The following is a 57,671-nucleotide window of genomic DNA, read 5'->3' as shown; positions in this document are numbered from 1 at the left end:
TGCCATGACTATGCCTGACATTGATTGGCACCCTGTTGATATGACAACGCCCGAGCCACCTGAAAGCTCTGAACCTGAGTCAACACAAACTGTTGAACAAAGCGATGAGCAAGCAGCTTCTGCTCCACCAGCCCAAACGCAACAAGCGCCGCATTTTGTTACGGGTGAGCCCAATATCAGTGAAGCCGTGCTTGATGATTACAAATTAAAGCTAATTGCCAGATTCAATGCCTTGTATAACAGTGCAATGGATGAAGGCGGCAATATTATTGTGGTGGCACAAGGTGCCAGTGCGGGGCTATTGATTGAGCATTATGCTAGCTTTCCAAATAACGAACTAAACGCTTTTATTAGCCTAGGTAGTTATTTACCTAACAGTGTTCGTAACCAGCATCTCAATGCGACGCTTTCAACTATCAGCCCCCCCTTACTGGATATTTTTTATAGTGAGGGTAACCCTGACACCCTGCAAAGTGTAAAAGACAGAAAACGCTGGGTAAGAAAACACGCTAAATATGACTACCGACAAAGAGAGTTATTTGGTGTGCCTTCAGAGCCTGAGCAGCACCAGCGGCTGCTTAAAGAGGTAGACGGCTTTTTACGCCGCCTTTTTTAAATACTCATAAGCCGCTTGAATATCTTGGCTTTTCTTTACCGCAACTTCCATCATATGTTTTGGTAAACCTTGCGATACCAGCTTATCGGGGTGATGCTGAGCCATGAGCTTTCGATAGGCTACTTTAATATCTCTCGCAGAAGCATCACTGTTTAAGCCTAATAGAGCCAACGCTTGGGCGCGATTCATACCATTATTCGGTGGCACACTGTGCCCTCTTTGTTCACTATGACTGCTGCGATTTTGCTGGCTTTGTTGACGTTGTTGTTCATAAAAACGCTGTTGTTGCTGACGAAATGCAAATTCGGCTTGGTAGCGTTTTAATAAAAATGCGAATTGAGTACGTGAAATACCTAACTGCTTGCTCACCTCTTGCAATAGCTGCTTTTCTTGCTCTGCAAGGTGGCCATCAGAAAAGGCCATTTGGATTTGTATTTCGAGAAACAGTTGCAATAAATCATGGCGTCGAGCAAAGCGCTCTTTAAAGTCATGAACCGTTTCTTTTAATGAAAAATCCGTTTCTTTACCACTACGAAAAGCATCTTGTGCTTCTCTGCGCTCATCACCCGATAAGCCCATTTCGTCCATAAACAAACTTGCAGCACGAATATGCGTTTCACTAACGCGACCATTCGATTTGGCGATATGCCCCATCACCGCAAAACAGCTAGAAAAGAAAAGTGCTTGGCGCTCGTTAATATCATCGCCTTTAAACAAACCAGAAAAACCACCTGCTTTATCAAAGTCTTGTTTTAAGCTGCGATCGAACATATGGCCTAGGTATAGGCCCAGTAAGGCTCCTATAAATTTGCCAAACATAAAGCCAAAACAAAAACCGAGTACTTTTCCCCACATAATTTGGCAAACCTCTGTTGTTATTACAAAGCGAAACGTTGATTGATTTCGTCGAGTCTGGCAGGTGTGCCAATGTCATCCCATTGCCCCAAATAAAGCTCAGTCGAAACTTGATGTTCACTGAGCTTTTCTCGCAAAATGGGCCCAAGTGGACGAATACCTGCGCTGAGACCTTTAAAGAAATCAGCATGATAGCGACTTATACCGGAAAAAGTATACTTTTGACTATCTGGGCTTAGGTGACTCAGTGCAAAATCACCATCAGGATTATGCGCAGGGTTTTCTACAAGGACAATATGCGCCTCCCCTGCTTGCAGATGAAGCTGCATCAACGAAGTCACATCATAATCAGTAAACACATCACCATTGATGACAATAAATTGCTCACCCAATAACGGCAATGCTTGAATGATGCCCCCGGCGGTTTCAAGCCCCCCAGCCTGCTCTTGGCTGTAAGTGATCGATACACCAAACTGCGAACCATTACCGAAATACTCTGTTATTTTGTCACCTTGCCAGGCAAGGTTAATGACAATATCGGTAACGCCTGCTCGGCGTAAGTTATTAATATGATGCTCTAATAATGGCTTGCCGTTAATCTTTAACATCGGCTTTGGCATCGTTTCTGTTAGCGGCATCATGCGTTTACCGCGCCCCGCCGCTAGGATCATTGCTTTCATTTGGACTCTTTAGTTAATCGCTGCTTAGTCTGTGGAATAATAGTCTGCTCTATCCACTGGCCAAGGGCTGTTAACTCTGGGTATTCTTTACTGACATTACTAATGTATGTAAGGGTTGGCAGCACATTATTCAAATAACCTGACTTACCGTCACGTAATTTTAAGCGGCAAAATATGCCCGCAGCTTTTAAATGACGCTGCACGCCGGTTAAGTCAAACCAACGTTTAAACATCGCAAACGAAGTGTCTTGCAATAGCTGCTGCTCGCTAAATTCGTCATAAGCGTAATGTAAAAGGTAGTCGAGCTCTTGTTCTGGTAGCTTGAAATAGCAATCTCTTAATAACGAAACAAGGTCATAACACACCGGCCCTTGTACCGCATCTTGATAATCGATAATAGCCCATTGCTGCCCTGTGCGCATAATATTGCGACTATGGAAGTCGCGGTGCACCGTAACAATTGGTTGTTCAAGGGCATTGTTAACTAATAACTCACAGGCTTGTTGCCACATTTTCTGCTCATCAGCAGAGAGTTGCTCACCAATAAAGTTATCGACTAACCAATCTCTAAAAATGCTTAGCTCAAACTGTAAAAACTCGCCATCAAATACTTTCATGTATTGGGCAGGCGGGATTTGCGCCCACTGTGCACTTAACTTTATTAGATGTTTGTAGTGTAAAGTGCGGTCTTCGTCGCCCAGTAAATCAGCCAAATGAGTATTGCCTAAATCACTCAGCAAGAAGAAGCCTTGTTTTTCATCAGCCTGAAGAATTTTTGGTAATTTAAAGCCATGCTGAGAAAACACTTTATTGAGTTCTATATAAGGCGTGTTATCTAATTCATCTGGATCTGAGTCCATGACAATATAGCTCTCATCACTTGTGTTTACGCGGAAATAACGGCGAAAACTCGCATCCCCAGTGATGGCGGCTAATTGATATTCATCCTCTTTAAAATGAGGATTTAAAAACTGCTGTAAACTTTTATAACGATTCATTTAGTAAGATATCTATTTTTCACTAAGTCAATTACTGTATTTGCCATTGTTTTCCTTTATTATGTCTAGCTTATATCCAACCAAAGAGCATTAAGGTCATTAAATGAGCAAAACCTGGGGCATAATGATGCTAAGCGTACTTAGCGCACCATCGTTCGCCGAAACTGAACTGACACACAATTTTTGTGGCACTTCAATGCAAACCAGAGCTTGGCAACCGCTCCCTGGCCTTGAACTTAATATGATCGATATCAAATCCGATGATATTGAACTATTGGGTACCCAAAGCGCAGAATTTACCGGTAATGTAGATATTAACACCCTAACGATGAATTTGTCCGCACAAAGTGCACTGATTGACAAACAACGTGGGTTACTTAATGCAACCGGCCCTATCGTTTATCGCGATAAAGTAAGCCAAATTAATAGTTCTGGGCTCAATGCGGATTTAAATAATTCTGAATTAAGCTTGCTTGGTGCTGATTATAAGCTCACCGACCAACTTGGTCATGGTGGCGCAGAAAAACTAACAGTCAACGAGTCTGGCCTAAACCTGATGAACGCAAGCTTTACTACCTGTCCGGGCGAAACACCGGTGTGGGCGATTGAAGCTGACGAAATTGACTTATCAAGTGAAGATGGCTGGGGCGAAACTCACAATACCGTATTACGGGTATTTGATACGCCGGTTCTGTATGTTCCTTATTTTACGTTTCCGTTAGATGACCGTCGTAAATCAGGTTTATTAACGCCTAACTTCTCTAGTTCAGGCCGCTACGGTATTGAAACTATCACTCCGTACTACTGGAATATTGCTCCAAATTACGACGCCACCATTACGCCTCGCTACATGTCTAAGCGCGGCTTGCAAATGATTGGTGAGTTTCGTTATTTAACTGAGCAAAACAACGGTCTCATTGCCGTTGAGTACCTAGATAAAGATGATGAAGAGCCAAATGTTGACTCGCGCTATCTATTCCATTGGCAACAACAAAGTTACTTTGGTGAAAACTGGCGCGGTAATATCGATATTACCAACGTTAGTGATGATAACTACTTAACCGATTTAAATTCTGGCTACGCGACTCGCACAGACACTCAGTTATACCGTACGGGCTCACTCACCCACTTAGGTGACACTTGGCGCACCAATATTAAGCTACAGAGTTTTGAAGTACTTGGTGATCACCGCGAGTCATATGCGGCGCTGCCGCAAATTAGCTTTTCGCAAACTGATGCGTATGATTTTTATGGCGTTGATTTAACCCTTGATGGTGAGCTTAGTTATTTCACTAATGATGACGCAATTATTGATGAAGCAAGCCGTGTTCACATAGAACCAAAAGCAAGCTTTGATTATCAAGAATACGCATGGTCATTTTTATCTGAGTTCAGCGTATTGCATACTGAATATAATCAGCATGGTGATTTAGCAGGGACCGACTACGACGAAAAAGTTACCCGTACCCTGCCAAAAGTGCGTTTATACAGCCAATTAAATTTTGAACGTGATACTGCGTTTTTCTTCAAAGATGGTATTCAAACTCTTGAACCACAAATTCAGTACTTGTATACGCCAAATAAAGACCAATCAAATATTGGCCTTTACGACACGGCAAAATTACAAGATGACTTTTTTGGTTTATTTAGAGACCGTCGTTTCTCAAGTATCGACCGTATTGCCACCGCGAACCAATTTACGTTAGGTGCGACTACTCGCTTATTTAGCAATGAAAACGAAGAAGTATTTAATTTCAGCGCAGGCCAAATCTTCTATTTAAGTAATGATGCAAAGCCTACATCACAAGGTATTAATGTTGATACTAATTACAATGCCTTGTTCGCAGCGCAAACCATGTTACATTGGCACCGTCGCTGGTATTTATCAGGTGGTATTCAATACGACACAGATGGTAAGGAAATTATTCAATCAAATATCACCTTAGATTATAAAGGTGACGATAAACAGCTCGTGCAATTGAACCATCGCTATGCAAATGATGTCTCAGGCAATACAATCGAGCAAGTTGGTCTATTTACTAGCATTCCGCTATCGCAAGATTGGCAGTTTGTTGGCAGCTATCACCGCGATTTAGAAAGCGGTCGTAGCATTGAGGTTTTCAGCGGTCTTCAGTATGAATCGTGCTGTTGGGCGTTTCAAATCACAGGCCGTCGTCAAATCGAAACAGATTTGAACCAGGCGATTGGTCAAGAGCAAGCAACCTTTGATACCAGTATTGGCTTCAATATCGTATTAAAAGGGCTTGGAAGTAAAAGCCGTTATGATGCACAAAAATTATTACAACAAGGTATTTTTGGCTATCGTAGACCGTATTTTCTTAATAACTAGTACCGCAGTACTATTAGCAAGAGTATTAGAAAAAGTATGAATTTAAAAAAATTATTTGCATCTGCATTATTAACAGTTGGCCTTTGCCAAAGCGTTTTCGCAAAACCTGTCGAAATCGACAAAGTCGTTGGTGTAGTTAACCAGGGTGTTATTTTACAAAGTGAAGTAGACACCATTATCAATCGCGTAAAAACTCAAGCGCAAGAGCAAGGTCAACAATTACCTTCTGATGACACACTTCGTATTCAAGCGATCGAGCGTTTGGTTAGTCAAGAATTAATGATGCAGCTGGCATCAAGAATGGGCCTAGAAATTTCAGACTCTCAATTAGACCAAACACTAGAAAATATGGCTCGTGAGCAAGGTGGTACAATCGCTGATTTACGCCGCACTATTGAAGCAGCTGGGGACAGTTACCCTGCCTACCGCGAAGAGATTCGTAAAGAAATTACCACGCAACAAGTCACTCGTATGAATGTCGATCGCCGTATATATATTAGTGAGCAAGAGATTGATAACCTTTTAAAAATTATGGAAACTCAAGGTAAGAATGCCGAAGAGTATGATATTGGTCACATCTTGATTGATATCCCAAGTGATGCGACAGCTGATGAAATCGCTAGTGCCAAAACGCGTGCAGATAAAGTTATCGAGTTTTTAAAAGAAGGTAAAGAGTTCAAGCGTATAGCTATTTCATCTTCTAGCGGTTCAAAAGCCCTTGAAGGTGGTCAGCTAGGTTGGATGAGCATCAACGAAATGCCATCACTATTTGCTGAAGCAGTTAAAGGCCATAAAAAAGATGATATCGTTGGCCCGCTTCGTTCAGGCGCTGGTTTTCATATTATCAAAGTTCAGGATATTCGTGGTCGCCAAGTTGTTGAAACAACAGAGGTTCGCTCACGTCACATCTTAATTAAGCCTTCTATCATCTTAAGCGAAGAAAAAGCGCGTGACATGCTAAAAGGTTTTGCTAAAGAGCTACGTGAAGGTAAAGCTGACTTTGGTGAACTTGCTAAAGAATTCTCTGAAGACCCGGGTTCTGCATTAAAAGGGGGTGAGTACGATTGGACTGATCCAAGCACCTATGTACCAGAATTCAAAAATACCCTGCTTTCTCTAGATAAAAATGAAATCAGTGAGCCATTCAGAACACAGTTTGGTTGGCACATTGTACAACTACTTGATAAGCGTGTAGCTGATAAAACAGAGCAAGCTAAGCGTAACCGCGCTCACCAACTACTGTTTAATCGTAAATTTAAAGAAGAAAGTTTCAACTGGCAGCAAGAAATGCGTGAACAAGCGCACGTTGATATTTTCCCAACAGAATAAAAATTATGACCATTAGAATTGCAATTACCCCAGGTGAGCCAGCCGGTATTGGCCCTGATTTACTTATCAAGTTAGCCCAGCACCAGTGGGATGCCCAACTGGTGGTGATTGCTGATGGCGGGCTGTTAAAACAGCGCGCTAAGTTGCTTGGTTTAGATATCAATTTAATTGACTTCGATGATAGCCAAGCACCAAACATTGCCCCTGCAGGCAGCGTTTACTTACACCAAGTAGATTTAGGCTCTGATGTTGAAGTGGGCGTACTTAATGACGCCAATGGTCAATATGTGCTGGATACACTGCGCATTGCCAGTGAAAAAAATATGGATGGTACCTTTGCCGCTGTTGTTACAGGCCCTGTGCATAAGGGGATTATCAACAAAGCAGGTATCTCATTCAGCGGTCACACTGAGTATTTTGCCCAGCAATCGAATACTGCCGATGTCGTGATGTTGTTAGCTACAGAAGGCTTACGCGTGGCGCTTGTTACAACGCATATACCGCTTGCTTATGTATCGCGCGCAATCACCGTTGAACGTTTAAGTAAAGTTGCCACTATTTTAAACCATGACTTACAAACTAAGTTTGGTATTGAAAATCCGCGTATCCTCGTATGTGGTCTAAACCCACATGCTGGCGAAGATGGTCATTTAGGCACTGAAGAAATTGATACCATAGCGCCAACCTTAGAGCTGTTAAATAATCAAGGCATGAACTTAATTGGACCATTGCCTGCTGATACCCTGTTCCAAGATAAATACCTCTCGCAAGCAGATGCCGTGCTTGCAATGTATCACGATCAGGGATTACCTGTGCTAAAATACAAAGGTTTCGGCAATTCGGTCAACATCACCCTTGGCCTGCCATTTATTCGCACCTCAGTAGATCACGGTACGGCTCTCGATTTAGCCGGCACAGGTACTGCTGATGTAGGTAGTTTTGAATTAGCGATCCGCGAAGCAATTAAGCTCGCCCATGAAAAAGCACAGAATCAATGACAGATAAAGTACATTTAGGACACCGCGCTCGTAAGCGTTTTGGTCAAAACTTTTTAAACGATGACATGATCATCGACAAAATCGTCACGGCTATCGATCCTAAACCTGAAGACAATTTAGTAGAAATCGGCCCGGGCCTTGGTGCAATCACTGAGCCAGTCGCTGATTTAAGTGGCCACCTAACGGTTGTTGAGCTAGATAAAGACTTAGCAGAACGTTTAACGAGCCACCCATTCTTAGGGCCAAAGTTAACAGTGCATCAAGGCGATGCAATGAAATTCGATTTTAGCTCTTTGATCAAGTCTGACGAAAAGTTAAAGATTTTTGGTAACTTACCATACAACGTTTCGACTCCGCTGCTATTCCATTTATTTGAGTTCGCAGATAACGTAGAGCACATGCACTTTATGCTGCAAAAAGAAGTGGTCAAACGTATGGTCGCAGGCCCGGGCAGTAAAGCATTTGGTCGCTTAAGTGTAATGACGCAATATTACTGTCACGCAATGCCAGTGATTGATGTGCCGCCAGAGTGCTTTAAACCAGCACCTAAAGTAGATTCAGCGGTTATTCGCTTGATCCCTAAAAAGCCCGAACAACGTTCAGCTAAAAGCACTAAGCTATTAAACACGGTATGTTTAGAAGCCTTTAATCAACGCCGTAAGACACTGCGTAATAGTTTATCTAACTTACTGACAGCTGAAGAACTAACAAGCATAGGCATTGATATCACTCTGCGTGCTGAAAGCCTATCTTTACAACAATTTATTGATATAGCTAATTGGATTTATGACAACAAGCAGTAATTTAGGTTCTCCAATTAAGGTGTCGGTTGAGACCTTCTATGTAGAAGGTCAATCAGAGCCTGAACAAGATAAATACGTTTTTGCTTACTCAATCACCATAAAAAACCACAGTTTATGCAGTGCTAAGCTATTGAGTCGTTACTGGTTAATTACCGATGCCAACGGCAAAGAAGTGGAAGTACAAGGTGAAGGGGTTGTGGGTGAGACACCGACCATTGCCCCAGGTGAAAGCTACAAATACACCAGTGGTGCAGTGCTTGATACCCCTGTTGGGACGATGCAAGGCCATTACACCATGCGTAACGAATTTGGTACTGAGTTCGAAGCGCCAATCGAGGTGTTTCGTTTAGCCCGCCCAAACATTTTGCACTAGGTAATAATGGCTGACTACGCAATTGGTGACTTACAAGGCTGTTACAGTGAATTTGATTCGTTACTAAAACGTATCAACTTCAACCCAAGCCAAAATCACCTTTACTTAGTTGGCGATATTGTTGCTCGAGGCCCTGATTCACTCGCTTGCCTCGAGCGCCTTCATACTATGCAAGGCAGTGTAACCATTACTCTTGGTAATCATGATTTACACCTAATTGCTTGTCATTATCTAAATAAGCCAGCAAATCCAAAAGATAAGCTTGCTGGTGTTTTTGACAGCCCAAAGCTCCCTGAATATATTCACTTTTTGCAACAACAGCCATTAGCGATTTGGCTTGAACGCTATGACATGCTGATAAGCCATGCCGGCTTAAACCCAAATTGGTCAATAAAAAAAGCATTAAAACGCGCTCGCTTTGCCGAAAGTTGCTACCAAGGTAATGATGCCCATCATTACTTTGCCAATATGTATGACCCCCACCCATTAAAATGGCAATCAGCATTACCTAACGAGGCTAAATTTCGTTATATCGTTAATTACTTCACGCGCATGCGCTTCGTTAATTTACTTGGTGAACTCGATTTCAGCAATAAAACCAGCATTAGTGAAGATAGCTCAATAATCCCTTGGTTTGAGCATCCGAGTATAAGTAAGCTCAAGCAACAGATAACATTTGGTCATTGGGCTGCTTTAGAAGGTAAAGTTAAAGCCGAAAATATTCATGCCCTCGACACTGGCTGTGTATGGGGAGGCGCGATGACCCTCATGGAACTCAGCCAAAAAGACTGTTTTGTCGAAAAATCCCACTCTTTTATCTAAATAAACTGAAAAATAGCTGAACATCTGTTAGATTTATAACAATTAAAGTTAATTTAATTTAAAGCTAATTAAATTTAAATACTTAACTAATTGGCAAGCTTGCCGATAAGTGTTGATTAGTACTATTTTCTGGAATTACATATGAACTTGACCGTTAGACAGCGTATTTGGGGTGGCTTTATTGTTATTACGTTACTCCTGCTATTTATTGGTGGTAACTCGTTGATCAGAATTACCAACATTGATCAATCGACACAGCGAGTTAATCAGCTGTCATTACCGGCCCTCGACAAAAGTTATGAGTTGCAGGTTGAATTCATCCTGATGAGTAAATCAGCGCAAGCGAGTTTTTACACCACATCACAAGATGAATTAGCAACTATTCGCAAGAACTTTACCGAGCAGAAAAAGCGTTACGATAGCTCTTATCAAGACCTACAACAAATAGTGAGTAACGACCCTAAATTAAAACAAAGCAGTCAAGAAGTTGAGCAAACTTATAAGCGCTTTGCCAAGTCTGTCGATAACCTTTTTAAAGATAAACAAACGCAACTTGAACTTAACAATACGCTGCGCACCCAGCTTGAAAATATCGAGATCAGCGCCGAAGATGCTAACTCTGTTGTGCTTGATATCATTGATATTGATGGCCTTGAAGAAAACAATTCACGTGCCTACCAAGCTGCTAACAACATGGAAAACAACTTCCAGTCGGTAGTGACTAACAGTACCGATATGCTAACAGTTAAAACTCTTAACACGTTAGATATCGTGAAAAACGAACAAGTTTATTACTTAGAAGAAGTTGAGCGCAGCCTAGGTCTTATTCGCCCTGCTATCATTGAAAGTAATGCTGATTTATATAATGACCTAAACAGTTATGTTGAAAACCTTGTAAATAACGTACGTGGCAACAACAGCCTATCAGCAAATAAAAAGCGTTTAATTGATGCAATTGCACAAACTCAAGCTGAGCTAGCCAATGCGGAAAAATCAACCACTGAAGCCCTAAAGCAACTTAAAGAGCTTGTTGACCAAGCAACAGTCCTTGCTTTTGACTTACAGCAAGATGTAAGTGGTAACGTATCTACGGCAACCATTTGGACTTGGATTGCCATGGTTATCGCCACTTTAATTGCTATTGCTGTTGCAGCAATTACTGTTAGCCGTATTACTAAACCACTTTCTGAAGTAAACCGTATTCTTGATATTGTTGCTAGCGGCGATATGACTCAACGCTTAGACGACTCAGCTAAAGACGAATTTGGTGAGCTATCACGTAGTTGTAATACGCTAATCGAAAGTTTACGTACACTTATTCAAGGCATTATCTCTCGCTCAACCCAGCTTGCTGCGGCCTCTGAAGAAACTTCAGCAATCACTGAAGAATCAAGCCAAGCTATTCGTAACCAACAAGCGCAAGTTGAACAAGCTGCTACAGCAACCACGGAAATGAGCAGTACATCACAAGCGGTAAGCAGCAGTGCTCAACAGGCACTTAGCGAAATCAAGAACGCTGATAAAGAAGCTGACCGCGTTAAAGGTATTTCTTCGCAAAACAAAGCGACTATTGAACAACTTGCCCGTGAAGTTGATGATGCTTCACAGGTTATCAATAAGTTACACAAAGATAGCGCATCAATTGGTGGCATCTTAGATGTTATTCGTGGCATTGCAGAGCAAACAAACCTACTTGCACTTAATGCAGCCATTGAAGCAGCACGTGCCGGTGAACAAGGCCGAGGCTTCGCCGTAGTTGCTGACGAAGTACGCTCTCTAGCGAGCAAGACTCAAGAATCGACCCAAGAGATCCAAGCTATGATTGAATCGCTTCAGGTTGGCGCTGAGGCTGCTGTATCGGCAATGTCGAAAGGTAAGCAACAAGCTGAGTCGTGTGTTGAGCAATCAGACCTTGCAAATACCGCCCTTGATTCAATCACTGCAGCAGTTGCGCAAGCTCATAACGTAAGTGAAGAGATCTCAACAGCTGCTCATGAGCAACAGCAAGTTTCACAAGAGATTAGCGAGCGCTTAGAGTCGATTGTAGCAATTGCTGAACAAACAGCTGAAGGCGCAAACCAAACCAATATTTCAAGTTCAGAAGTTGCTAAATTAGCGGAAGAACTACGTTTATCGGTGGATGCGTTTAAAGTTTAAGAAGCTGTAAACGAGCTACGAGCTAACAACATATAGAAGCCGTGTTTGTGAAAACAAACACGGTTTTTTTGTATCTATGCATATCAATTCGCTTAATTAAATGATCTTTTGAGGTGATTACTCTTAATATTTTCCTGCCTCCCGCACCCATGCAGGCGCATTATTTAATACAAAATAATAACGAATTATTGCGAGTAGGTATGAAATAAACGAAGCGTTTTTCAGGCATAAAAAAACCGCAACGAGTGCGGTTTCTTAAATTCTATTGGCGTTTCAATTAAAGGCCTGCGCGGTCTTTAATAACAGCGATTAGTGGAGAACCACCGTGGCCGTTTGATTCTGCCCATGCGATGTCTGCACCGTCTTCTAAAGAGCTTTTAGATAAGTTCTTAACGATGTACTCACCAGCATCCGCAGCGCCGCTTTCAATTGCATGACGAAGCATATTGTTGCCGTTACATTTTACAGCATCAAAGATGTTACGAATTTTCACACGTGAGCTTTTAAGCTTACTACGTAAACGGTTTTTATCATCAGCTGCGATATACTCACAGATAGAAACCGCTAATTGATCATCAGCTTTTGCTGGTGCTGTATACGCAACTGACGCTGAAACAACAGCCGCTGCAAGTAACATATTTGGTAACTTCATCATATTTTGCCCTTATGTAATACTTTCTTCTTACCAAGATTGTGTAATATTGTACCAACTAATTAATTTTACCGCAATAATGTTACGAGTTTTTGTACAGGGTTACAAAAGTATACGAGTAAGGGTTTTTGTTATCAGGCTGATGCTTTTCTTGCTCGGCAACTGTCCAATTAGCAACACTTTCGTAATCTGGGAACTGCGTATCACCGGCCACTTCGAGGTCGATGAATGTTAAGTATAGACGATCTGCTTGAGATAGAAATTGTTCGTATATATTTCCGCCACCTATAATCATTACTTCTTCAACATCAGCAACCAATTCCAGCGCAGCCTCTGGTGAAGTAACCACCTCAATACCTTCAGCTGTGTAATCAGCATTACGCGTGATAATAATATTTTGACGACCCGGTAAAGGCCGACCTATTGATTCAAATGTTTTACGGCCCATGATCACAGGCTTTGCCATGGTTACTTTTTTAAAGTGTTGCAGATCGGCGGGTAAATGCCATGGCATTTGGTTGTCTTGGCCAATTACTCGGTTATTTGCCATAGCAGCAATCATTGAAATTTTCACACTAAACCTTAATACTTTTTTCTTATTAATAAAAAAGGAGCGCATGGCTCCTTTTCAGTTTTAAATTTTATCGTTGGTAGATAACTTCTACATCGTAGTCATCATCATCCCAGTCGTCATCCCAATCATCATCATCTTGAGATGTTGCTTTCTGATGATAAGTATCCCACTTAAATTCAACTTCTTCTTTCTCTTCTTCAGCGAATTTCTCTTTCGGCATACTATCAAGTAGCGCCATAATATCATGACATAGTGCTTGGGTATTTTGCTTATTAGCAGCAGAGATACGGTAAACATTAACCTCTTCACCTAGCTCTTCGGCAATTTCATTACACAGTGCTTCAGCTTCATCTTCTGGTAATAGGTCAATTTTGTTAAATACTAACCAGCGCGGCTTTTCAGCAAGCTTAGGACTATATTGGTGTAGCTCATTAATAATCGCAAAGGCATTATCAACTGGATTTGTGCCATCAACAGGCATAACATCAATGATATGCAGTAATACACGACAACGCTCTAAGTGCTTTAAGAAGCGAATACCAAGGCCTGCGCCATCCGAAGCGCCTTCGATTAGACCAGGGATATCAGCAATTACAAATGACTTATTCGCATCTGGGCGTACTACACCAAGATTAGGAATAAGTGTCGTAAACGGGTAATCTGCCACTTTTGGTTTAGCTGCAGAAACACTGCGGATAAACGTTGATTTACCAGCATTTGGTAAACCAAGTAAGCCAACATCAGCAAGTAGCATTAGCTCTAGGCGTAAGCTACGAACTTCACCAGGTGTACCTAGTGTTTTTTGACGTGGCGCACGGTTTGTACTTGATTTAAAACGTGCATTCCCCAAGCCATGGAAACCACCTTTTGCAACAACAACCTTTTGACCATGCTTAGTCAGATCACCTAATGACTCTTCAGTATCAACATCAATGATACGTGTACCAACAGGCACCTTAAGCGTTAAATCAGCGCCTTTTTTACCAGTCATGTTACGGCTTTGACCATTTGTGCCGCGCTCTGCTTTATGAAAACGCTCAAATTGGTAATCGATTAACGTATTTAAGTTTTCATCGGCTTGTAGATAAACGCTGCCGCCATCGCCGCCGTCGCCGCCATCAGGACCGCCATCTGGTACATATTTTTCACGTCGGAAAGATACGACACCGCTGCCGCCATCACCCGCGTCACAACGAATTTCTACTTCATCTACAAACTTCATGATTACTCACTTTAAGATTGGCTTGTTAATAACTCTATTATATACCTAAGTGCCCTATTCAGCACCCAATGCCAAGGCGCTTAGGTATATATTTATATGCCTCAAAACAAAAAACCCCGCAAAGGCGGGGTTTTTCAAATATCGAGATGATTACTCAGCTACGATATTTACGTATTTACGGTTTAAAGGACCTTTCTGTTCGAATTGAACTTTACCATCTGCTTTTGCGAAGATAGTGTGGTCTTTACCGATACCTACGTTTGCGCCAGCGTGGAAACGAGTACCACGTTGACGAACAATGATGCTACCCGCTAGAACTGATTCGCCACCAAAACGCTTAACACCAAGGCGTTTGCTTTCTGAATCGCGACCGTTACGAGTACTACCAGCTGCTTTTTTATGTGCCATTTCTCAGTACCTCTAATTAAGCGCTAATGCCAGTGATTTTAACTTCAGTGAACCATTGACGATGGCCCATTTGCTTACGAGAATGCTTACGACGTCTAAATTTAACAATCTTAACTTTCTCACCGCGACCGTGTGAAACAACCTCAGCTGTTACTTTACCACCGTTTACGAACGGTACACCGATCTCGATTTTCTCACCATCAGCAACTAAAAGTACTGAATCAAATTCAACTGCTGCACCAGTTTCAACGTCTAATTTCTCAAGACGAATTGTTTGACCTTCAGTCACACGGTGCTGTTTACCACCACTTTGGAAAACCGCGTACATAATTAACTCCGTCTGTGCGCCCTCAAATCGACGCAACTAAAATATTCTTCAATAGGGCGCGAAGTTTACGCTAATGTGCAAAAACTAGCAAGCCTCTTTTTCGATAAAATGAATAAAAAATAGCTGCATTGAGAGCAATTCAATATTTTCCTCTATTCTATCCTAAAAACACCACATGCCAAGCGGTTTTTACGATCTCATGACAATTAAATTACGCTAATAATACGCACCTTGAAAATTCAAAAAGCTGATCACTTATTAATCAAGGCTATAAATTTATCTTGGCAAAATTGATCTCAAATAAAAAACTTTACAGTGTTTTTTTACTGAATCATCACAAAATATCGAGCAAGCGCTTTTTTTGTTGTACAATCAGCCCCGTATACCCATAAATATTGGCTCGGAGATCAATGGATATAAAAGCTATCCAGACGTTAATCGAAAATGAAATGGATGACGTCAATCAACTTATACATGCCCAAATGCGCTCAGATGTCGCATTGGTTAACCAACTCGGTTTATACATAGTAAACAGTGGCGGTAAACGCGTTCGTCCTATGTTGGCCATTTTAGCGGCAAAAGCACTTGGTTATGAGGGCAAAGACCATATTACGCTTGCCACTATCATCGAATTTATTCATACCGCAACTTTATTGCATGACGACGTTGTCGACGAGTCACATTTGCGCCGTGGTACGCCTACAGCCAACGCAGAGTTTGGTAATGCAGCGAGCGTTTTGGTGGGTGACTTTATCTATACACGTTCATTTCAGCTTATGGTTGGCCTAGGTAAAATGCCAATCATGCAAATTTTAGCTGATGCAACCAATGTCATCGCTGAAGGTGAAGTATTACAGCTAATGAATTGTAATGACCCTGACACGACAGAACAAAGCTATATGCAGGTTATTTACAGCAAAACGGCAAAATTGTTCGAAGCTGCAACCGGCCTTGCTGCAATTATTACCGAGCAAGACGAACAAACCCTTGAAGCATTAAACTTATACGGTATGCATCTTGGCACTGCATTCCAATTAGTGGATGATGTTCTTGATTACAACGCTGATGCCGAGCAACTTGGTAAAAACATTGGCGATGATTTAGCTGAAGGTAAACCTACCCTACCGCTTATCTACGCAATGCAAAAAGGCACACCAGAGCAAGTTAAGCTAGTACGCGAAGCAATTGAGCTTGGTAATGGTATGGACCACTTAGAGAGCATTCTAGCGGCATTAGCAGACACTAAGGCCCTTGAGTTTGCAATGCAAAAAGCTGAGCAAGAAGCTGACAAAGCAATTGCTTGTATCGCGTTCTTACCAGATACACCGTACAAACAAGCCTTAGAGAGTTTGGCCCGTATCGCCGTTGCCCGCGATCACTAAACGCTATTTATTCGAGCCATTAAAAAAGCCTGCATTTGCAGGCTTTTTTGTTTTCGGCGATTTAAAAAATCGCCTATCATCTGTCGGAATTAACCGTTGATGAAATCAACACCTTCTTGGATGTCTTTGTTAAGTGTAGCTAGCATGTCGTTTTTAGCTTGCTCTTCGAATGCACTTAACTCACCGTAAGAAAGGATTTCTTCAACGCCGTTTTTACCTAGACGAACTGGGTGTGCGAAGTATGCTGCGTCACCGTTTTCAACTGCAACGTATGCGTAATCAACTACTTCTTCACCTTGTAAGCCTTTAACTAAAGACATACAGAAGCGTGCTGCAGCAGCACCCATTGAAAGAGTCGCTGAACCGCCACCCGCTTTAGCGTTAACAACTTCAGTACCTGCGTTTTGGATACGTGGAGTTAATGCTGCAACTTCTTCGTCAGTGAAAGTAACACCTTCAACTTGAGATAGAAGAGGAAGAATTGTAGTACCTGAGTGACCGCCGATAACAGGAACTTTAACGTCAGTTGCGCTTAAACCTTTAAGTTCAGCAACAAATGCTTCTGAACGGATCACGTCAAGCGTTGTGATACCGAATACACGATTAGCATCGTAAGTACCCGCTTTTTTGAATACTTCAGCAACGATTGGCACAGTGCCGTTTACTGGGTTAGTGATGATACCTACTAACGCTTTAGGACAGTTTTTAACGATGCCTTCAGCTAATGTTTTGATGATACCTGCGTTTACGTTGAAAAGGTCCGCACGGTCCATGCCTGGCTTACGTGGCATACCCGCTGGGATAAGAACGATATCACAACCAGCTAATGCTGCGTCTAGGCTGTCAGCACCAAAGCCTTCAACTTTAACGTCTGTTGGGATGTGAGAAAGATCAACCGCTACACCAGGAACAACAGGGGCAACATCGTATAACGATAATTCAGAACCTGCAGGTAAACTTGTTTTTAATAATAAAGACAATGCTTGGCCGATACCGCCAGCTGCGCCTAAAACAGCAACTTTCATTGGAATTCTCCGTAATTTGAGGTAGGAAATATTTGTGGCCCTAAAGATAATGAAATTAGCGACTAAAAACAAATTTATCCTGCTTATTTCGCGTATAATTTCGACCATAGTTGTAAACTTGGCTGTAAAGACACAGCATTTTGGACGACTTTGTAAACTAATACTGCATAAATATGCAGAGTTGTGTAGAATTACCCTACATTTTATGAATAAAGAAACGGCAACATGCAACCACAAGACAAACAAGAAGCACTGATCAAAGCGTTTAAAGCGCTATTAAAAGAAGAAAACTTCGGCTCACAAGGTGAGATTGTCGAAGCATTAAAAGAGCAAGGCTTTGATAATATTAGTCAAAGTAAAGTCTCTCGCATGTTAAGCAAGTTCGGTGCAGTTCGTACTCGTAATGCAAAACAAGAAATGGTCTATTGTTTACCGGCTGAAATGGGTGTGCCAACAGCGAAAAGCCCACTGCGTCAGCTTGTTATTGATATTATGCATAACGAAATGATGATTATTATTCGCACCAGTCCAGGCGCAGCACAATTAATTGCTCGTTTACTTGATTCACTCGGTAAGGCAGATGGCGTACTAGGTACCATTGCAGGCGACGACACTATTTTTATCGCCCCTGCGAAGATTTCTGAAATCGATGTGACGCTCGATCGCGTGCGCACTTTATTTGATACCGTTTAAAGTTGCTTTAAGAAGTTTACTGACGGGGCGAAAAACGCAGATCCCATATCGGCTTGAGTAAAATCGAGCCAATGATCATAGCAATCGCCCTGCCCCAAACGACTCTTTAATACCTGCTCAAACGCATCCCCTTGCGCAGCACACGAAACCATTAAAATACCCTGCTTATGCACATCACCAAATGGCATGCTTTGGTTTAGCAATAGTGGCTGGCCATGCTCATCTTTTAATTCACTACGAACCGCATGACTGGTTTCTACAGCAGGCACAATCAAGGTGTTATCTAGACGCGTGCGCCCCATGATTTGCTCTTGCTCAGACAACGATAAATGCTGCCAGACACTCAAATCATGCACAAAGCGCTGAACATGAATATAACTGCCTTGGTCTTCAAAGTGACCCGGTTTATCGATAAGTGCTGTACTACGTTTTTGACGGCCATGAGGTGTATCGCCTGCATAAATGAAGCCGTTAAAATCACGTCCATCTAAAAACCGAAAATTACGGACCTGCTCCACCAGCTCAACATCCGGTGTTAATAATTTTAGAATTTGCAGAGCAAATAGATGATTTACATCTTCACGGTCTGAGCGAATTTGCACAAACAAGTCAAATGGCTGCGCACTAATCACATGCTCACTATGAGTCACATTCGGAAAGCTTTGCAATTGGCTAGGGATAAACTCGGGCAAAATATGCGGCCAATACTGAGCACCAAGGGCAACCACACACGATAGCATAGCTTCTGAGAACTGATCAGCAAACTCATCTTGAATGACGCTAACGCGTTTTAGTTTTTTACGTAATGACTCATCATGGCCATCGTAAACATTAAAAAACAGGTGCAAACCATGTAAGTTTGCTTCAGCACAAATCCCAGATTGCGCTTGCGCCATAGTGAATCCTTAGCTTCTCGTTATTTGCACAAAGCCAAGGATTCAAGATTGTTATTTATTACTAATCATGAAAAAAATTGACTGTGTGCGGCATTATTTTTATTTTTACAGGCTGCTCAACAGCTAACACGCGGTCTTGCTCTGCAGCAACTTCACACTCTTGCCCTGCAATATTGATACGATATACATAACGCGTACCGATAAAACGCCTGTGCAAGATAGTTAAACTGTTTGCGTCACTGTGCGCAGCTTCACACAACTGAATATGATGCGGCCTTATATACACTTGACCTTGCTGACAATTAGTATTGCTTGCCGTCAATGAGTGAACCACACCAAACGCCGTTTCGTATTCAGTTGGCGTTAATACTTTTGCCGTTAAGTATATGCCCGTACCAAGAAACTCTGCAACCACCTTTGAGTTAGGTTGACTAAATAACTGCTCCGGAGAGCCCTGTTGGGCGATTTTTCCGCCATGCATAACCGCAAGCGTGTCGGCAAATGCGAAAGCTTCTTCCTTCGAGTGGGTAACAAATACCGCAGAAACCTGCTGAGCTTTAATAATGCGACGTATATCGGCAATAAGCTCAAAACGCACTTGTGTATCAATATTCGAAAATGGCTCATCAAGTAATAATAAACTTGGTTTGTAAGCAAGTGCACGGGCTATTGCCACTCGTTGCTGCTGTCCACCAGAAAGCTGATGCGGATATCGCTTTGCACAACCATCGAGTTTAACAAGGCTAAGCATTTCATCGACACGCTCTCGCTTTTGCGCTTTACTCATGTTGCTTAGGCCAAACGCAATGTTGTCGCTTACCGTTAAATGAGGAAACAACGCATAGTCTTGGAACATCATGCCAATATTACGTTTTTCCGGTGCAACAAACAGCCCACTATCGTTGACCACTTTTGAATCAATACTCATATAGCCTTGCTCAGGCTGTAAAATTCCGGCAATTGCCTTTAAAGTGGTGGTTTTGCCGCATCCACTTGCGCCAAGCAAACAGACGATTTCATCTTGTTCTACATTGAGGTTTAGTTCACTCAACACCTGAGTCGCATTGTACTGATAAGCTAAGTCTTTAATTATCAAATGACTCATGAGTGATTTTGCTCCATCGAACGATTAACGAAATACAAAGGGATTAACCCAACTAACACGATAAACAAGGCTGAAATTGACGCAAGCTCCAATTGCTCATCACTAACATATTGAAAAACATGAGTTGCCAGGGTTTCAAAATTAAAAGGTCTGAGTAATAGAGCTGCTGGTAACTCTTTCATGCACTCAATAAACACTAACAAGCCAGCTGTTAGAATGCCGCGCTTTAACAGTGGTAAATGTACTCGCCACAAGGTTTGTAAGGACCCTTTGCCCATTGATTGGCTGGCCATATCTAGCGATGGGCTAATACGTAAAAAACTGCTTTCAAGCGCGCCATGCGCAATCGCATAAAAACGTACAACATAAGCAAAAATCATCGCAAATAAAGTGCCGCTCAAAAGTAATCCTGGTGATAAACCAAAAGGTTCAAGCCAATTATTTAATGCATCATCTAACTGAGTTAATGGTAGCAATACGGCAATGGCTAACACAGTACCAGGTAAGGCGTAGCCAGTACTTGCTAAACGCCCTGGGATCAAAGGGTAAGCTTGTTTCGCAATACGTTGATAAAACAATACCAATAAGCTCAATAGAATAGTTGCAATACTCACCACAACAGCCACTTTAAAGCTTTGCCAAGCGTAATTAAAGAATGCCCCATTCCATGCTTCATCTGCATAAACAATGGCGTATTTAACTAACACCCCAACCGGCAGGATAAAAGCCAGTATTAGCACAACGGTGCAAGCAAAGCTTGCAGCCCATGCAGCACTGCCTTTTAAGCGATATAAGGTTGCGCTGTTAACGCTTGACTGACGTTCATACACAGCTTGATTACGACGACTAAAGCGCTCAACCATGATGGTTAAAAACAAAATCAGTAACATAATGCCTGAAATTTTCGCCGCTGCCGTTAATGAGTAATAGCCAAGCCATGTATCGTAAACAGCGGTCGTTAGTGTGCTCACAGCAAAGTAATTAACGGTAGCAAAATCAGCCATAGCTTCCATACTGATCAATGTAACCCCTGCCACAATCGCCCCACGACCAAGAGGTAAACTAACGCGTAAAAAGCTTTGTAATGGTGATAGACCCATCAGTTGACTAGCTTGTACTAGTTTAAAAGACTGCTCTCTGAGTGCCGTTTTAAAAATAAGGAATAAGTAAGGATAGAGTACCAAGGCAATCATAATAATAGCCCCAGTTAATGTACGAATATCAAAAAACCAGTAATCGTCTGGTGATTGCCAACCAAACCAGTCTCGAAGGGCGATTTGTACTGGCCCTGCGTAATCAAGTAAGTCGGTATACACATAGGCGATTAGATAAGTTGGCATTGCTAATGGCAGCATTAATGCCCATTCAAATTGCTTACGCCCAGGAAACTCACAATATGCAGTTAACCAAGCTAACGGCAATGCTATTACACAGCTCAGCAGCCCTACCCCAGCAATGAGTATGAGAGTATTACGGGTATAATCCCACAGCACAGTATCGAAAAGGTGCTGAAATACATCTGAATCTCCTTGCAGAGATTCAAATAACAAAAAGCCTAATGGCGTAACAAGCAACAGGCCAATAAGCCAGGCTATAAGCTGCCAGCGCGACAGCGAAAACTTCACATGCATAAGTGGATTAATACCAGATAAAATAAAAGCTGTTAAAAAACAGCTTTTATAAAATTGTGTAACGAGGAATGTTCTCGTTATAAATCAAACTTTACTTCGTCAATCAGCTTCAGTGCCACAGGGCGATATTTGCTGATCTCATCAAGAGGAAGACTATCTTCTTTAAACTCCCCCCATGATGCAACCATCTCAGATAATGCAACCCCTTGCTTTACAGGGTATTCCATATTAACTGAAGCATACATATTTTGCGCCTTATTGTCGGTCATATACTCAACCAGTTTCAAGGCATTTTCAGGGTTTTTAGCATAACGGGTCATAACAACGCCCGATACATTGATATGAGAACCACGGTTTGTTTGGTTAGGGAAGTTAATATAAACCGCTTCAGCCCATGATTTTTGCTGCTCATCTTGCATCATTTTGCCAAAATAATAGCTGTTGCCTAACGCCAGATCGCATAAACCTTCTTTTACGGCTTTGACTTGCGCTCTGTCATTACCTTGCGGCTTTCGTGCTAAATTGGCTTTTACGCCCTCAAGCCATTGCTTAGTTTTTGCTTCGCCATGGTGAGCAACCATAGAAGCAACTAAACCTAAATTGTAAGGGTGTTTACCAGATCGAGTGCAGATTTTACCTTTGTATTTTGGGTCTGCTAAATCTTCGTAAGTTAACTCACCAAGTGCACCAACGCGCTCTTTTGCAGAGTAAACATTACGTACACGTTTAGTAAGTGCTATCCATTGACCGTCGGCATCGCGAAAAGTGCTTGGCACATTCGCATTAACCACATCACTATTAATAGATTGCGTTAAGCCTAAGTCCTCTAATTGAATCAGCGCACTAAAATTTGAGGTTAATACTAAATCAGCCTTACTGTGCTTACCTTCACGCTTTACACGCTCAATCAAACCTTTTTTGGCAAAAACCACATTGGTTTTAATACCTGTTTGCTTTGTGAAATCATCCAAAATAGGCTGGATTAAGAATGGTTGGCGAAACGAGTAAATGTTTACTACATCTGTAGCGAATGTAGGCGCGCTTAATAATGCGCTAAGTAATACTAAGGCTGTTTTCTTCATTTTATAGCACCTAAATAGTAACAATTATCAAAATATTTTACCTAGAGTTAGGGCAAAGTGCACCCGTTTAAACTTATATTTCAATCAACCTAACTGCCATTTAGGAATTTGCATGTAAGAGATATCTCACCCACATGGCAGTTATTGAGTAAAAACCACCAGCAAACACTGCACAAAACAAGGTAAACAATTGAAATATAACAACATAATTCAAATGACAATAAAATAACCAGCAGATTAAGTAAGATTTTGACCTACTCAGCTTTGCCCATTTCTCTATAATTACTTACATCAACTAAGCAAGAAGCTTAATGAGTAGATGGATAAGGAAGCATTACTCATAATACCGCGGAATAAGGTTCATTAGGAGAATAAGGAATCAAGGACAGGCTTAGGAAAAGTAACGCAATGGAGTGACAACCTACGGACAGCATCAGGATGATGTGGAATGGCATGACAACAGGACGTTGTTATACAGGAAGTTCAAAAAGTGGAATAAAGGACAGGCCGTTAGGGCATCGCAACGGATTTGCAAATAAAGGGATAGTGTCAGGATGGCACGTAAGGGAGTGGTAAAGTATTTATCAGCATGGATGTAAAGGACTAACAAGGAAACAAGGCGGGATTGCCTTATATTGCACAGAACCAATAAGTAAAGTGTAATCGCATGGATTGGCAAAGTTTAGGGAGTTGATTAGATTCAATTGCAGGATGCAAAAAATTAAGAAGATTCCGCAAGCGCGACTAGAGATAGTACGCGCTTTTCTTTTGCCTAAAATTTAGTAAAGAGTTATTGCTCTGGTCGCCCTTTATTTCGCTTACCTAGCAGATAGGCATCTCTAAACTTAATAAAATGTTGTTCAAGCTTTTGAGTTGCATCTACTTCACCCGCAAGGGCAAGTACCATAATAGCTACTTCAGCGGTGCCTAGCTGATGCTCATGCGGGGCAACACGCAGTCGATAATCAGATAGCTTTTCAGGCGTAATTGAAAGCACAGGAAAATTATCTAGATAAGGGCTTTTACGGATCATTTTCTTTGCTTCGCGCCAAGTACCATCTAAGAAGATAAACAACGGACGCTTACCTTCAACAGAAGTTACTTCGGTGATCACGCGCTCTTCATCATCAACATCGCTGGCAGGAAAAATAACCATAGGCTGATACTGTGGATCTGCCAACAAGCTTAATAAGGCGTCATCTGGATTTGTTCTATCCCACTTAAAGGCATGGTTATCTGGCACGATTTCAGCAATTAAACGGCCAGTATTTGACGGCTTAAAACTCTCATTATGGTACATAAGTAAACAGACCGCGGCATAACACTGAGCCTGCTCAACGCCTTCACAAATACAATAGTGCTCGGCTAATAAACAACGCTCACAACGCGTTAACTTTGCTCCTCGTGCTTTGAATTCACGACGAGACTCAGTCATTTGCTGAGCACGAAGCATTAACACTGAATTATTTGAGATAGTAGCCACTGTATTTACCAGATAATTAAACGGCGCGTATTGTAGCTAAAAATATGGGGAATAGATATTGATCTAAGTAGTTAGTGGTTAGTGGTTAGTGGTTAGTGGTTAGTGGTTAGTGGTTAGTGGTTAGTGGTTAGTGGTAAAACAAGTATAATTCATTTCATGTATAACAAGCTTTTGTTCAATTACAAAAAATAAAACAACTCTCTCGATCAACTAACGACTGACATCTGATATCTAACCTCTAAAAAACAAAAAACCCAGCCGGAGCTGGGTTTTTAAAACGATTAGTCAAAAGAACTTACTTCTTTTTAACTGCTTTTTTGTTTGGAAGGTCAGTGATTGAACCTTCGAAGATTTCAGCAGCTAGACCGATTGATTCGTTTAACGTTGGGTGAGCGTGAATAGTTAACGCTAGGTCTTCACCGTCTGCGCCCATTTCAACAGCTAAGCCGATTTCACCTAGCATTTCACCTGCGTTGATACCAACCATAGCACCACCGATAACACGACCTGAGTCTTTATCGAAGATTAGCTTAGTTTGACCTTCAGTACGTGCTGAAGCAATTGCACGACCAGAAGCAGCCCAAGGGAATACAGCAGTTTCGATGCTTAAACCTTGCTCTTTAGCTTCTTTCTCAGTTACACCAACCCATGCGATTTCTGGATCTGTGTATGCGATTGAAGGAATGCACTTAGGATCGAAGAAGTGTTTCTGACCAGAGATAACTTCTGCAGCAACGTGAGCTTCGTGAACCGCTTTGTGTGCAAGCATTGGTTGACCAACGATATCACCGATAGCGAAGATGTGATCAACGTTTGTTTTAAGCTGCTTATCAACATTGATGAAACCGCGCTCATCAACGTTAACACCTGCTTTATCAGCGTCTAGTAATTTACCGTTAGGTGTACGACCAACAGCAACAAGTACTTTGTCGTAACGTACTGCGTCAGCTGGTGCGTTTTTACCTTCGAATGAAACGTATAGACCGTCTTCTTTCGCTTCAACGCCAACAACTTTAGTAGAAAGCATTACGTTGAACTTGTTCTTAACGTATTTTTGGTAGATCTTGATAACGTCTTTATCAGCTGCTGGTACTAATTGATCAGCAAACTCAACTACGTCGATTTCAGAACCTAGTGCACGGTATACAGTACCCATTTCAAGACCGATGATACCACCACCTAAAACGAGTAGTTTCTCAGGAACGTCTTTAAGCTCTAGCGCACCTGTTGAGTCAATTACACGGTCATCTTCAGGGATGAAAGGCAAGTTAACAGGTTGAGAACCCGCTGCAATAATAGCATTGTCAAAAGTGATTGTTGTTGTACCGTCTTCACCTTCAACAGCAAGAGTGTTGCTGCCAGTGAATTTACCGTAGCCGCTAACTACTTTCACTTTACGCATTTTAGCCATGCCGTCTAGGCCGCCAGTAAGTTGACCGATTACAGACTCTTTCCAATCACGGATTTTGTCTAGGTCGATTTCAGGCTTGCCAAAAGTAACGCCGTGAGATGACATTTCAGCTGCGTCATCAATCACTTTAGCTACGTGTAAAAGTGCTTTTGAAGGAATACAACCCACATTTAGACATACACCGCCTAATGTGTTGCGAGATTCTACCAGTGTAACTTCTAAGCCCAAGTCAGCAGCACGGAAAGCCGCAGAATAACCACCAGGACCACCGCCTAGTACAACAACTTGAGTTTTTAATTCGTTGCTCATGCTATTACCTTAAATGTTTGAACGGGACACTGCCCCTAAGTTTAACTGCCATGTTTCTGCAAGGCAGAAAGGGAGAGCAGATATCTATACCAAGATTGTTCTATGGCAAAGATTGTATCATTGCCAATGGTAAAAATCCCAGCAAAAAACAACTTGCTGGGATTTGATTCTTATAAATTATGAGACGATTACATCACCAATTGACGAATATCGCTCATGTAGCTTGCTAGCGTCACAGTAAAGCGTGCTGCTAGTGCACCGTCAATAACCCTATGGTCGTATGACATTGATAATGGAACCATTAATTTAGGTTCAAACTCTTTGCCATTCCACTTAGGTTTCATTTCTGACTTAGATACACCCAAGATAGCAACTTCTGGTGCATTCACAATTGGTGTGAACGCTGTACCACCGATACCACCAAGGCTTGAGATTGTGAAACAACCGCCTTGCATATCAGATGACGTTAGCTTGCCTTCACGTGCTTTCTTAGAAATATCCATTAACTCACGAGAAAGTTCAATGATGCCTTTCTTATCAACATCTTTGAACACTGGAACAACTAGACCATTTGGCGTATCAACTGCAACACCAATGTTGATGTATTTCTTCAAGATTAAGCTTTCGCCGTCTTCAGACAGTGAAGAGTTAAACGTTGGGAATTCAGCCAATGCTTTCGCCGCTGCTTTCATCACAAATACAAGTGGTGTGATTTTAACACCCAGCTTTTTCTTCTCAGCAAGCGCATTTTGCTCTTTGCGGAATGCTTCAAGGCTTGTGATATCAGCTTCGTCAAACTGTGTAACATGCGGGATTTGCACCCAGTTACGATGTAAGTTAGCACCTGATAGCTTCTGGATACGAGAAAGTTTCTTCTCTTCAATTTCACCAAACTTAGCAAAATCAACCTTAGGCCAAGGGATAAGACCTAACTCACCGCCACCGGCATTACCTTTACCTGCAGATAGCTGACCTGACTCAACTTTCTTCACAAGGTCTTTCACGTAGTTTTGTACGTCTTCTTTCACAACACGATTCTTACGACCCGTGCCTTTTACGTTTGCTAGGTTAATACCAAACTCACGCGCTAAACGACGAACAACAGGCGATGCATGTGCATACGCTTTGTTATCTGCAAAACCTTCGTTGCTTGCAGGTGCTGATGCAGGCTTTTCAGCCGCAGGCGCTTTTGCTGCAGGTGCAGGCGCTGCTTCAGCTTTTGCAGGGGCTGGTGCAGCTGCAGCTGGTGCACTACCTGCTACTTCAAATACAAAGATAAGTGAGCCAGTTGATACTTTATCCCCAGCTGCTACTTTGATTTCTTTAACAGTACCAGCAAATGGTGCTGGTACTTCCATTGATGCTTTATCGCCTTCAACGTTTAAGATTGACTGATCTTCTTCAACCTTGTCGCCTACAGAAACCATCACTTCGGTTACTTCAACTTCGTCACCACCGATATCAGGCACGTTAACTTCTTTAGTGCTTGATGCCGCTGCTGCCGGCGCAGCTTCAGCTGGTGCTGATTCTGCAGCTGGCGCTTCTGAACCGCTTGAAGCTGTTTCAAAAACGAAGATTAGAGAGCCCGTTTTCACTTTATCGCCAGTCGCGATTTTGATCTCTTTAACCGTACCCGCAATTGGAGCAGGTACTTCCATTGATGCTTTATCGCCTTCAACGCTTAATAAAGATTGCTCTTCTTCAACCGTGTCACCTACCGCAACCATGATTTCAGTTACTTCAACTTCATCATCGCCGATATCTGGCACAGTTACTTCCTGTGTAGCAGAAGCTGCTGGAGCTGGCGCTTCTTTTTTATCCTCTGCAGGAGCCGCAGCTTGTTCTTCACCTTCGAAGATCATGATAAGTGAACCAGTAGTTACCGTATCACCTTCAGCTACTTTAATTTCTTTAACCGTACCTGCTTGTGCAGCAGGTACTTCCATTGATGCTTTGTCGCCTTCAACCGTTAATAACGATTGGTCAACCTCAACCTTATCACCAACGCTAACAAGGATTTCGGTTACTTCAACTTCATCGCCACCGATATCTGGTACATTAATTTCAATACTCATTGGAACCTCTTATGCGTATAGCGGGTTAACTTTGTTTGTGTCGATGTCGAATTTCTTGATTGCTTCAACAACTACTGACTTCTCAACTTCACCACGTTTAGCAAGCTCAGATAGTGTTGCAACCACAACATAACCAGCATTCACTTCGAAGTGACGACGTAAGTTTTCACGGCTATCAGAACGACCGTAACCATCAGTACCTAACACTTTGTAGTTACTGCTTGGTACGAATGAACGAACTTGTTCTGCGTAGTTCTTCATGTAGTCTGTTGCTGCAACAGTCACGGCATCTGTTAATGCGTTCGTGATGTAAGCAGTCTTTTGCTCTGCTTCAGGGTTAAGCATGTTGAAACGCTCAGCGTCTTGACCGTCACGAGTTAACTCGTTGAATGATGTTACAGAGAATACATCTGAACCAATACCATACTCTTCGCTCAGGATTTGTGCCGCTTTACGCACTTCAATCATAATAGTACCTGAACCTAGTAACTGTACTTTCGCTTTATCGCCAGCCACAGTTTCAAGCTTGTAGATACCTTTACGAATACCTTCTTCAGCGCCTTCTGGCATTGCTGGTTGATGGTAGTTTTCGTTCATTAGCGTTAGGTAATAGAACACGTTTTCTTGGTCTTCACCGTACATGCGACGGATACCGTCTTGCATGATTACCGCTACTTCGTATGCAAATGTCGGATCATAAGAAATACAGTTAGGAACCGTGTTAGCAAGAATGTGGCTGTGACCATCTTCGTGCTGTAAACCTTCACCGTTTAGTGTAGTACGACCTGCCGTAGCACCTAGTAAGAAACCACGTGCTTGTTGGTCACCAGCCATCCATGCCATATCACCTACACGTTGGAAACCAAACATTGAGTAGTAGATGTAGAATGGGATCATTGGTAAATCGTTAGTGCTGTATGATGTTGCAGCAGCAACCCATGATGACATTGCACCTAACTCGTTGATACCTTCTTGTAGTACCTGACCTGATGTTGCTTCTTTATAGTAAGAAACGATGTCACGGTCTTGTGGCGTGTAGTTTTGGCCATGCGGGTTATAAATACCGATTTGACGGAATAAACCTTCCATACCAAATGTACGCGCTTCATCAGCGATGATAGGCACGATGTTTTTACCAATGCCTTTGTCTTTTAGTAACACGTTAAGTGCACGTACAAAGCCCATTGTTGTAGAGATGTCACGTTTTTGCTCTTCAAGTAGTGGCTTGAACGCGTCAACTTCTGGCAATGTTAAGCTTTCAGAAAACTTAGGAATACGCTTAGGTGTGTAACCTTGTAGCGCTTCACGGCGAGCGTGAAGATACTTGTACTCTTCAGAGCCTTCTTCAAGAGTAAGATATGGCAAGTCTTTAATTTCTTCATCAGAAACTAAATCTTGTAGACCTAAACGTGAACGTAAGTGCTCAACATGGGTCATGTCCATTTTCTTAACTTGGTGCGCGATGTTTTTACCTTCAGCCGCTTCACCCATGCCGTAACCTTTTACAGTTTTAGCTAGGATCACAGTTGGACGGTCTTTAGTTTCTTCCGCTTTTTTGAATGCAGCGTAAAGTTTTGAAGGCTCATGACCACCACGCTTAAGTGCGAAGATTTCTTCATCAGTCATATCAGCAACAAGTGCTGCTGTTTCTGGGTAACGACCGAAGAAGTGCTCACGAACATATGCACCGTCTTTTGCTTTGTATGTTTGGTAATCACCGTCAATCGTTTCGTTCATTAACTGCAGTAATTTACCTGATGTATCTTTAGCAAGTAGGATATCCCAACCACTACCCCATACAACTTTAATCACGTTCCAGCCTGCACCTTTGAATAGGCCTTCAAGCTCTTGAATGATCTTACCGTTACCCATTACTGGGCCATCTAAACGCTGTAAGTTACAGTTGATTAGGTAACATAGGTTATCTAGCTTCTCACGTGCAGCGAATGAGATTGCACCACGTGATTCTGGCTCATCCATTTCACCATCGCCTAAGAAAGCGTATACACGTTGGTTTTTAGTGTCTTTTAAGCCACGACCGTCTAGGTATTTTAAGAAACGAGCTTGGTAGATTGATGCAATTGGACCAAGACCCATTGATACCGTAGGGAACTGCCAGAATTCAGGCATTAACTTAGGGTGTGGGTATGAAGGAAGACCTTTACCATCAACTTCTTGACGGAAGTTATCAAGCTGCTCAGCTGTTAAACGACCTTCAACAAATGCACGTGCATAGATACCTGGAGAAATGTGACCTTGGTAATAAACTAAATCACCGCCATCTACATCGTTTGGTGCTTTGAAGAAGTGGTTAAAACATACTTCATAGAATGCAGCTGAAGACTGGTAAGAAGCCATATGGCCGCCTAAGTCTAGATCTTTTTTCGACGCGCGTAATACGATCATGATCGCATTCCAACGAATGATTGAACGAATACGACGTTCAATGTTTACGTCACCTGGATAAGCAGGTTCTTGATCTACCGGAATGGTATTAACGTAGTTAGTGGTTGTGCCAGTAGGCATATCAACACCGTCTAAACGGGCTTGCTCTAACACTTGCTCAAGTAAGAATTGAGCACGTTCAACACCTTCTTCACGCACAACAGACTCAAGGGCTTGTAACCACTCTTGTGTTTCTAGCGCGTCTACGTCAATTTTATTGACTTCAGACATATGGAGGTTTCCTTATGTTTAAAATACTAATTATTTTAATAAATCTTAAATTAAGTAGTTAACTAAACTTAGCTAATCACTTGCTTAATGTTGTTTGGTGCGTCTTAAACTACGTTCAATCCGCGAATGCTCTTTGCCAGCCTCAAGTAAGGCTTCTTCGATAAAGGCTAAGTGAGCATTACTAGCAAGACGTGCTTGCTCTGGGTTTCCTTCAATAACCGCATCCATCAACAGTCGTCTATGTTCTGCGAGCTGTTGGCTGATCTGTGGTTTTTTTAACAGTACAGTTAAATTCTGTAATACATTTTGCTCTAGCAAGGCCTGCATACCACGAACTAAATGTAGCAGTACAACGTTATGGGACGCTTCTGCCACACTAAAATGGAATGCATTAATTGCTTTTGCCTTTTGCACAATGTCGTCATTTACGAGCGCAATGTTGTCAAAGCTTTGTTTTACTTTTTTGAAGTCATTCGTTGTGCCACGCATAGCTGCATAATATGCTGCGATTCCTTCAAGGGCATGACGAAATTCGAGTAAATCAAATTGTGACTCTGGATGCTTACTAATCAAATCAAAAAGCGGATCAGTGAGCCCCTCTTCAAGCTGATTTTTTACGAACGTTCCGCCACCTTGGCGACGCGTTACTAACCCCTTGGCTTCTAGCTTTTGAATCGCCTCACGCAATGAAGGTCGCGATACTTCAAATTGTTTCGCTAATTCACGTTCAGGAGGCAGCTTTTCGCCTGGCGCCAACGACCCCTCAAGAATCATATTCTCAAGTTGTTGTAAAATTACATCAGATAATTTTGCTGCTTTAATCTTTAAAGACATTTATTAACGTCCGCATTGTTATGCGCTAACCCCATAAATATCGGGTATTTAGCCTTGTGCTTTGACCAAAAAGGTAAATTGGTCATACCAAATTTGTCGCATACGTTATCAAAAACCCGTATTTCTGTCAATTTCACTACGCTCAGCGCCTAGTTACACCCTAACGTAATTCGTCTAAAGATTAAACAGTATGGATTAAAGTGGCTTTTTCTGAAGGAAAAAACAATAAAAAAGAAATGGTCAGACCAGATTGACAGGCTAAGCTATTAGGAGTCAGATTTAAGATGTTAGATGAATTGAGCAGCTTTGTAGCAGTGGGTTTACCCCGCATCGTTGAATTGAATGCTGAGAAATATTCGAAGTAGGATGCACTTCAGTGCTGAAAAATTAAAACTCAATCAAAGTGCATTAGTAGAGCGATTAATGAATAAAGTTATACAACAAGCCTTACTCTTGTAACTTGCTAACTTTACTCTTGTAACTTGCTAACTTTACTCTTGTAACTTGCTAACTTTACTCTTGTAACTTGCTAACTTTACTCTTTCAACTCGCAAACTTTACACACTAAGCCAACCCACCAAACAGAGTTAATGCTGCGATGATCACTAAAAAGAATAATACATTTCTTTTTACAAGCTTCATCATGCAAGTAGCTTCATAAGTACAGCCAAAATGTTGCTGCTCAATTTGCTCAGCGGCAAGTGCAGTTTGCGTAACTACTTTTCGGTTACTCACTGAAAAGTCGAGCACATACTTCAGCCAACAACTAGTGCCTTTATTAAAGTTGCCAATCACTAAATAACCAAAGCTCGCAACCCGAGCTGGTAACCAATCGAGCCAAAACAGTAAGCTATGGATCAGTTTAAAACGTTTTGCGTAAGCCACCTTATGATCGTCTCTGACTTTATCAGCAAAGGTTCGAACTAGCGCATATAGAACCGCGCCAGGCACACCTAACACCACAAACCAAAAAATAACTGCACAGTAAAAGCGAAAATTTAACCAAGCTAAAGTTTGGCCAAAAGTTTCACCTTGAGGATCATCTTCTGTCTTCTTTTGACCCATCTGTAATGCAAATAAGGTCGCCGCTTCTTGATCGTTGCGGGTTAACGCATTTAAGTAAGACTTATATAAAGCACGTTGCTTAGCACAGCCAAAACACACCAGCAGAACAGCAACATTCAAAGCTAGTTGCCAAATAATAAAATCAGAGAGTTGATAAACTAAACCTGTGGCAACGACAGGCAGCATTAACCAAATCAAAAAACCAACTGGCGAATTAAATAAGCCTTTTTCTGAGAGTTGTTTTTGCGAGTGCTTAAGATAGGTATTGGCATAAAAACCGATTTGCCAATAATCAGCGCGAGCCCCTAAACGCTCAATTACCAAAGCAATAATTATTGAAATTAAGATCATGCTTTTACCTATATCCTTTAACTAAAACACTAAATCAAAATAGTATTGCCAATCAAAACTCGCACCTGGGTCAGTTTTTCTGCCCGGAGCAATATCACAATGGCCAACAATGCGCGAACGGTTTATCTCAGGGTACTTTGCCATCAACGCCTTAGTCACTAAGTGTAATGCATTATACTGGGCTTGGGTATACGCTTGCGTATCTGTACCTTCAAGCTCAATGCCCACGCTAAAATCATTACAGCGCTCTCTGCCTTCAAACGTTGAGATACCAGCATGCCAAGCTCGTTTTTCAAAAGGCACGTACTGAATAATTTCACCGGTACGACGAATAAAGCAATGCGCAGACACTCTTAAACCTTTTAAATCTGCAAAGCTTTCGTGCGCTGCACAATCAATTGCCCCCATAAATAAATCATCAACATATGGCGTAGCGAACTGACCAGCAGGCAATGAAATATTATGAATAACAAGTAATGACACCTCGCCCTCAGGACGCTCATCGTAATGTGTACAAGGCCTTTGTAACACAGTGTTTAGTTGACCCAATTCATTTATATGCATATTAAAAACTAACGATGACAATAAAGTTAAATAGTGTAAAGGGTTAAAATCTCAGGGTCTAGTTGCTTTGATTCAATCACTTAAAGTAAGAGTAAGGATACTTTACTGTGGCCAATCTTTATCTTCTATTAAGGGGTTAAACATAGTAAAATTTCGCCAATTTATTAATAAACAATGAGCTTTCTACATGTCAGTCCCTCACACTTTAATTAGCCAACTGGTAAAACTCGCCCTTGATGAAGATTTAGATTACCAAAGCGCAAATGACGGTGATATTACCGCGCAACTAATTCCAGAAAACGAGCTAGCCAATGCTAAAGTAATTACTCGTGAAGACTGTGTATTTTGTGGTAAAGACATTATTTTAGAAGTATTTAAGCAAGTTGACCCTTCTGTTGAAGTTGACGTACTCGTAAATGACGGCGACAAAGTAGCCGCAAATAGCACACTTTTTACAGCATCTGGCTCAGCGCGTGCTATTTTAACTGCAGAGCGCACTGCCCTTAACTTTGTACAAACACTATCAGGTACAGCAACAACAACTGCTCATTATGTAAAAGAGCTTGAGGGCACGACTACGCAGCTACTCGACACGCGTAAAACAATTCCAGGTTTACGTGCGCTACAAAAATACGCTGTAAAATGTGGTGGTGGTGCGAATCATCGTATAGGCCTTTTTGATGCGTTCCTAATTAAAGAAAACCACATTGCTGCCTGCGGGGGTATTGATAAAGCCGTCGCTCAAGCTAAAGTAAACCACCCGACAAAGCCAGTCGAAGTAGAAGTAGAATCACTCGATGAGCTTGAACAAGCGATCACTGCGGGAGCTGACATCATCATGCTCGATAACTTTACTGTAGAGCAAATTCAACAAGCCGTTGTGCTTACAGATAAGCGCGCAAAGCTTGAAGTTTCTGGCAACATGACACTTGAAACTTTAAAAGCTTATTCACAGGCCGGTGTTGACTTTATTTCAAGTGGCGCACTTACAAAAAATTTACAATCAATCGATCTATCAATGCGATTTAACGCCTAACCCCCTCCCTTTACGTATTTAATGCTTTACCTAATTCGTTGACAAGAAAATAAAAAAAGCATTAAATACGTAAAAAGCCTGAATAGATAACAAAAAATCAATATCTTTTTAGCGCTTTTGACTATTTTGTATGCCTACACCCTAAACCTACTCAAGATTGCAATCAATTCAATAAGTTCCTGAGCAGGAGCAGTGTTTACAAGGTGTTTATAAATAGTACAACTATGTAGAACTAAGCTTATTTTACATCAAACAAAGGTAGGAAAGTTCTGAAAAATTACTTTATTAACAGGAAAATGGCTTCCAAAAACGCTTAATAATGCTAAAGTAATTTTATGAACTCTGAACATAGGATGTTCATGAAAAGCTTTGTTAATAATCAAGCTTTACTCAAACTGATTTTAAGTAAAACTGTAAGATTTTTCCTGTAAATTGAGCCTTGGTTTTACAACGCTGAAGTTACAGCTAAACTTACTAAATCATCATATCCTTTAGGAGAGGAACAAATGACACAACAAAAGCAACAGGGTTTCACCCTAATTGAATTAATGATTGTAGTTGCAATCATCGGTATTTTGGCTGCAGTAGCACTGCCTGCTTATCAAGACTACACAAAACGTGCACACGTCAGTGAAGGTATTACACTTGGTGCTTCAGCAAAAGCAGCTGTAACTGAATATTATGTTTCTCAAGCAGCTCTACCAACAACAAACTCAGCAGCTGGTCTACCTGCGGCTTCAAATATCACTGGTAATGCAGTCAATTCAGTAGCAGTTGGTGCGGCTGGTATTATTACTATTACTTATAATAATAAAGTAGCCTCTGGTACAACAATTATCCTAACCCCTACAGTAGACAACACTAAAGGGTCAATCACATGGACTTGTACTGCAGGTACTGTTGACGACAAATATAAACCAGCAAACTGTCGTTAATAACTTAATTTATACGGAAACATAAAGCCTCAGCAATTTACTGAGGCTTTAATTTAAATGAAAAATTATAAAAAAAATATACAAATTAGCTTTTCAATCGCTTTATTAACACTCACAAATCTAATTTTCAACTCAGTTTCTCTATCAGAACACAGTGTCAACACTGAAGTTACAAAAATAGTTTATGATGCTATAACTACACCTAAGTTTCTTTTTGAGCTTTTGACCGCTTTCTTTACATTATTATTAATACATATTTTGTTAGCTACATTCGCTACACTCATCATTACTAAATTTGCAAAAGTACCATTCATTACTCTATTAACTTGGTTAATTATATGCAGCTCAATATTAATAGGAAATAGCACATTATACCCCTTATCTTCATTTTCAATTGGAACAAACATCCCTGATTTATTATTCCCAATAACATTAGCTATTTTTCTAACTTTGTTGCTTTTATCAATTAGAAACTTAAGAAACACTTATAAAATCACTTTATTATCAATATTGATATTATTCTCTTTCTTTGAATTTGAAAACGAAAATAATAAAGTTCATAATGAACCTGCTGAACATCCTAATATAATAGTCATAGGAGTAGATTCTTTACGCCCTGACTTTATATCCCCTGCTTTAACACCTTTTATATGGTCTCAAATAAACAAGAATGGCAAAATTAACAATGTAACTACTCCTAATGCAAGAACATTTCCATCATGGTTTTCAATTCTATCAGGAAAGCTGCCGATCAACACTGGCGCACGTTTTAACCTTACAGAAGAGAAAACTCTGGTAAAGACTGGCATGCTTCAATGGGTATTAAAAAGTCGAGGATATACAACGATATACGCCCAAGATGAAAGAAGATTCAATAATATAGATCAGTCATATGGCTTTGAAACAATAATAGGTCCACCAGCAAATGCCGCTGAGTTTATTTTAGCAAACTTAGCAAATTTACCTCAGATGGCATTAGCTAGTAACGTTTCACTAATAAATGAAATATTCCCTTATATAAAAGCGAATAGAGCTGCCTATGTTACATATGAGCCAAGCGATTTCAATAATAAGATAAAAAAACAAATCAGTATAAGTTCTTCTCCAATATTTTTGGCGACTCATTTTACCTTACCTCACTACCCATTTAAAATTAGGGTTCCATTATTCTTGCCTAATGAACAGTTAAATCCTGATGATCCATATACTTATTTATATAAGTCAATGCTTAGAGAAGCAGATTTACAGGTTTCAAACTTAGTCAATGATCTTGATGAGGCAGGCTACTTAGATAATGCAATAGTGATCTTTTTATCTGACCATGGCGAAAGTTTCGAGCATCCATCTGATGGCCCTAAAAATGCAATACCTGAATCAAACTTCATTACTAACAGTCAAGGACATGGTACAAATGTTCTGTCGAATTCACAATTTGAAGTCCTTCTTTCAATTGCTACATTTGGCAAAGCGAAAGAATGTGATCAGATATTTACTGGTAATGATGATTACAACTATAGTTTAATTGATATAAAGCCTTCTCTGATGAAATGCTTACAACTTGATAATGAAAGTGATGGTATGTCTATTGATGAAGTACAATCTAATAGACCTGTATATAGCGAAAGCTCAATTAATCCAATTGTAACTTCTAATAAAATTATTGACGAACTACAAACTATTGCTAATGGTATTTATTTCTATAAAATTAACTCTGATGGTAAATTAATAGTGAAACCTGAAATCTATCCTAAAGCACTAGAAAGCAAACAAAGAAGCATCATTAAAGGTGACTACAAACTGGCTACCTTCCCAAGTATGATGGACGATTTAATAATTGTTGATTTGAAGAATAATAAATGGTTTCCTGCTTCTCATTTTGAAAATAAAGATATAATAAAATCTATGTTTTTAGCTTTGTGTCTACAATTTAAAAAGGATGCTATTAATGGTGTCTTTAAACAATGCGAGAACCCCCATGAGTTTCTCAAGCAAATTAATATTGATTAGACTTAAAGGTTGTCAATAAAATGAATAATCCTAAAAGTACAGCAACCCAAGACACCTTTGAATGGGTTGGTGTTAATGCTAGAGGTAAAAAGCTTGAAGGTGAACTTTCTGGGCAAAGTATTGCTTTAGTAAAAGCTCAATTGCGTAAGCAAGGAATAACACCGTCAAAGGTCAAACGAAAGGCTAAACCTTTATTCGGTATAAAGTCTGTTCAAAAAATTACACCAAAAGATATCGCCTTAATTACACGACAGATTGCAACCATGTTGATGGCAGGTGTTCCCCTCATTCAAACTATTGAGATGATAGGAAGTGGTACAAAAAATAAAAGTGTCGAAAAATTAATGGAAGGTATAGGCGATGAGGTAAAAGCGGGTGTGCCTCTTTCTCAAGCGCTTCGAAAACACCCACGCTATTTTGATGATTTATATTGCGATTTAGTGGCCTCAGGTGAGCAATCGGGCGCACTTGATAAAATATTTGACCGAGTAGCACTTTATAAAGAAAAAGCTGAAGCACTCAAATCAAAAATTAAAAAAGCCATGTTTTACCCGATTGCAGTTTTGGTTGTTGCGGTCATTGTAACTTCAATTTTGCTTATCTTCGTTGTGCCGCAATTCCAAGATATTTTTAATGGCTTTGGAGCTGAGCTTCCTGGGTTTACCTTAATGGTGATTGGTATTTCTGAGTTTATGCAGGAATATTGGTGGATAATTCTGATTGCTGTTATCGCAACTGGTTTTGCATATAAAGAAGCCCTCCTTAAGAGTAAAAAACTCAGAGATGCTAACGATAGAGCGATATTAAAACTGCCTGTTATTGGTATGATTTTGAATAAAGCAGCGGTTGCTCGCTATGCTCGCACTTTATCAACTACTTTTGCTGCTGGTGTCCCCTTAGTTGATGCGCTAGATTCTGCTGCGGGCGCTTCAGGTAATGCGGTTTACCGTTATGCAATTTTAGAAATAAAAGCCGAGGTCAGTTCTGGTAACTTAATGAACTGGGCAATGCGCAATACTAAAATTTTCCCTGATATGGTGGTACAAATGGTGGCCATAGGTGAAGAGTCAGGCTCACTTGATGGCATGCTTGCTAAGGTGGCCACTATATATGAACAAGAAGTTGATGATGCCGTTGATGGTTTATCAAGTTTACTTGAGCCTCTAATTATGGCTGTTTTAGGTGTGCTGGTCGGTGGTTTAATTGTTGCTATGTACTTACCTATATTCCAATTAGGTTCGGTGATTTAAACATAGCTTTAAGCAAGATTCTAAACACTATTCGATCGATTGCATTATAAAATAATAAAAAACGGTTCAACACAGCGAAATAAAATCGGCCTTAAAATGGCCAGAAGTTAGGTATTTTAATGGAAAACTTTTTTCTTGATATAACCACTGCGATGCAAAGTCAGCAGTGGTTTTATCTTTTGACCGTCGGCTTAGTAAGCCTGTGTATTGGTAGCTTTTTAAATGTGGTGATTTATCGCTTACCACTGATGATGAAAAGAGAATGGCAAACTGAGTGCCGTATTGTATTGGCCGATGAGCTCAATTCAAAACAGCAAACAGAACAAGCTCCCTTTAATTTAGTAAAGCCTAATTCGACCTGCCCTAAATGCCAAGCACCGATCAAAGCTTGGCAAAACATCCCCGTGCTAAGTTGGTTATTACTAAAAGGTCGCTGTGCTAATTGTCAAACATCAATTTCTGTGCGCTACCCTATTGTTGAAATGCTTACAGCGGTTTTCAGTTTAATTGTTGCTGCTGTGTTTGGCCCAACAACGCTTACTCTTTTATATATATTGATTACTTGGGTGTTAGTCGCTTTAACTTTTATCGATATAGATCACATGTTACTGCCTGACCAGCTCACCCTGCCATTAGTATGGCTGGCGCTGATTGCGGCCACTATGGATATTACCATTGCTCCGAGCGATGCCATCATTGGCGCCGCAGTTGGCTACCTGAGCTTATGGAGTGTCTATTGGTTATTCAAGCTTGCTACGGGTAAAGAAGGCATGGGTTATGGTGACTTTAAACTTTTAGCCGTGTTTGGTGCGCTACTAGGCTGGCAAGATATTTTAACCATAGTGCTGTTATCAAGTGTCGTCGGTGCCATCATCGGCATTGCGCAAATCATGATTCAAGGTAAAGATAAAACCACGCCAATCCCATTTGGGCCCTACCTTGCCATCGCAGGATGGGCAACCTTACTTTGGGGTGAGCAAATTAAAAGTTATTACTTTAACTATTTAGGTTACTAACTATGGCAAACTGGGTTTTAGGGCTAACCGGTGGTATTGGCTCTGGTAAAAGTGCAGTAAGCGCCATGTTTGAAGAGCTTGGTATTCAAGTGGTTGATGCCGATATAGTTGCCAGAGAAGTCGTCGAACCTGGCTCTGTTGGCCTTACAAAAATTACAGCACATTTTGGTGATGAAATACTCACGCGTAACGGCACGCTTGATCGCGCAAAACTAAGAGCAATTATCTTTGCCGATGAATCACAAAAGCAATGGCTTAATAACTTATTGCACCCGCTTATTCGAGAGTCAATGCTGAGCAAATTAAAGCAAGCCGGCAGCGAATATGTCATTTTAGTTGCTCCTTTACTTTTTGAAAATGGCCTAGAAAAATACTGCAATCATACCTTACTAATTGATGTTCCGGTTGATGTACAAATAACAAGGACTACAGCTCGAGATAATGTTTCTGTTGAATTAGCTAAACAAATCATTGCTTCACAAATGAGTAGAGCTGATAAACAACAAAAAGCTGCTGATATTTTAGATAATAACCGCCCGCTTGCTGAGGTAAAAACGGATGTGCAAAAACTGCATAAAAAGTATCTAACATACTCTAACTAGAGTATTGATTTTATTTATAGATTCTCATGAAATAGAACTCATAAAAACCAATACAAAAGTACCAACAAAAGTTCTAAGCAACTGAGTTTAAGCTGAATTTACTTTGCAATTTTTCCTAAATCAGTCAAGACTGATGTAATAGCCTTACTTTTTCTGTTAGATTGTGGCAAATAAAGGATCAAACTAGGTGTTCAATGAATATTAACTCACCGCTACTTCGAAAATTTATTACACTCGGTCGCATTGATGCAGAGACCGTAAAGTCAAAGCAGCGCGAATACAGCTCTACTGCTGAGCTTATATCTAAAACATGTGGAATGGCTGGACATGAGCTCGCAGAGCAATGTACAGATCTTTTTCGTGTGCCTTATTTTGATATTAGAGACTTTGATGTAGCGAACATTAGCGAAGAGCTTGTTAAAGACAAGTTGATACGTGAACACCATATTCTACCCCTAGTGAAAAAAGGCCGTAAACTCTATATTGCTGCCTCAGATCCTACCGACTACGGTGCCTTTGAAAACTTTGAATTTAGTACAGGCCTTTCATGTGAAGTGGTCGTTGTTGATTACGTTCAACTTGAAAACAAAATTGAGCAATTACTTGATGCTGCAGGAAGCTTGCATTTAAGTGAAAGCGAATTCAAAGAACTCGGAGATTTAGAGTCAGAAACTCCCCAAAATTTAGCACCAAAAGATGAAGATAAAGACGACGCTCCTATTATCGTTTACATCAATAAAATTTTGATGGACGCAATTAAAAAAGGGGCCTCGGATCTACACTTTGAGCCTTACGAACACCGCTACCGCGTGCGTTTTCGTATCGATGGTATTTTGCATGAAATGGCAAGTCCGCCAAATAGCTTAGCGAGCCGTTTATCTGCACGCATCAAGGTTATGTCACGACTAGACATAGCAGAAAAACGTAAACCTCAAGACGGCCGTATTAAGCTTAAAATTACTGAACGTAAAAGTATCGACTTCCGTGTCAGTACCTTGCCTACTCTCTGGGGCGAGAAAATCGTAATGCGTATTCTCGACTCATCAAGTGCTATGCTAGGTATCGATGTGCTTGGTTATGAGCCAGAACAGAAAAAACTCTACATGGACGCACTTGAGCAGCCACAAGGTATGATCTTAGTAACCGGTCCAACGGGCTCTGGTAAAACGGTATCACTTTATACTGGTTTGAATATTCTTAACCAGCCAGAACGTAATATCAGTACTGCCGAGGATCCAGTAGAGATCAACCTTGAAGGGATTAACCAAGTACAAATTAATCCAAAGGCAGACATGACCTTTGCCAATGCATTAAAGGCTTTCTTACGACAAGATCCCGATGTCGTAATGGTTGGTGAGATCCGTGACCTTGAAACCGCTGAAATAGCAATTAAAGCGGCGCAAACAGGTCACTTGGTATTATCAACGCTGCATACCAACTCTGCACCAGAAACTCTTACTCGTCTTTTAAATATGGGTGTTCCTGCTTATAACGTAGCAAGCTCTATCAGCCTTATTATTGCGCAGCGTCTTGCAAGACGACTTTGTCCTAAGTGTAAAACACCAGAAAAACTACCTGATGAAGAATTGATTCGCCAAGGTTTTGATAAAGACAAGCTCAATGAGGTTCAGTTATTCGCACCAAAAGGATGCGACAGCTGTACTGAAGGGTATAAAGGTCGAGTGGGTATTTACGAAGTAATGCAAATTACCCCTGAAATAGCACAAATTATTATGCGTGGTGGTAACTCACTCGAAATTGCTGAAGTATCTCTGCGCTCAGGCTTTAATGATCTGCGTTTATCTGGCCTGAAAAAAGCCGCTGATGGCGTTACCTCTTTAGCAGAAATAAACCGAGTAACGAGTTTCTAAACAAATTCGTTACTGGATTATCAGCTAACTGTTCAGTAAGATCTGACAAAAGTGCTTATTTGAGAGTTATTCAATGCCAACAGTTGTAAACTGCCCAACATGCAAAGCCAAAGTTGAATGGTCAGAGCAAAGCCCGCATCGTCCATTTTGCTCAAAACGCTGCCAGCTAATTGATTTAGGCGAGTGGTCGTTTGAGAACAATAAAATTTCTAGCCCAATTAGCAATGCTAATGATTTGAGCCAAGATATGATTGAAGATATCGAAGCAATGCTGGCTAAAAACGATGATTCATTCTTTAAAGAATAAAGCGTCAAATACAAAAAATGCGGCAATTGCCGCATTTTTTAATATAACCTATCACTTTTAACCTTCAGAACGCTCAGCTTTGCGTTCGCCTCGATGACCATGGTGGCCCTTTTTGTGACCTTTTTTACGCAGGTGTTTTTTAATCTCTTGATAGCTTTCGCGCTGTTCTGCATTTAAAACCTGCCAAATCGCATGGTCAGATTTCATTTTTAGCATTGCAAACTGCTGGCCTTTTTCTTGGCGCGCTTTAATCAGCTCTAATGCGGCATTTTCGTCAAATGCTTTTGTTGCTAATAACGCATCCATTTTCTCTTTGTGTGCTGCACGAGCGGCTTTCATTGCATCTTTATCGCCACGCAGTGCTGCAAATTGTGTTTTCTGCTCGGCAAAAATTGCTTTAAGTTGCGTTTGCTGCTCTTCGGTAAGTTGTAATTTATCAATACCACGCTCAGAAAGTAAAAAACGAGCCTGTGGGTTCATACCACGGTTAAAGTCTCCTTTCGCCATTGCTGAAGTAGCACCTACACTGGCTGCTGCTAAACCACAAACAAGTACGAATTTAGAAAGCTTATTTGAAATAGTCATAATCATTACCTTTTGTTGGGTTGTGCTCTGTTGTCGTTTCCGACTGATGGGTTAACTATAACTAATTCAATGCAAAGGAACGCAAGCCAGTGTAAAGGTTGTGTAAAGATTCACTTTTACACAATTTACTGAGTAAAATAACCTTAAAGAAATAAATAGCTAGGTGTCAGAATGAAACTATTAATGATCGACGACGATACAGGATTGTGCGAATTACTCAGCGAGTACTTGTCAGCACAAGGTTTTACAGTAGAGTGTGTTCATGATGGCGCTGAAGGCCTAAAGCAAGCTATTAAGCATAACTATGAGCTAATATTGCTTGATGTGATGCTACCCTCTATGGATGGCTTCGATGTGCTAAAGCAATTAAGACAACATAAGCTCACACCGGTGATCATGTTAACTGCGAAAGGCGAAGATTTTGATCGTATCTTTGGTTTAGAGCTAGGCGCAGATGATTATATTCCTAAGCCATTTAATCACAGAGAGCTACTAGCTCGCGTTAAAGCAATTACTCGTCGCATCGAACATATCAATAGCTTATCGAGCCAACAGACCAGCTCATTGAGTGTTAACAGCATCAATGTTAATTTCGCAACTCGAGAGGCTTCTGTTAATGATAATGTACTTAGCCTAACCGGCACTGAGTATGAGATCCTTGCCATGCTAGTGCAACATGCCGGTGAAGTGATCAGCAAAGAGCAAATAAGTGAACAAGTATTAGGTAGACGCCTTGCACCTTTTGACCGCTCAATCGATATGCATGTCAGCAACATCCGTAAAAAAATTGCAGAGCATGTTAGTAATGAACGGATCAAAACCATGCGTGGCAGTGGTTATGTATTAATACAAGGCGAATAATATGCAAACTCCAAGCTGGCTAAAGCATCCCCGCCATTATTTGTTTTTAAAAATATTTGCTTGGTTTTGGGTTACTGTCATAGCGACTATCACAATACTGGTGTTTTTAAGCCAGTTAACGAGCAATGTCGGCAATGACGACCTGCGTGGACCCATGCTGAAAAATCTTGAGTACACTGCTAAAAGTATTGAGCGTATTGTTGCTAAGCACGGTAAACCAACTCAAGAGGTTTTATCTCATCCGCGCTTATCAAAGCATAAATTACTGTACTTAAATGGTGAGGGTCATGGTGTTGAAATGCTTAGCGAACCTGTATCCAAAGACATTGATTTAAGCTTGCTGAACTTTACCAAATATATGCGTCCGCAAATTATTTTTACCGATGAATACCAAGCTTATGGGCCGGTAGCTTTGAATGTGCCTGAAGGTAAGTTTTATCTTTATGAAATCGATGAAAAACGCAAGAAACCGTTTTTTGTCAGCCTATGGCTAATGCCTGTTTGGCTTAAACTACTGATAGCTTTAGTTGCATCCTTGATGCTGAGTTTCTTCTTTAGCCGTAACTTAATTGCACCTATTAATAGTTTGAAAGAAACCGCAAAAAAGCTTGCTCATGGCGATTTAACTGCCCGTGCCGATGTATCTCCTACTCGTCAAGATGAGTTAGGTGTACTTGGTCGTGACTTTAATACCATGGCGGTGCAACTTGAGCAGCTTATTAGCGCTCAAAAACGACTGCTAGCAGATATTTCTCATGAACTACGCTCACCATTAACGCGTTTAAAAATGGCCACAGGCCTTGCACAAATGCAAGCAGATGATGCTCAACACGCTTATTTAGAGCGTATTGAAAAAGAGGCCAATCAGCTCGATAAAATGATTGCCGATGTACTTCAAGTTTCACGCTTAGAAGCCAAAAGCCAAACTTTGGCGTTGAGTACACAATCCTTACAAGTGATTGTTGATCATGTACTCAACGATGCTCAATTTGAGGCCAAGCAAAGTAATAAAGAGCTTATTGTTAATGGTACACTAACAGCCGATTTAAAATGCGATGAAACCTTAATAGCCAGCGCGCTTGAGAATGTACTTCGCAATGCCATTAAATACGCAGAACATTCAATCTCAATAGGTTTAGTTGAATCAGATGCTATCTACATCACTATTTGTGATGACGGTAAAGGGGTTGATGAAGCAAACCTAGCAAGGCTGTGTGAACCTTTCTTCCGTCAGGAGCATGCTCGTGATAGAAGCACAGGCGGCACGGGCTTAGGTCTTGCAATTGCAAAGAATGCTATCTCAGCACATGATGGTACACTAACACTTGAAAACCAAGAACATGGCGGACTGTGCGTAAACATCCGTCTACCTTTTAAGAGTGAGTAAATGTTTTATAGTAGCGAAGCAAGTCTTGTTAATAACCTACCTAATATTAATCAGTTTTTTTCTGAGCAATTACAGCAAGACTTTCTGAGCACCGCTCATGGCAAGCTTTATTATGGCTATGCAATCCCTCAACAAGCAAAAACGGCTATCGTTATCAGTACTGGCCGAATAGAGTCTTTAATTAAGTACAAAGAGTTGCTTTGGGAGCTATATCAAAATGGCTTTGCAGTTTTTAGTGTTGATCACCAGGGGCAAGGTCGCTCTTATCGTCATTTAAAAAACACTCATAAGGGTTATGTAAACCGCTTTACTGACTACGCAGATGACTTTGCTATATTTATAGAAAAAGTGGTGCATCAACACTGGCAAGGAAAGCAGGTTTTGCTTGGCCACTCTATGGGCAGTGCCATTGCCTATGATTACCTATCTCGCTATCAGCATCAATTTGCGGGTGCTTTTTTATCAGCGCCGATGTTTGATATCTATACCAAAGGCACGCCAAAGCCTGTAGCAAAACTGGCTGCTAAAATTGCATCCTTACTTGGTCTTGGCCGCAGTTACGCATTTGGCCAAAGCGATTATTTACCAGTCGACTTTGCAGCTAATGAACTAACCAGTAGTGAAATTCGATATAAACTGTTCAGAGAGCTTTATGCAGCAGAAGGTGATTTACAACTAGGAGGCGTAACTTATGGCTGGCTCAATGCATCGTTTGATTTTATTGCCTCATTAGTTGATAAAAAAGTCGATATTCCTTTGTTTATCGCAAGCGCAGAGCAAGATACTGTAGTCGATAACGCAGCGCAATTTGCACTCATCCATAGACAAAAGCAAGCACAACTAAAAAGCTATGCGGGTGCTCGTCACGAACTATTATGTGAACGCGACGAGATCAGACAAGCAGTGCTCAGCGATTTTTATCAATTTTGTGCAGAGCTTTGACGTGTTTTGTTAACCACAGAAAGTGGGTCTAGGTGCATCAAAATATCCATTTCACAATCAAAATGCGTTTGAATTAATGCTTCTACTTCATCAGCAACTTGATGCGCTCTTATCAATGATAATGAGTCTTCCAGCTCTAAATGCATCTGAATAAACTTAATTTTACCACCTTGGCGGGTACGAATATCATGGGCGCCAAATACATCTTGATGACTATTCACAATGGCCAATATTTGTTGTTTTTCTTCATCTGGGAGCTCTTTATCCATTAAGTGATCCGCACTTTCGCGAGCAATATCCCAGCTGTTATAAAGTAAATAAACAGCCACACCAATAGCAAACAATGGATCGGCATAAGCAACACCGTACTTCGCTAACACAATTGCCAGTAATACCGCCAAGTTTAAAATTAAATCGCCTTTATAATGAATCGAGTCTGCTTTAATGGCGATTGATTCGGTGTGGTTTATCACCTTAGTTTGCACAAATACCACCACGAGCGTACAACAAATAGCGAAAATACTGACCCAAATACCAAGATCAGAGTGCTTTAAGGTTACCGGATTAAATAAGCGCTCAATGCCATGAAACGCTAAAAAGCAACCAGAACCTGCTATAAAAGCAGCTTGTGCAAGCCCGGCTAATGCTTCGGCTTTTCCGTGACCAAAGCGATGGTCGTCATCAGCAGGGCGTAGTGCATAACCTAGCACTAAAAAACTCATCAGTGAGGCGGTGATATCCATTAACGAATCGGTCAATGAACCCAACATTGACGCCGAGCCAGATGCAAGCCATGCCCAGCTTTTTGCCGCGATCATCAGACTCACCATAACAATGGTGACTATACTGGCTGTTTTAACCCAAAACTCATAACTACGATGCTGCACAACAACTTACCTTTAGTGAGTAACTGTGTTGAGTATATCATCTTTTAATTCTAGTTCGTGTATACTCAGCAGCAGATCAAATCCTTATAAATGAGATTCACATGCTTGATATTGTGTTGTACCAACCAGAAATTCCACCAAACACGGGTAATATCATTCGCTTATGCGCAAACACAGGTTATGCGTTACACCTAATTGAACCCCTTGGCTTTGAGTGGGATGATAAACGCGTAAAACGTGCAGGTCTTGATTATCATGAGTTTAGCCATGTACAGCGCCATGCCTCGTTTGAAGCATATCTAGAAAAATGCCAACCGAAAAAAGTGTATGCTTGCACCACTAAGGGCAGCCAATTTCATCATCAAGCACAATACCAACCCGGTGATTGTTTAGTGTTTGGCCCTGAAACACGTGGCTTACCTGATGCTCTAATTCAATCGTTGCCGAAAGAGCAACGTGTACGTATTCCAATGCAAAAAGACAGCCGTAGTATGAACTTATCTAACTCAGTTGCTGTATTTGTTTATGAATCTTGGCGTCAGCTGGGGTTTGTGAACGGTCAATAACTCATTGAAAAAGCGCTTGTAATAAATATTTACTAATTGTTTAGCACGACCATTTTTTATGGACTAACCTAAATAGGTGAGTTTGTTCCTAAAGATGGATGTTAATGCGCTTTTTCGCCCGAGTATGCAGTGTCATTTTGCTGATGCAGTACTTTTCTAGTGCTGCTTATGCTGCTGTGTCTAATCCCTCTAACTTGCAAGCCCCCAATACGACTCCCCTATTACTACTGATCCTTTTAGCGATTGTCATCCTCATTGTTGCGGTTATCTATTATCAAAGAAACCAAAAGATGACGCTAATGGATGCCCTACTTTCCCAGTCTAAAGATGGTATTTGGGTCACCGATGAACAGTTTCGGATCATAGAAATTAATAACGCGTTTAGTGAAATATCGGGCTATAAAAAAACCGATATAATTGGTAAAAAATTCAAAGCATTAACGCAAGCCGGTCGTGATACACAACTCGAAGAAATCATTCAACAAGAGCTAAGTAGTGACGGTTATTGGTCTGGCGAAATTTGGAATTTACGCAAAGATGGTCAACCTTATGCCATTGATTTATCAATTACAAAAGTGATCACATCACGCTTTGCAAAAAACTCTGTACGGTACGTTGGCATGTTTTCTGATGTGACAGCTCGTAAGAATAACGAGCGAACTATGCTCAAGCTCACTACCAAAGACAGTGTCACGGGTTTATCAAACCGCGCCATTTTTATAGAGTCCCTTGAAAAAGCAATCAATGCTTGTAACGACACTTATCCTAGTCTGCTAATCATCTTTATTGATATAGATAACTTCAAAAAAATTAACGATTCGCTCGGTCACACAATTGGCGATGTACTGCTAAAAGAAGTGGCGTGTCGTTTAACTGACTCACTAAATTCAGGCTTTACCATTGCAAGACTCGGTGCAGATGAATTTGCGGTACTCGTGCCGCCCTATCTTTATTCAGGTCAAACCGTATTTTTTGCTAAAAAAACCGCAGACATCGTGCTTCAGCAGTTTAAAACCCCATTTATGTTAGATGGTTTTGAGACTTCACTATCTGCCTGCTGTGGTCTTGCTATCTATCCAGACAACGCCTACAACTGTGAATACTTAATGCGCAGTGCAAATAGCGCTTTGAATCATGCAAAAAAAATGGGCCGTAATACGTATCAATTTTTTGATAAAGACCGTCATACACTCGACCCAACCGAGTTAACCAAGGAAAGCGCTTTATTCAAAGCGATCACTAACAATGAGTTTGAGCTTTATTTTCAGCCTAAGTTTGATGCCCAGCATAACCAGTTATACGGCTTTGAAGCATTAGTTCGCTGGCCTCAAGAAGATGGCAGTGTGATTAACCCCGATGAGTTCATTCCGCTTGCCGAACAAAATGGTGCCATTATTCCGCTCACCCAATTACTGATGGAGCAGCTGCTTAATCAACTGGCCCAGTGGCGAAAACAAAACATTTCGTTTGGTAATGTCGCTATTAATATTTCAGCCTTACACTTTCAGCAAAGCAGCCTTATTGAAACCCTCATCGACAACTTAGCAAAATTTGACGTACCAGCACATTGCTTAGAACTCGAGATCACAGAAAGCGCCATGATGGATAACCCTGAATTTGCAGAGCAGCAAATGAAACGTATTAAATCGATTGGTGTGCATATCGCGCTGGATGACTTTGGCACGGGTCATTCATCACTCAGTTACTTAAAGCGTTTTCCAATCGATACGCTCAAAATCGACAAGTCATTCGTAAAAGACATCGATAAAAACGACCAAGATCGTAATATCACCGCCACCATAGTGCGGCTAGCTAAGTATTTGGATATTAATGTGGTTGCTGAAGGAGTAGAAACTGAAGAGCAAGCTTACATGCTGCATATTATGGGCTGTCATTTTCAACAAGGTTATTATTACTGCAAGCCATTAAAAGCCAACCAAGTCAGCGAATTTATTAATGACACGCTAGAAAAACAGCAATCTAGCTAACGATTACAAATGTACTTCAAATAAAAAACGCGATAAATAAATCGCGTTTTTTATTTAAAAGTGCACAATCTAAATTATTCAGATTTTTGCTCACGGCCAAGGAGTGCCATCGCAGCTTCTTTTACATCTTTATTCTCATAAAGCACTTGGTAAATTTGCTCCGTTATTGGCATTTCAATACCTGTGCGTTCAGCAAGTAAATACACTTCTTTGGTATTTCTGTAGCCTTCAACAACCTGACCAATAGATTCAATCGCGGCTTCCACGCCTTCACCTTTGCCAAGTGCAAGGCCAAAACGACGGTTTCGAGATTGGTTATCTGTACAGGTTAAGATCAAGTCACCAAGGCCGGCCATACCCATAAAGGTATCTGAACGAGCACCTAATGCACACCCTAAGCGGCACAACTCAGCTAAACCGCGAGTGATTAAGGCTGTACGTGCGTTGGCACCAAAGCCGAAACCATCAGACATACCTGCGCCAATCGCAATGACATTTTTAACTGCGCCACCAAGTTGTATTCCAATGAAGTCATCATTGTTATACACCCTAAATGAGCGGCCACAGTGTAAGAGATCAGCCAGCTGCTTTGCAAAATCTTGAGAAGTCGACGATACCGAAATAGCGGTTGGCAAGCCCATAGCCATTTCTTTAGCAAATGTAGGCCCTGAAAGCACAGCCAGAGGAACATCATCTCCTAACTCTTGTACCGCTACCTCTTGTAATAAACGCCCTGTATTTGGCTCTAAACCTTTAGTCGCCCATGCAACTTCAGCACCTTCTAACAACCAAGGTTTGATTTTTTGCAGCGTGCCAGCAAAAGCATGACTCGGTACAACAACCAAAATGATCTTGCTTGCTTTAACTGCCGTTTCTAAATCTGCTTCTAGTTGGAGGGTTTCAGGAAAGCTAACATCCGGAACATAACGTTGATTCTTTCGCTCAGCTGCAAGCGTAGCAACGTCATCGCTATTGCGGCCCCACAAGGTCACTGGGTGGCCATTTCTGGCAAAGCAAATAGCAAGGGCGGTGCCATAAGACCCCGCCCCTAATACTGTAACAGCTGATTGTGCTGTACTCATAGCTTATGCGTCTGCAGTTGCCTGTTGATCTTGAGCTGCACGTTGTTGCATGTATTGAGCAAATAGTGCGTCAAAGTTAACTGGCGCTAAGTTTAATTGTGGGAAAGTACCACGGTTAACTAGGTTTGATACTGCTTCACGTGCGTAAGGGAAAAGTACGTTCGGGCAGAAAGCACCTAACATATGTGCAAGTTGAACTTCTTCAACTTCACCAATTGTGAAAATACCCGCTTGTTGGATTTCACATAGGAATGCAGTTTCTTCACCGATTGAAGCCGTTACTGTTAAAGCAAGAACAACTTCAAACACACCTTCTTCTAATTTGTTAGAACGAGTATCTAAGTCAAGCTTAACTTCAGGAGTCCACTCTTTTTGGAAAATAGCAGGTGAGTTAGGCGTCTCAAATGAAACATCTTTAGTATAGATGCGTTGGATTGAGAATTGAGCGCCGGCTTGTTGTTCTGCTGCTGCGTTTTGATTTTCTTCGTTCATTATAATTCCTAACTTGTATTCGTTTTTATATTTAAAAATTTATTAAGCGTTAAGCTTTGCGTCTAAAAGGCCTTGCGCTTCAATTGCCATCATGTCGTCACAACCGCCGATATGTTCATCATTAATGAAAATTTGCGGAACTGTGTAACCACCATTTGCTTTGTCGATCATTTCATCACGACGCTCAGGGTGAACACCAATATCGATATTCGTGTAGTCTACACCTTTACTGTCTAATAACGCCAAAGCACGTTGGCAGAATGGACAGTATGCTTTTGTGTAAAGAACAACATTACTCATAATAATTCCTCTATCGGGCAATGAGCCTTATTAACGACCGGTCGTTGTTGGTAAGCTAGCTGATTGCCAAGCGCCCATACCGCCCGCTAATACATAAACACGCTCAAAACCTGCTTTATGCATTGCAGTTGCGATACCTGAGGCAGTCATGCCCGTGGTACATACTAGTATAATGGGTTTAGTCTTAAACTTTTCAAGGCTTGAAAAATCAGATTGCTTTGCTTTTTCCGGATTTAAGTGAGTTGCGCCTGCAATACGGCCAGAGTTAAACTCTTTTTGTGCACGTATATCAATCACTTGACCATCATCACGGTTAATTAGCAAGGTAAGTTGCTGTGGGTTGATTTGACGGATAGCCGAAAATTTACTTTTAAACCAACTGCTGATCAGCATAGCGACTAATGCTAACCAGATAATGCTCAAAACCGGATGATTCGAGATAAATTCAATATATTGATCCATGCGTTTTCCACTAAGAAATTTAGGTACCACAGCGCATAGCCATGGGTTAATTAAAATTTGCCACGCAAGTATACGTGCTTGAATTGAAAATGCTAGGGCGTGAAATATTTTAATATGACATATTGATAGCTGATCAAAACCATAAAACACGGTATGCTAGTGATATATAAGTGCCAATCTTCAGGAGCTATAATGACAGAGCATAAAAAACCATTGGTATTAATGATCTTAGACGGTTGGGGATACCGTGAAGACACAGAAAGTAACGCCATACTTGCTGCTAATACCCCAGTACTCGACAACCTTTGGGCAACCCGCCCACATACATTAATTTCAGGTTCGGGACTTGATGTTGGTTTACCTGCAGGACAAATGGGTAACTCTGAAGTAGGCCATGTAAATTTAGGTGCTGGCCGTATCGTTTACCAAGATTTTACTCGCATCACTAAAGCCATTGATGATGGTGAGTTCGATAGCAACCCTGCGCTTGTTGATAATATCGACAAAGCTGTAAATGCAGGCAAAGCCGTGCATATTATGGGTCTTTTAAGTCCAGGTGGTGTTCATAGTCACGAAGACCACATTGTGGCAACGATTGAACTTGCAGCTAAGCGCGGTGCAAAAGAAGTTTACTTCCACGGTTTCTTAGACGGCCGTGACACACCGCCACGTAGTGCAAAAGCATCAATTGAGCGCATCGAAGCCCTATTTGCAGAACTTGGCTGTGGCCGTTTAGCAACGCTTGTTGGTCGTTACTATGCAATGGACCGTGATAACCGTTGGAATCGTGTCGAGCTTGCTTATGATGTTATGGTGAGTGGCATTGCAGAATACAGCTACACTGACGGTGTAACCGCACTAGAAGCTGCTTATGCACGTGACGAGAACGACGAGTTCGTAGCTGCAACAACTGTTGTGCCAGAAGGCCAAGCAGCTGCTGAGATCAATGACGGCGACACTGTTATCTTTGCTAACTTTAGAGCAGACCGAGCACGTGAAATGACTCGTGCCTTTGTTGATGCTGACTTCAGTGGTTTTGATAAGAAAAAATCACCACAGTTAAGCGCATTTGTAATGATGACTGAGTATGCAGCAGACATCAAAGCGCCGATTGCATTTGCCCCAGAGCCTTTAACAAATGTATTAGGCGAATGGTTAGAGAAGCAAGGTAAAACACAGCTACGTATTTCTGAAACAGAAAAATACGCACACGTGACCTTTTTCTTTAGTGGTGGTCGTGAAGATGAATTTGTTGGTGAGACTCGCGAACTAATTCCATCACCACAAGTAGCAACATACGATCTGCAACCAGAAATGAACTCTGAAATGCTGACCGATAAACTTGTTGAAGCAATCGCTAGCGGTAAATACGATGCCATCATCTGTAACTACCCTAACGGAGACATGGTAGGTCACTCAGGCGTATTCGAAGCAGCAGTGAAAGCATGTGAAGCTGTTGATCATTGTATTGGTCGCGTAGTTGCAGCACTTGAAGAACATGGTGGTGAAGCGCTTATTACAGCCGATCATGGTAATGCTGAACAAATGGCTAACCCAGCAACGGGCCAAGCACATACCGCACACACCAGTGAGCCAGTGCCATTTATCTATGTTGGCCGTGATGCAACACCACATGATGGTAAAACATTGAGTGACGTGGCTCCAACTATGCTTCACCTACTCGGCTTAGAGCAGCCAAGTGAAATGACTGGTAAACCAATCATGACGCTGAAATAAGCTATGAGTAAATGTATTAACCACTTCTTTAAAACTGGTTTAATACTGACTTCATTAGTAGCAACTTCGGTTGTTGCTAATGAAGATCAAACCAAAAAAGACTTATCAGACATTCAATCAGCTTTACAAAAAACAGAGGCTGAGCTTAAAGGTCAACGCAAGTCCATTGCCCAAATGCGCAAAGATCTGCGCGCCCATGAACTCGACATAGCTCAAAATGCCAAAGCATTAAACCTTGCCGCCCAATCAGTTAAAGAAAATGAGCAACAACAACGAGAACAACAAGCTAAAGCCGAGCAACTTAAAGCCCAGCAAGCACAGCGCCAAACCTTATTAGCTGCACAACTAAAAAGCGCCTACATGGCGGGTAGCCATGACTACTCAAAAATGTTGCTTAACCAACAAGACACAGCCAAAATTGAGCGCACGCTAAGTTATTATAATTATTTAAATAAAGCGCGTATTGAGCAAATTGAAGAGCTCAAAGCACTACAGCAAGAAATTGCAGACAACCAGGCTGAGCTTGAAAAAACCAAACAACGTCTAGTTGCCTTATATGATGAGCAAAAAAGACGCCAGCAAGCTCTAGTCAATGCACAACAAGAGCGTAAAACTAACCTAAATAAACTCCAGTCAGCGTTAAAAGAAACTAAAAGCTCTATTGATTACTTAAAAGAAAATGAGCAAACCCTAATCACCGCCATTGAAGAGCTTGAACAAGAGCGAAGTGAAAAGGTTGAATTACTCGGCTTACAAAGTAGTAAGGGCAAACTCGACTGGCCAACTAAAGGGGCATTACGCCACCGCTTTGGGCAACGCAAGCACGGCAACATAGATTGGAAAGGCGTACTTATCAGCGCTAAAGAAGGCAGTAATGTTAAAAGCGTACAGAACGGCCAAGTTGTTTACGCAGACTGGCTAAATGGCTTTGGCTGGGTTATCGCAATTGATCATGGCGATGGCTTTATGAGCTTATATGGTCACGCTCAAACTCTACTTCGCGATGTTGGCGACCTTGTTAGAGAAGGCGAAACAATTGCATTAGTCGGTCAAAGCGGCGGACAACCGGATCCTGGTCTATACTTTGAAATACGCCACAAAGGACGCGCAGTAAATCCTGTAAAATGGTGCAGACGCATTTAATTGATTAAATAGCTGCACTCTATGAGGAGCAGCTGATGCTAAACACAACTTACTCTTACAAAGCTCATTTTTCCCCAGCTAAGTTTTTTACTCAGCTGTCTTTTTTATTACTTGTCAGCTTGCTATGCCTGATACTGCAATCGTTTCAGGCTGTTGCAAAACCCTCGTTACAGTCACTACAGCATCAGCAACTAAACGAAATCCTATTTAATATCCATACATATTATGTTGATGATCTGAAACTACAAAACTCATTTGTAACCCAGCCTGATAACTTACAAGTCGAAGCGTTATTCGAACGCCTTGATCCATACTCAAAATACCTCGACGAAACTGAGCTCGATGCTATCTTCAGTAGCACTAATGGTAGATACACAGGACTCGGTATAGAAGTAAAAGTTGAAGATGGTCGGGTTTATATTGTTAACACTATTAATAACTCACCTGCGGCGCTTGCGGGTCTTCAGGTAAATGATGAAGTTATAGCGATTAATCAACAACCTATTTTAGACAAAAGCATCGAAGAAGTGGCTAAATTAATTCGCCAAAGCGGTCAAAGTGCTGTCGATGTTGCTGTTAAAAGAGAGAAAGATACTGAGCTAAATTTCTCGATTAAGCGCCAACAAATCAACTTACAAAGCGTTCATGGCCATTTAGCAGATACAGGCGTTGCGCTTATCAGTATCAACTCATTCAATAACCACACATTACACGATGTTGCTCGGGAGCTTGCAAAAATGCAGGTCACCAATAGCTTCCCTCTTTCAGGTTTAATTATTGATTTACGCGATAACCCAGGCGGTACATTACAAGGGGCCATTGAAGTTGCAGATCTGTTCTTAGATAACGGCACCATAGTGTCAACCAAAGGCCGCTTTAATGAAGCTAATCAGAAGTATAAAGCCCATAAAGGCGACATACTCAGTGGCGCTCCCATTGCTGTACTGATTAACGAAAACTCTGCCTCTGCCGCTGAAATACTCGCAGCAGCATTAAGAGATAATCAACGAGCGGTGCTAATTGGCGAAACTTCTTTTGGTAAGGGCTCAGTGCAATCCTTGATACCTTTAGGTAACGGTAATACCGCATTAAAACTGACTACAGCACGTTATTACACACCAGCGGGTCAATCTATCGATGGAAAGGGGATCACCCCAGATGTGAGTATTAATCAAACAATGCTTTCAGAAATTGACCAAGGCGTTATAATAAAAAACATCCAAGAATTGGCGCTTTTTAGCTCACTTCTAGATGGACAAGACAAAAAGCAACTTACAGCAAAGCAGCTCTTTATTATGCAGTAAGTAAATGCTCACAACGGATATAATAATTACAAAAAGTGAATTTAAAAACAGGCTTATTACTCGCCGTATGTTGCCTACCGCTATTCTGCCAAGCAAAGCAAATAGCCATAGTAATTGATGATATAGGCAATCATCAGCGAGATCTTGAAATATTAAACTTACCAGGGCAAGTGACCTTCTCAATCTTGCCCCATACACCCTATTCACAAATATTTGCTGAACGCGCCAGTAGAACTCATAAAGAATTACTTTTACATGTACCAATGCAAGCGCTTGATAAAAGTAAAGCACTTGGCCCGGGTGCACTCACCGATACTATGAGTAAGTCAGAGTTACAAACAACACTTGGCCATGCGTTAGCCTCTTTACCACAAGTAAAAGGGGTCAATAACCACATGGGCTCTGAGTTAACACAGCTTACCGAGCCGATGAAATGGACGATGGAAATATTAAAGAAACGAGGTTTGTACTTCTTAGATAGCCGAACAACGAGTCAAAGCGAAGCACAAAATGTTGCTAACCTCTATGGTGTTGCAAACGTATCCCGTCATGTATTTCTTGATAACAATGTCACCCAAAGTCAGCTACAACACCAACTTGAAGAACTAAAAAGCAAAGCTGAACACTTCAACTACGCAATCGCCATTGCCCACCCCTACCCAGAAACCGTTGCTTTTCTACAACAAGCCCTCCCTGAACTGCAACAACAAGGCTTCGAACTTGTTCCCCTGTCACAACTAGTCGAAACAAAATACATTCAGCTTGCCAAAGCAGAGCAAAGACCAGGGGAATGAGTGTTATAAAAGTAAGTTAGCGAGGGGAAAGTTGAAAGAGTAAAGTTTTGAGGTCTGGCGTAGGTTGGCTAGAGCACAGCGAAACCCAACACAGAGCTATCAGCTTTCAGCCGTCAGCGATCAGCCGCGCGGTGTGGGTGTTTGTTGCTGCGTATCCCTCTGCCGGAGGCTCTAGGTTCTAGGTAAAGTGTACTTGTAGGAGATGTATGGACTCCTCCCCCAAATAGGGTGAGTACGGTATAAAGAGATTGGACAATTACTTTTACCAATAAGGAATCCATACATGTCAAAATTTAACCTAATTAGTATCGACTTGGCAAAAAATGTTTTTCAAGTCGGTAAGTTTCTTCATCAAAAACTACAAAGTAAT

General features: G+C 41.2%; 53 protein-coding genes (1 of these 53 running past the window's edge). 27 read left to right on the top strand and 26 right to left on the bottom strand.

The genetic code is table 11. The features are described 5' to 3' along the window. On the top strand, positions 1 to 616 hold the 3' portion of the coding sequence (locus NFU46_RS16705) for a DUF3530 family protein (RefSeq protein ID WP_251603435.1). Its footprint begins 317 nt before the window's first position; only the last 616 of its 933 coding nucleotides appear in the window; its start codon lies off the left edge, out of view; its stop codon occupies positions 614 to 616. On the opposite strand, the gene djlA is transcribed toward NFU46_RS16705, so the two are convergent. The 3 genes from djlA to NFU46_RS16690 are packed head-to-tail and all read right to left on the bottom strand — an operon-like array spanning position 599 to position 3,149. Further along, a complete protein-coding gene (djlA, locus tag NFU46_RS16700; protein ID WP_251603432.1) occupies positions 599 to 1,471 on the bottom strand; it encodes a co-chaperone DjlA in 873 nt (290 codons plus the stop codon). The genes NFU46_RS16705 and djlA overlap by 18 nt on opposite strands. Before the next feature lie 23 nt (positions 1,472 to 1,494). Then, entirely contained in the window at positions 1,495 to 2,151 is a 657-nt protein-coding gene (gene murU / locus NFU46_RS16695) for an N-acetylmuramate alpha-1-phosphate uridylyltransferase MurU (RefSeq protein ID WP_251603429.1), read from the bottom strand. Then, the gene (locus NFU46_RS16690) at positions 2,148 to 3,149 is read right to left on the bottom strand and encodes an aminoglycoside phosphotransferase family protein (RefSeq protein WP_251603426.1); all 1,002 of its coding nucleotides are present in this window, start codon (positions 3,147 to 3,149) and stop codon (positions 2,148 to 2,150) included. The genes murU and NFU46_RS16690 overlap by 4 nt, the downstream gene beginning before the upstream one ends. A gap of 103 nt (positions 3,150 to 3,252) precedes the next feature. Between NFU46_RS16690 and lptD the strand changes: the two genes are divergently transcribed. The 7 genes from lptD to NFU46_RS16655 all read left to right on the top strand — a co-directional run bounded on the left by lptD (position 3,253) and on the right by NFU46_RS16655 (position 11,981). After that, positions 3,253 to 5,499 (top strand): LPS assembly protein LptD, encoded by a 2,247-nt coding sequence (lptD, locus tag NFU46_RS16685; protein ID WP_251603422.1) that lies wholly within the window; start codon positions 3,253 to 3,255, stop codon positions 5,497 to 5,499. Between the two features lie 36 nt (positions 5,500 to 5,535). Next, positions 5,536 to 6,828, top strand: coding sequence for a peptidylprolyl isomerase SurA (gene surA / locus NFU46_RS16680; protein WP_251603419.1), 1,293 nt, complete (start codon positions 5,536 to 5,538; stop codon positions 6,826 to 6,828). Between the two features lie 5 nt (positions 6,829 to 6,833). Further along, the gene (gene pdxA / locus NFU46_RS16675; RefSeq protein ID WP_251603416.1) at positions 6,834 to 7,826 is read left to right on the top strand and encodes a 4-hydroxythreonine-4-phosphate dehydrogenase PdxA; all 993 of its coding nucleotides are present in this window, start codon (positions 6,834 to 6,836) and stop codon (positions 7,824 to 7,826) included. Further along, complete coding sequence (rsmA, locus tag NFU46_RS16670) at positions 7,823 to 8,629, top strand: 16S rRNA (adenine(1518)-N(6)/adenine(1519)-N(6))-dimethyltransferase RsmA (protein ID WP_054550997.1); 807 nt, start codon at positions 7,823 to 7,825, stop codon at positions 8,627 to 8,629. Before pdxA ends, rsmA begins: the two co-directional genes overlap by 4 nt. Next, positions 8,613 to 9,002: a Co2+/Mg2+ efflux protein ApaG gene (gene apaG, locus NFU46_RS16665; protein WP_054550996.1), complete on the top strand. Its 390-nt coding sequence runs from the start codon at positions 8,613 to 8,615 to the stop codon at positions 9,000 to 9,002. Before rsmA ends, apaG begins: the two co-directional genes overlap by 17 nt. A gap of 6 nt (positions 9,003 to 9,008) precedes the next feature. Next, the gene (locus NFU46_RS16660; RefSeq protein ID WP_251603413.1) at positions 9,009 to 9,824 is read left to right on the top strand and encodes a symmetrical bis(5'-nucleosyl)-tetraphosphatase; all 816 of its coding nucleotides are present in this window, start codon (positions 9,009 to 9,011) and stop codon (positions 9,822 to 9,824) included. Between the two features lie 141 nt (positions 9,825 to 9,965). Further along, entirely contained in the window at positions 9,966 to 11,981 is a 2,016-nt protein-coding gene (locus tag NFU46_RS16655; RefSeq protein ID WP_175082553.1) for a methyl-accepting chemotaxis protein, read from the top strand. 277 nt (positions 11,982 to 12,258) lie between these two features. On the opposite strand, the gene NFU46_RS16650 is transcribed toward NFU46_RS16655, so the two are convergent. The 5 genes from NFU46_RS16650 to rplU all read right to left on the bottom strand — a co-directional run bounded on the left by NFU46_RS16650 (position 12,259) and on the right by rplU (position 15,165). Further along, complete coding sequence (locus NFU46_RS16650) at positions 12,259 to 12,636, bottom strand: DUF3718 domain-containing protein (RefSeq protein ID WP_062566166.1); 378 nt, start codon at positions 12,634 to 12,636, stop codon at positions 12,259 to 12,261. A gap of 79 nt (positions 12,637 to 12,715) precedes the next feature. Next, a complete protein-coding gene (gene folA, locus NFU46_RS16645; RefSeq protein ID WP_082401652.1) occupies positions 12,716 to 13,195 on the bottom strand; it encodes a type 3 dihydrofolate reductase in 480 nt (159 codons plus the stop codon). A 79-nt stretch (positions 13,196 to 13,274) separates the two neighbouring features. Beyond that, on the bottom strand, positions 13,275 to 14,429 hold the full coding sequence (gene cgtA / locus NFU46_RS16640) for an Obg family GTPase CgtA (RefSeq protein WP_054551016.1): 1,155 nt from the start codon (positions 14,427 to 14,429) through the stop codon (positions 13,275 to 13,277). A 150-nt stretch (positions 14,430 to 14,579) separates the two neighbouring features. After that, positions 14,580 to 14,837, bottom strand: coding sequence for a 50S ribosomal protein L27 (rpmA, locus tag NFU46_RS16635; RefSeq protein WP_054551015.1), 258 nt, complete (start codon positions 14,835 to 14,837; stop codon positions 14,580 to 14,582). Between the two features lie 16 nt (positions 14,838 to 14,853). Then, entirely contained in the window at positions 14,854 to 15,165 is a 312-nt protein-coding gene (rplU, locus tag NFU46_RS16630; RefSeq protein WP_036965957.1) for a 50S ribosomal protein L21, read from the bottom strand. A 410-nt stretch (positions 15,166 to 15,575) separates the two neighbouring features. Between rplU and ispB the strand changes: the two genes are divergently transcribed. Further along, positions 15,576 to 16,547 carry an octaprenyl diphosphate synthase gene (ispB, locus tag NFU46_RS16625; protein ID WP_054562777.1) on the top strand — a complete coding sequence of 324 codons (972 nt, stop codon included), beginning with the start codon at positions 15,576 to 15,578 and terminating at the stop codon, positions 16,545 to 16,547. An 89-nt stretch (positions 16,548 to 16,636) separates the two neighbouring features. Here the strand turns inward: ispB and mdh are convergent, their stop codons facing one another. Beyond that, positions 16,637 to 17,572, bottom strand: coding sequence for a malate dehydrogenase (mdh, locus tag NFU46_RS16620; protein WP_054562778.1), 936 nt, complete (start codon positions 17,570 to 17,572; stop codon positions 16,637 to 16,639). A gap of 225 nt (positions 17,573 to 17,797) precedes the next feature. On the opposite strand from mdh, the gene argR reads away from it, so the two are divergent. Then, positions 17,798 to 18,265: a transcriptional regulator ArgR gene (gene argR / locus NFU46_RS16615; protein ID WP_054551012.1), complete on the top strand. Its 468-nt coding sequence runs from the start codon at positions 17,798 to 17,800 to the stop codon at positions 18,263 to 18,265. Here argR and NFU46_RS16610 read toward each other — a convergent pair. From NFU46_RS16610 to ampD, 11 genes are all read right to left on the bottom strand, one after another. After that, on the bottom strand, positions 18,262 to 19,161 hold the full coding sequence (locus NFU46_RS16610; RefSeq protein ID WP_054562779.1) for a Dyp-type peroxidase: 900 nt from the start codon (positions 19,159 to 19,161) through the stop codon (positions 18,262 to 18,264). The two genes, argR and NFU46_RS16610, sit on opposite strands and share 4 nt — an antisense overlap. A gap of 61 nt (positions 19,162 to 19,222) precedes the next feature. Continuing rightward, on the bottom strand, positions 19,223 to 20,266 hold the full coding sequence (locus NFU46_RS16605; protein WP_175082552.1) for an ABC transporter ATP-binding protein: 1,044 nt from the start codon (positions 20,264 to 20,266) through the stop codon (positions 19,223 to 19,225). Continuing rightward, positions 20,263 to 21,897, bottom strand: a complete 1,635-nt coding sequence (locus tag NFU46_RS16600; protein ID WP_251603409.1) for an iron ABC transporter permease — start codon at positions 21,895 to 21,897, stop codon at positions 20,263 to 20,265. The genes NFU46_RS16605 and NFU46_RS16600 overlap by 4 nt, the downstream gene beginning before the upstream one ends. A gap of 77 nt (positions 21,898 to 21,974) precedes the next feature. Then, the gene (locus NFU46_RS16595) at positions 21,975 to 22,979 is read right to left on the bottom strand and encodes a Fe(3+) ABC transporter substrate-binding protein (RefSeq protein ID WP_251603405.1); all 1,005 of its coding nucleotides are present in this window, start codon (positions 22,977 to 22,979) and stop codon (positions 21,975 to 21,977) included. A 790-nt stretch (positions 22,980 to 23,769) separates the two neighbouring features. Then, entirely contained in the window at positions 23,770 to 24,432 is a 663-nt protein-coding gene (locus NFU46_RS16590) for a tRNA-uridine aminocarboxypropyltransferase (RefSeq protein WP_285835549.1), read from the bottom strand. 325 nt (positions 24,433 to 24,757) lie between these two features. Next, the gene (gene lpdA, locus NFU46_RS16585; RefSeq protein WP_054562783.1) at positions 24,758 to 26,182 is read right to left on the bottom strand and encodes a dihydrolipoyl dehydrogenase; all 1,425 of its coding nucleotides are present in this window, start codon (positions 26,180 to 26,182) and stop codon (positions 24,758 to 24,760) included. A gap of 188 nt (positions 26,183 to 26,370) precedes the next feature. Beyond that, positions 26,371 to 28,257, bottom strand: a complete 1,887-nt coding sequence (aceF, locus tag NFU46_RS16580) for a pyruvate dehydrogenase complex dihydrolipoyllysine-residue acetyltransferase (protein ID WP_251603402.1) — start codon at positions 28,255 to 28,257, stop codon at positions 26,371 to 26,373. A gap of 9 nt (positions 28,258 to 28,266) precedes the next feature. After that, a complete protein-coding gene (aceE, locus tag NFU46_RS16575; protein ID WP_062566172.1) occupies positions 28,267 to 30,933 on the bottom strand; it encodes a pyruvate dehydrogenase (acetyl-transferring), homodimeric type in 2,667 nt (888 codons plus the stop codon). A gap of 84 nt (positions 30,934 to 31,017) precedes the next feature. Then, complete coding sequence (gene pdhR, locus NFU46_RS16570; protein ID WP_036965924.1) at positions 31,018 to 31,767, bottom strand: pyruvate dehydrogenase complex transcriptional repressor PdhR; 750 nt, start codon at positions 31,765 to 31,767, stop codon at positions 31,018 to 31,020. Positions 31,768 to 32,331: 564 nt separating this feature from the next. Next, the gene (gene ampE, locus NFU46_RS16565; protein ID WP_251603399.1) at positions 32,332 to 33,183 is read right to left on the bottom strand and encodes a beta-lactamase regulator AmpE; all 852 of its coding nucleotides are present in this window, start codon (positions 33,181 to 33,183) and stop codon (positions 32,332 to 32,334) included. Positions 33,184 to 33,204: 21 nt separating this feature from the next. After that, positions 33,205 to 33,747, bottom strand: coding sequence for a 1,6-anhydro-N-acetylmuramyl-L-alanine amidase AmpD (gene ampD / locus NFU46_RS16560; RefSeq protein ID WP_251603396.1), 543 nt, complete (start codon positions 33,745 to 33,747; stop codon positions 33,205 to 33,207). A gap of 187 nt (positions 33,748 to 33,934) precedes the next feature. Between ampD and nadC the strand changes: the two genes are divergently transcribed. The 8 genes from nadC (at position 33,935) to yacG (ending at position 42,771) form a co-directional block, all read left to right on the top strand. Continuing rightward, on the top strand, positions 33,935 to 34,783 hold the full coding sequence (nadC, locus tag NFU46_RS16555; RefSeq protein ID WP_251603393.1) for a carboxylating nicotinate-nucleotide diphosphorylase: 849 nt from the start codon (positions 33,935 to 33,937) through the stop codon (positions 34,781 to 34,783). 506 nt (positions 34,784 to 35,289) lie between these two features. Next, positions 35,290 to 35,718, top strand: coding sequence for a pilin (locus NFU46_RS16550; protein ID WP_251603390.1), 429 nt, complete (start codon positions 35,290 to 35,292; stop codon positions 35,716 to 35,718). 57 nt (positions 35,719 to 35,775) lie between these two features. Further along, positions 35,776 to 37,725, top strand: a complete 1,950-nt coding sequence (locus tag NFU46_RS16545) for a sulfatase-like hydrolase/transferase (protein ID WP_251603387.1) — start codon at positions 35,776 to 35,778, stop codon at positions 37,723 to 37,725. A gap of 20 nt (positions 37,726 to 37,745) precedes the next feature. Next, a complete protein-coding gene (locus NFU46_RS16540) occupies positions 37,746 to 38,975 on the top strand; it encodes a type II secretion system F family protein (protein ID WP_251603382.1) in 1,230 nt (409 codons plus the stop codon). Positions 38,976 to 39,094: 119 nt separating this feature from the next. Further along, positions 39,095 to 39,991: an A24 family peptidase gene (locus tag NFU46_RS16535; RefSeq protein ID WP_285835548.1), complete on the top strand. Its 897-nt coding sequence runs from the start codon at positions 39,095 to 39,097 to the stop codon at positions 39,989 to 39,991. A gap of 2 nt (positions 39,992 to 39,993) precedes the next feature. Then, entirely contained in the window at positions 39,994 to 40,593 is a 600-nt protein-coding gene (coaE, locus tag NFU46_RS16530; RefSeq protein WP_251603379.1) for a dephospho-CoA kinase, read from the top strand. A 194-nt stretch (positions 40,594 to 40,787) separates the two neighbouring features. Next, positions 40,788 to 42,464, top strand: a complete 1,677-nt coding sequence (pilB, locus tag NFU46_RS16525) for a type IV-A pilus assembly ATPase PilB (protein ID WP_251603376.1) — start codon at positions 40,788 to 40,790, stop codon at positions 42,462 to 42,464. 73 nt (positions 42,465 to 42,537) lie between these two features. Continuing rightward, entirely contained in the window at positions 42,538 to 42,771 is a 234-nt protein-coding gene (gene yacG / locus NFU46_RS16520; RefSeq protein ID WP_054562797.1) for a DNA gyrase inhibitor YacG, read from the top strand. 57 nt (positions 42,772 to 42,828) lie between these two features. Here yacG and NFU46_RS16515 read toward each other — a convergent pair whose 3' ends face one another. Further along, positions 42,829 to 43,356: a Spy/CpxP family protein refolding chaperone gene (locus NFU46_RS16515; protein WP_251603373.1), complete on the bottom strand. Its 528-nt coding sequence runs from the start codon at positions 43,354 to 43,356 to the stop codon at positions 42,829 to 42,831. A gap of 171 nt (positions 43,357 to 43,527) precedes the next feature. Here NFU46_RS16515 and NFU46_RS16510 point away from each other — a divergent pair, with 171 nt between their 5' ends. The 3 genes from NFU46_RS16510 to NFU46_RS16500 are packed head-to-tail and all read left to right on the top strand — an operon-like array spanning position 43,528 to position 46,546. Next, the gene (locus tag NFU46_RS16510; RefSeq protein ID WP_175078501.1) at positions 43,528 to 44,217 is read left to right on the top strand and encodes a response regulator; all 690 of its coding nucleotides are present in this window, start codon (positions 43,528 to 43,530) and stop codon (positions 44,215 to 44,217) included. A gap of 1 nt (position 44,218) precedes the next feature. Next, entirely contained in the window at positions 44,219 to 45,604 is a 1,386-nt protein-coding gene (locus tag NFU46_RS16505) for an ATP-binding protein (RefSeq protein ID WP_251603370.1), read from the top strand. After that, positions 45,605 to 46,546 (top strand): alpha/beta fold hydrolase, encoded by a 942-nt coding sequence (locus NFU46_RS16500; protein WP_251603367.1) that lies wholly within the window; start codon positions 45,605 to 45,607, stop codon positions 46,544 to 46,546. Here the strand turns inward: NFU46_RS16500 and NFU46_RS16495 are convergent. Beyond that, a complete protein-coding gene (locus NFU46_RS16495; protein WP_082665683.1) occupies positions 46,525 to 47,433 on the bottom strand; it encodes a cation diffusion facilitator family transporter in 909 nt (302 codons plus the stop codon). The genes NFU46_RS16500 and NFU46_RS16495 overlap by 22 nt on opposite strands. A gap of 101 nt (positions 47,434 to 47,534) precedes the next feature. Here NFU46_RS16495 and trmL point away from each other — a divergent pair, with 101 nt between their 5' ends. Both trmL and NFU46_RS16485 read left to right on the top strand, forming a co-directional pair. Next, a complete protein-coding gene (gene trmL, locus NFU46_RS16490; RefSeq protein WP_251603365.1) occupies positions 47,535 to 47,999 on the top strand; it encodes a tRNA (uridine(34)/cytosine(34)/5-carboxymethylaminomethyluridine(34)-2'-O)-methyltransferase TrmL in 465 nt (154 codons plus the stop codon). 104 nt (positions 48,000 to 48,103) lie between these two features. Next, positions 48,104 to 49,987, top strand: coding sequence for a bifunctional diguanylate cyclase/phosphodiesterase (locus NFU46_RS16485; protein WP_251603363.1), 1,884 nt, complete (start codon positions 48,104 to 48,106; stop codon positions 49,985 to 49,987). Between the two features lie 74 nt (positions 49,988 to 50,061). On the opposite strand, the gene gpsA is transcribed toward NFU46_RS16485, so the two are convergent. The 4 genes from gpsA to NFU46_RS16465 are packed head-to-tail and all read right to left on the bottom strand — an operon-like array spanning position 50,062 to position 52,323. Then, a complete protein-coding gene (gene gpsA, locus NFU46_RS16480) occupies positions 50,062 to 51,069 on the bottom strand; it encodes an NAD(P)H-dependent glycerol-3-phosphate dehydrogenase (protein WP_251603361.1) in 1,008 nt (335 codons plus the stop codon). Positions 51,070 to 51,072: 3 nt separating this feature from the next. Further along, positions 51,073 to 51,561 (bottom strand): protein-export chaperone SecB, encoded by a 489-nt coding sequence (secB, locus tag NFU46_RS16475; RefSeq protein ID WP_058586639.1) that lies wholly within the window; start codon positions 51,559 to 51,561, stop codon positions 51,073 to 51,075. Between the two features lie 42 nt (positions 51,562 to 51,603). After that, complete coding sequence (gene grxC, locus NFU46_RS16470) at positions 51,604 to 51,861, bottom strand: glutaredoxin 3 (protein WP_054550973.1); 258 nt, start codon at positions 51,859 to 51,861, stop codon at positions 51,604 to 51,606. A 30-nt stretch (positions 51,862 to 51,891) separates the two neighbouring features. After that, positions 51,892 to 52,323 carry a rhodanese-like domain-containing protein gene (locus NFU46_RS16465; protein WP_054562817.1) on the bottom strand — a complete coding sequence of 144 codons (432 nt, stop codon included), beginning with the start codon at positions 52,321 to 52,323 and terminating at the stop codon, positions 51,892 to 51,894. Between the two features lie 192 nt (positions 52,324 to 52,515). On the opposite strand from NFU46_RS16465, the gene gpmM reads away from it, so the two are divergent. From gpmM to NFU46_RS16445, 4 genes are read left to right on the top strand one after another with little or no spacing between them, the layout of a single operon-like run. After that, complete coding sequence (gene gpmM, locus NFU46_RS16460; RefSeq protein WP_054562803.1) at positions 52,516 to 54,060, top strand: 2,3-bisphosphoglycerate-independent phosphoglycerate mutase; 1,545 nt, start codon at positions 52,516 to 52,518, stop codon at positions 54,058 to 54,060. Positions 54,061 to 54,063: 3 nt separating this feature from the next. Continuing rightward, positions 54,064 to 55,203 (top strand): murein hydrolase activator EnvC, encoded by a 1,140-nt coding sequence (locus tag NFU46_RS16455; RefSeq protein ID WP_175082536.1) that lies wholly within the window; start codon positions 54,064 to 54,066, stop codon positions 55,201 to 55,203. A 35-nt stretch (positions 55,204 to 55,238) separates the two neighbouring features. Beyond that, positions 55,239 to 56,507 (top strand): S41 family peptidase, encoded by a 1,269-nt coding sequence (locus NFU46_RS16450; RefSeq protein ID WP_058586641.1) that lies wholly within the window; start codon positions 55,239 to 55,241, stop codon positions 56,505 to 56,507. Positions 56,508 to 56,542: 35 nt separating this feature from the next. Then, on the top strand, positions 56,543 to 57,301 hold the full coding sequence (locus tag NFU46_RS16445) for a divergent polysaccharide deacetylase family protein (RefSeq protein WP_251603359.1): 759 nt from the start codon (positions 56,543 to 56,545) through the stop codon (positions 57,299 to 57,301). Positions 57,302 to 57,671: the final 370 nt, after the last annotated feature.

Origin of the sequence: Pseudoalteromonas sp. NCCP-2140, from assembly GCF_023708065.1 — a bacterium.
Taxonomy (GTDB): domain Bacteria; phylum Pseudomonadota; class Gammaproteobacteria; order Enterobacterales; family Alteromonadaceae; genus Pseudoalteromonas.
Note: the sequence above shows the minus strand (reverse complement) of the source record. Positions and strands in the feature narration are given on the sequence as shown.

Excerpts from the sequence above, each read along its gene's own strand:
- murU (WP_251603429.1), bottom strand. The coding sequence starts at position 2,151 with ATGAAAGCAATGATCCTAGCGGCGGGGCGCGGTAAACGCATGATGCCG.
- NFU46_RS16690 (WP_251603426.1), bottom strand. The coding sequence starts at position 3,149 with ATGAATCGTTATAAAAGTTTACAGCAGTTTTTAAATCCTCATTTTAAA.
- coaE (WP_251603379.1), top strand. The coding sequence starts at position 39,994 with ATGGCAAACTGGGTTTTAGGGCTAACCGGTGGTATTGGCTCTGGTAAA.
- argR (WP_054551012.1), top strand. The coding sequence starts at position 17,798 with ATGCAACCACAAGACAAACAAGAAGCACTGATCAAAGCGTTTAAAGCG.
- NFU46_RS16535 (WP_285835548.1), top strand. The coding sequence starts at position 39,095 with ATGGAAAACTTTTTTCTTGATATAACCACTGCGATGCAAAGTCAGCAG.
- NFU46_RS16550 (WP_251603390.1), top strand. The coding sequence starts at position 35,290 with ATGACACAACAAAAGCAACAGGGTTTCACCCTAATTGAATTAATGATT.
- gpmM (WP_054562803.1), top strand. The coding sequence starts at position 52,516 with ATGACAGAGCATAAAAAACCATTGGTATTAATGATCTTAGACGGTTGG.
- folA (WP_082401652.1), bottom strand. The coding sequence starts at position 13,195 with ATGATTGCTGCTATGGCAAATAACCGAGTAATTGGCCAAGACAACCAA.
- rplU (WP_036965957.1), bottom strand. The coding sequence starts at position 15,165 with ATGTACGCGGTTTTCCAAAGTGGTGGTAAACAGCACCGTGTGACTGAA.
- NFU46_RS16590 (WP_285835549.1), bottom strand. The coding sequence starts at position 24,432 with ATGCTTCGTGCTCAGCAAATGACTGAGTCTCGTCGTGAATTCAAAGCA.
- NFU46_RS16515 (WP_251603373.1), bottom strand. The coding sequence starts at position 43,356 with ATGACTATTTCAAATAAGCTTTCTAAATTCGTACTTGTTTGTGGTTTA.
- NFU46_RS16540 (WP_251603382.1), top strand. The coding sequence starts at position 37,746 with ATGAATAATCCTAAAAGTACAGCAACCCAAGACACCTTTGAATGGGTT.
- NFU46_RS16505 (WP_251603370.1), top strand. The coding sequence starts at position 44,219 with ATGCAAACTCCAAGCTGGCTAAAGCATCCCCGCCATTATTTGTTTTTA.
- NFU46_RS16600 (WP_251603409.1), bottom strand. The coding sequence starts at position 21,897 with ATGCATGTGAAGTTTTCGCTGTCGCGCTGGCAGCTTATAGCCTGGCTT.
- gpsA (WP_251603361.1), bottom strand. The coding sequence starts at position 51,069 with ATGAGTACAGCACAATCAGCTGTTACAGTATTAGGGGCGGGGTCTTAT.
- aceE (WP_062566172.1), bottom strand. The coding sequence starts at position 30,933 with ATGTCTGAAGTCAATAAAATTGACGTAGACGCGCTAGAAACACAAGAG.
- NFU46_RS16465 (WP_054562817.1), bottom strand. The coding sequence starts at position 52,323 with ATGGATCAATATATTGAATTTATCTCGAATCATCCGGTTTTGAGCATT.
- lptD (WP_251603422.1), top strand. The coding sequence starts at position 3,253 with ATGAGCAAAACCTGGGGCATAATGATGCTAAGCGTACTTAGCGCACCA.
- NFU46_RS16500 (WP_251603367.1), top strand. The coding sequence starts at position 45,605 with ATGTTTTATAGTAGCGAAGCAAGTCTTGTTAATAACCTACCTAATATT.
- NFU46_RS16605 (WP_175082552.1), bottom strand. The coding sequence starts at position 20,266 with ATGAGTCATTTGATAATTAAAGACTTAGCTTATCAGTACAATGCGACT.
- NFU46_RS16545 (WP_251603387.1), top strand. The coding sequence starts at position 35,776 with ATGAAAAATTATAAAAAAAATATACAAATTAGCTTTTCAATCGCTTTA.
- rpmA (WP_054551015.1), bottom strand. The coding sequence starts at position 14,837 with ATGGCACATAAAAAAGCAGCTGGTAGTACTCGTAACGGTCGCGATTCA.
- NFU46_RS16485 (WP_251603363.1), top strand. The coding sequence starts at position 48,104 with ATGCGCTTTTTCGCCCGAGTATGCAGTGTCATTTTGCTGATGCAGTAC.
- ispB (WP_054562777.1), top strand. The coding sequence starts at position 15,576 with ATGGATATAAAAGCTATCCAGACGTTAATCGAAAATGAAATGGATGAC.
- NFU46_RS16655 (WP_175082553.1), top strand. The coding sequence starts at position 9,966 with ATGAACTTGACCGTTAGACAGCGTATTTGGGGTGGCTTTATTGTTATT.
- apaG (WP_054550996.1), top strand. The coding sequence starts at position 8,613 with ATGACAACAAGCAGTAATTTAGGTTCTCCAATTAAGGTGTCGGTTGAG.
- NFU46_RS16650 (WP_062566166.1), bottom strand. The coding sequence starts at position 12,636 with ATGATGAAGTTACCAAATATGTTACTTGCAGCGGCTGTTGTTTCAGCG.
- pdxA (WP_251603416.1), top strand. The coding sequence starts at position 6,834 with ATGACCATTAGAATTGCAATTACCCCAGGTGAGCCAGCCGGTATTGGC.
- nadC (WP_251603393.1), top strand. The coding sequence starts at position 33,935 with ATGTCAGTCCCTCACACTTTAATTAGCCAACTGGTAAAACTCGCCCTT.
- NFU46_RS16610 (WP_054562779.1), bottom strand. The coding sequence starts at position 19,161 with ATGGCGCAAGCGCAATCTGGGATTTGTGCTGAAGCAAACTTACATGGT.
- cgtA (WP_054551016.1), bottom strand. The coding sequence starts at position 14,429 with ATGAAGTTTGTAGATGAAGTAGAAATTCGTTGTGACGCGGGTGATGGC.
- NFU46_RS16450 (WP_058586641.1), top strand. The coding sequence starts at position 55,239 with ATGCTAAACACAACTTACTCTTACAAAGCTCATTTTTCCCCAGCTAAG.
- yacG (WP_054562797.1), top strand. The coding sequence starts at position 42,538 with ATGCCAACAGTTGTAAACTGCCCAACATGCAAAGCCAAAGTTGAATGG.
- ampD (WP_251603396.1), bottom strand. The coding sequence starts at position 33,747 with ATGCATATAAATGAATTGGGTCAACTAAACACTGTGTTACAAAGGCCT.
- lpdA (WP_054562783.1), bottom strand. The coding sequence starts at position 26,182 with ATGAGCAACGAATTAAAAACTCAAGTTGTTGTACTAGGCGGTGGTCCT.
- rsmA (WP_054550997.1), top strand. The coding sequence starts at position 7,823 with ATGACAGATAAAGTACATTTAGGACACCGCGCTCGTAAGCGTTTTGGT.
- djlA (WP_251603432.1), bottom strand. The coding sequence starts at position 1,471 with ATGTGGGGAAAAGTACTCGGTTTTTGTTTTGGCTTTATGTTTGGCAAA.
- NFU46_RS16595 (WP_251603405.1), bottom strand. The coding sequence starts at position 22,979 with ATGAAGAAAACAGCCTTAGTATTACTTAGCGCATTATTAAGCGCGCCT.
- NFU46_RS16660 (WP_251603413.1), top strand. The coding sequence starts at position 9,009 with ATGGCTGACTACGCAATTGGTGACTTACAAGGCTGTTACAGTGAATTT.
- NFU46_RS16455 (WP_175082536.1), top strand. The coding sequence starts at position 54,064 with ATGAGTAAATGTATTAACCACTTCTTTAAAACTGGTTTAATACTGACT.
- aceF (WP_251603402.1), bottom strand. The coding sequence starts at position 28,257 with ATGAGTATTGAAATTAATGTACCAGATATCGGTGGCGATGAAGTTGAA.
- surA (WP_251603419.1), top strand. The coding sequence starts at position 5,536 with ATGAATTTAAAAAAATTATTTGCATCTGCATTATTAACAGTTGGCCTT.
- trmL (WP_251603365.1), top strand. The coding sequence starts at position 47,535 with ATGCTTGATATTGTGTTGTACCAACCAGAAATTCCACCAAACACGGGT.
- pdhR (WP_036965924.1), bottom strand. The coding sequence starts at position 31,767 with ATGTCTTTAAAGATTAAAGCAGCAAAATTATCTGATGTAATTTTACAA.
- mdh (WP_054562778.1), bottom strand. The coding sequence starts at position 17,572 with ATGAAAGTTGCTGTTTTAGGCGCAGCTGGCGGTATCGGCCAAGCATTG.
- grxC (WP_054550973.1), bottom strand. The coding sequence starts at position 51,861 with ATGAGTAATGTTGTTCTTTACACAAAAGCATACTGTCCATTCTGCCAA.
- NFU46_RS16510 (WP_175078501.1), top strand. The coding sequence starts at position 43,528 with ATGAAACTATTAATGATCGACGACGATACAGGATTGTGCGAATTACTC.
- ampE (WP_251603399.1), bottom strand. The coding sequence starts at position 33,183 with ATGATCTTAATTTCAATAATTATTGCTTTGGTAATTGAGCGTTTAGGG.
- secB (WP_058586639.1), bottom strand. The coding sequence starts at position 51,561 with ATGAACGAAGAAAATCAAAACGCAGCAGCAGAACAACAAGCCGGCGCT.
- pilB (WP_251603376.1), top strand. The coding sequence starts at position 40,788 with ATGAATATTAACTCACCGCTACTTCGAAAATTTATTACACTCGGTCGC.